The 57,671-nt window shown below is 64.5% G+C and carries 45 protein-coding genes (2 of these 45 only partly in view); 30 read left to right on the top strand and 15 right to left on the bottom strand.

Annotated features, from left to right (window positions below):
• From AC0L3K_RS20245 to AC0L3K_RS20190, 12 genes are all read left to right on the top strand, one after another.
• A protein-coding gene (locus AC0L3K_RS20245) for a PAS domain-containing protein (protein ID WP_354202198.1) crosses the window boundary here: on the top strand, positions 1-474 show its 3' portion. Its footprint begins 48 nt before the window's first position; the window shows 474 of its 522 coding nt (coding positions 49-522); its start codon lies off the left edge, out of view; its stop codon occupies positions 472-474.
• Positions 452-1,756 carry a methyl-accepting chemotaxis protein gene (locus AC0L3K_RS20240; RefSeq protein ID WP_219684792.1) on the top strand — a complete coding sequence of 435 codons (1,305 nt, stop codon included), beginning with the start codon at positions 452-454 and terminating at the stop codon, positions 1,754-1,756. The genes AC0L3K_RS20245 and AC0L3K_RS20240 overlap by 23 nt, the downstream gene beginning before the upstream one ends.
• 287 nt (positions 1,757-2,043) lie before the next feature.
• Positions 2,044-5,313, top strand: a complete 3,270-nt coding sequence (locus AC0L3K_RS20235; protein WP_007593652.1) for a transglutaminase family protein — start codon at positions 2,044-2,046, stop codon at positions 5,311-5,313.
• A gap of 27 nt (positions 5,314-5,340) precedes the next feature.
• Complete coding sequence (locus AC0L3K_RS20230; protein ID WP_473366755.1) at positions 5,341-7,866, top strand: circularly permuted type 2 ATP-grasp protein; 2,526 nt, start codon at positions 5,341-5,343, stop codon at positions 7,864-7,866.
• A complete protein-coding gene (locus AC0L3K_RS20225) occupies positions 7,863-8,741 on the top strand; it encodes a transglutaminase family protein (RefSeq protein WP_007593649.1) in 879 nt (292 codons plus the stop codon). The genes AC0L3K_RS20230 and AC0L3K_RS20225 overlap by 4 nt, the downstream gene beginning before the upstream one ends.
• Before the next feature lie 216 nt (positions 8,742-8,957).
• Positions 8,958-9,785, top strand: coding sequence for an HD domain-containing protein (locus tag AC0L3K_RS20220; RefSeq protein ID WP_007593648.1), 828 nt, complete (start codon positions 8,958-8,960; stop codon positions 9,783-9,785).
• Between the two features lie 123 nt (positions 9,786-9,908).
• Entirely contained in the window at positions 9,909-10,799 is an 891-nt protein-coding gene (locus tag AC0L3K_RS20215) for an alpha/beta fold hydrolase (protein WP_354127657.1), read from the top strand.
• A gap of 138 nt (positions 10,800-10,937) precedes the next feature.
• On the top strand, positions 10,938-11,564 hold the full coding sequence (gene folE, locus AC0L3K_RS20210; protein ID WP_007593645.1) for a GTP cyclohydrolase I FolE: 627 nt from the start codon (positions 10,938-10,940) through the stop codon (positions 11,562-11,564).
• A gap of 27 nt (positions 11,565-11,591) precedes the next feature.
• Positions 11,592-13,115 (top strand): FAD-dependent oxidoreductase, encoded by a 1,524-nt coding sequence (locus AC0L3K_RS20205; RefSeq protein WP_473366754.1) that lies wholly within the window; start codon positions 11,592-11,594, stop codon positions 13,113-13,115.
• Positions 13,116-13,242: 127 nt separating this feature from the next.
• Positions 13,243-13,818 (top strand): HdeD family acid-resistance protein, encoded by a 576-nt coding sequence (locus AC0L3K_RS20200; RefSeq protein ID WP_007593641.1) that lies wholly within the window; start codon positions 13,243-13,245, stop codon positions 13,816-13,818.
• Between the two features lie 112 nt (positions 13,819-13,930).
• Positions 13,931-15,139, top strand: a complete 1,209-nt coding sequence (locus tag AC0L3K_RS20195; protein ID WP_219684798.1) for an ABC transporter substrate-binding protein — start codon at positions 13,931-13,933, stop codon at positions 15,137-15,139.
• 187 nt (positions 15,140-15,326) lie between these two features.
• Positions 15,327-16,559, top strand: a complete 1,233-nt coding sequence (locus AC0L3K_RS20190) for an acyl-CoA dehydrogenase family protein (protein WP_007593638.1) — start codon at positions 15,327-15,329, stop codon at positions 16,557-16,559.
• A 123-nt stretch (positions 16,560-16,682) separates the two neighbouring features.
• On the opposite strand, the gene AC0L3K_RS20185 is transcribed toward AC0L3K_RS20190, so the two are convergent.
• Positions 16,683-18,125, bottom strand: a complete 1,443-nt coding sequence (locus tag AC0L3K_RS20185) for an MFS transporter (RefSeq protein WP_473366753.1) — start codon at positions 18,123-18,125, stop codon at positions 16,683-16,685.
• Between the two features lie 106 nt (positions 18,126-18,231).
• On the opposite strand from AC0L3K_RS20185, the gene AC0L3K_RS20180 reads away from it, so the two are divergent.
• Both AC0L3K_RS20180 and AC0L3K_RS20175 read left to right on the top strand, forming a co-directional pair.
• Complete coding sequence (locus AC0L3K_RS20180) at positions 18,232-19,164, top strand: LysR substrate-binding domain-containing protein (RefSeq protein WP_219684800.1); 933 nt, start codon at positions 18,232-18,234, stop codon at positions 19,162-19,164.
• 235 nt (positions 19,165-19,399) lie between these two features.
• The gene (locus tag AC0L3K_RS20175) at positions 19,400-19,891 is read left to right on the top strand and encodes a septal ring lytic transglycosylase RlpA family protein (protein WP_473366778.1); all 492 of its coding nucleotides are present in this window, start codon (positions 19,400-19,402) and stop codon (positions 19,889-19,891) included.
• A 370-nt stretch (positions 19,892-20,261) separates the two neighbouring features.
• Here the strand turns inward: AC0L3K_RS20175 and AC0L3K_RS20170 are convergent, their stop codons facing one another.
• A complete protein-coding gene (locus AC0L3K_RS20170) occupies positions 20,262-22,001 on the bottom strand; it encodes a methyl-accepting chemotaxis protein (protein ID WP_219684820.1) in 1,740 nt (579 codons plus the stop codon).
• Between the two features lie 220 nt (positions 22,002-22,221).
• Between AC0L3K_RS20170 and AC0L3K_RS20165 the strand changes: the two genes are divergently transcribed.
• The 4 genes from AC0L3K_RS20165 to AC0L3K_RS20150 all read left to right on the top strand — a co-directional run bounded on the left by AC0L3K_RS20165 (position 22,222) and on the right by AC0L3K_RS20150 (position 28,705).
• Positions 22,222-23,604 (top strand): ethanolamine ammonia-lyase subunit EutB, encoded by a 1,383-nt coding sequence (locus tag AC0L3K_RS20165; RefSeq protein WP_473366752.1) that lies wholly within the window; start codon positions 22,222-22,224, stop codon positions 23,602-23,604.
• A gap of 152 nt (positions 23,605-23,756) precedes the next feature.
• Positions 23,757-25,343 (top strand): B12-binding domain-containing radical SAM protein, encoded by a 1,587-nt coding sequence (locus AC0L3K_RS20160; RefSeq protein ID WP_007593631.1) that lies wholly within the window; start codon positions 23,757-23,759, stop codon positions 25,341-25,343.
• 6 nt (positions 25,344-25,349) lie between these two features.
• Positions 25,350-26,135 (top strand): ethanolamine ammonia-lyase subunit EutC, encoded by a 786-nt coding sequence (gene eutC, locus AC0L3K_RS20155; protein WP_473366751.1) that lies wholly within the window; start codon positions 25,350-25,352, stop codon positions 26,133-26,135.
• Positions 26,136-26,341: 206 nt separating this feature from the next.
• On the top strand, positions 26,342-28,705 hold the full coding sequence (locus AC0L3K_RS20150) for an efflux RND transporter permease subunit (protein ID WP_007593629.1): 2,364 nt from the start codon (positions 26,342-26,344) through the stop codon (positions 28,703-28,705).
• Positions 28,706-28,828: 123 nt separating this feature from the next.
• Here the strand turns inward: AC0L3K_RS20150 and AC0L3K_RS20145 are convergent, their stop codons facing one another.
• On the bottom strand, positions 28,829-29,326 hold the full coding sequence (locus AC0L3K_RS20145; RefSeq protein ID WP_473366750.1) for a hypothetical protein: 498 nt from the start codon (positions 29,324-29,326) through the stop codon (positions 28,829-28,831).
• A 462-nt stretch (positions 29,327-29,788) separates the two neighbouring features.
• Here AC0L3K_RS20145 and AC0L3K_RS20140 point away from each other — a divergent pair, with 462 nt between their 5' ends.
• The 6 genes from AC0L3K_RS20140 (at position 29,789) to AC0L3K_RS20115 (ending at position 35,973) form a co-directional block, all read left to right on the top strand.
• Positions 29,789-30,022, top strand: coding sequence for a hypothetical protein (locus tag AC0L3K_RS20140; RefSeq protein ID WP_007593627.1), 234 nt, complete (start codon positions 29,789-29,791; stop codon positions 30,020-30,022).
• A gap of 194 nt (positions 30,023-30,216) precedes the next feature.
• Positions 30,217-31,101: a squalene synthase HpnC gene (hpnC, locus tag AC0L3K_RS20135; RefSeq protein WP_473366749.1), complete on the top strand. Its 885-nt coding sequence runs from the start codon at positions 30,217-30,219 to the stop codon at positions 31,099-31,101.
• On the top strand, positions 31,091-31,930 hold the full coding sequence (gene hpnD, locus AC0L3K_RS20130) for a presqualene diphosphate synthase HpnD (protein ID WP_473366748.1): 840 nt from the start codon (positions 31,091-31,093) through the stop codon (positions 31,928-31,930). Before hpnC ends, hpnD begins: the two co-directional genes overlap by 11 nt.
• The gene (gene hpnE, locus AC0L3K_RS20125; RefSeq protein ID WP_007593622.1) at positions 31,930-33,183 is read left to right on the top strand and encodes a hydroxysqualene dehydroxylase HpnE; all 1,254 of its coding nucleotides are present in this window, start codon (positions 31,930-31,932) and stop codon (positions 33,181-33,183) included. The genes hpnD and hpnE overlap by 1 nt, the downstream gene beginning before the upstream one ends.
• A gap of 76 nt (positions 33,184-33,259) precedes the next feature.
• A complete protein-coding gene (gene shc, locus AC0L3K_RS20120) occupies positions 33,260-35,227 on the top strand; it encodes a squalene--hopene cyclase (RefSeq protein WP_473366747.1) in 1,968 nt (655 codons plus the stop codon).
• On the top strand, positions 35,224-35,973 hold the full coding sequence (locus tag AC0L3K_RS20115; protein ID WP_473366746.1) for a phosphorylase: 750 nt from the start codon (positions 35,224-35,226) through the stop codon (positions 35,971-35,973). Before shc ends, AC0L3K_RS20115 begins: the two co-directional genes overlap by 4 nt.
• Before the next feature lie 169 nt (positions 35,974-36,142).
• Here the strand turns inward: AC0L3K_RS20115 and hpnH are convergent, their stop codons facing one another.
• Together hpnH and ispH are read right to left on the bottom strand one after the other, a co-directional pair.
• The gene (gene hpnH / locus AC0L3K_RS20110; RefSeq protein ID WP_007593619.1) at positions 36,143-37,303 is read right to left on the bottom strand and encodes an adenosyl-hopene transferase HpnH; all 1,161 of its coding nucleotides are present in this window, start codon (positions 37,301-37,303) and stop codon (positions 36,143-36,145) included.
• A 35-nt stretch (positions 37,304-37,338) separates the two neighbouring features.
• A complete protein-coding gene (gene ispH / locus AC0L3K_RS20105) occupies positions 37,339-38,265 on the bottom strand; it encodes a 4-hydroxy-3-methylbut-2-enyl diphosphate reductase (RefSeq protein WP_473366745.1) in 927 nt (308 codons plus the stop codon).
• Between the two features lie 461 nt (positions 38,266-38,726).
• Between ispH and hpnN the strand changes: the two genes are divergently transcribed.
• Positions 38,727-41,315 (top strand): hopanoid transporter HpnN, encoded by a 2,589-nt coding sequence (hpnN, locus tag AC0L3K_RS20100; RefSeq protein WP_007593617.1) that lies wholly within the window; start codon positions 38,727-38,729, stop codon positions 41,313-41,315.
• On the opposite strand, the gene AC0L3K_RS20095 is transcribed toward hpnN, so the two are convergent.
• Positions 41,283-41,915 (bottom strand): DUF2147 domain-containing protein, encoded by a 633-nt coding sequence (locus tag AC0L3K_RS20095; RefSeq protein WP_007593616.1) that lies wholly within the window; start codon positions 41,913-41,915, stop codon positions 41,283-41,285. The genes hpnN and AC0L3K_RS20095 overlap by 33 nt on opposite strands.
• A gap of 141 nt (positions 41,916-42,056) precedes the next feature.
• Here AC0L3K_RS20095 and hpnO point away from each other — a divergent pair, with 141 nt between their 5' ends.
• The gene (hpnO, locus tag AC0L3K_RS20090) at positions 42,057-43,448 is read left to right on the top strand and encodes an aminobacteriohopanetriol synthase HpnO (protein ID WP_026233264.1); all 1,392 of its coding nucleotides are present in this window, start codon (positions 42,057-42,059) and stop codon (positions 43,446-43,448) included.
• Between the two features lie 73 nt (positions 43,449-43,521).
• Here hpnO and AC0L3K_RS20085 read toward each other — a convergent pair whose 3' ends face one another.
• The 6 genes from AC0L3K_RS20085 to AC0L3K_RS20060 form a co-directional block, all read right to left on the bottom strand.
• Positions 43,522-44,130, bottom strand: coding sequence for a hypothetical protein (locus AC0L3K_RS20085; RefSeq protein ID WP_051058409.1), 609 nt, complete (start codon positions 44,128-44,130; stop codon positions 43,522-43,524).
• A gap of 71 nt (positions 44,131-44,201) precedes the next feature.
• Entirely contained in the window at positions 44,202-44,969 is a 768-nt protein-coding gene (locus AC0L3K_RS20080; protein WP_007593614.1) for an anti-sigma factor family protein, read from the bottom strand.
• Positions 44,966-45,514: a sigma-70 family RNA polymerase sigma factor gene (locus tag AC0L3K_RS20075; protein WP_007608103.1), complete on the bottom strand. Its 549-nt coding sequence runs from the start codon at positions 45,512-45,514 to the stop codon at positions 44,966-44,968. The genes AC0L3K_RS20080 and AC0L3K_RS20075 overlap by 4 nt, the downstream gene beginning before the upstream one ends.
• Positions 45,515-45,671: 157 nt before the next feature.
• On the bottom strand, positions 45,672-45,995 hold the full coding sequence (locus AC0L3K_RS20070) for a cupredoxin domain-containing protein (RefSeq protein WP_354127647.1): 324 nt from the start codon (positions 45,993-45,995) through the stop codon (positions 45,672-45,674).
• A 23-nt stretch (positions 45,996-46,018) separates the two neighbouring features.
• Positions 46,019-46,963, bottom strand: a complete 945-nt coding sequence (locus tag AC0L3K_RS20065) for a metallophosphoesterase family protein (RefSeq protein WP_354169530.1) — start codon at positions 46,961-46,963, stop codon at positions 46,019-46,021.
• Between the two features lie 186 nt (positions 46,964-47,149).
• Positions 47,150-48,769, bottom strand: a complete 1,620-nt coding sequence (locus tag AC0L3K_RS20060; protein WP_473366744.1) for a GMC family oxidoreductase — start codon at positions 48,767-48,769, stop codon at positions 47,150-47,152.
• A 201-nt stretch (positions 48,770-48,970) separates the two neighbouring features.
• Between AC0L3K_RS20060 and AC0L3K_RS20055 the strand changes: the two genes are divergently transcribed.
• Both AC0L3K_RS20055 and AC0L3K_RS20050 read left to right on the top strand, forming a co-directional pair.
• Positions 48,971-50,140 carry a M20 aminoacylase family protein gene (locus AC0L3K_RS20055; RefSeq protein WP_007593609.1) on the top strand — a complete coding sequence of 390 codons (1,170 nt, stop codon included), beginning with the start codon at positions 48,971-48,973 and terminating at the stop codon, positions 50,138-50,140.
• Positions 50,141-50,367: 227 nt separating this feature from the next.
• The gene (locus tag AC0L3K_RS20050; RefSeq protein WP_007593608.1) at positions 50,368-51,540 is read left to right on the top strand and encodes a M20 aminoacylase family protein; all 1,173 of its coding nucleotides are present in this window, start codon (positions 50,368-50,370) and stop codon (positions 51,538-51,540) included.
• Between the two features lie 171 nt (positions 51,541-51,711).
• Here AC0L3K_RS20050 and AC0L3K_RS20045 read toward each other — a convergent pair whose 3' ends face one another.
• From AC0L3K_RS20045 to AC0L3K_RS20035, 3 genes are all read right to left on the bottom strand, one after another.
• Complete coding sequence (locus AC0L3K_RS20045; protein WP_007593607.1) at positions 51,712-53,340, bottom strand: inorganic phosphate transporter; 1,629 nt, start codon at positions 53,338-53,340, stop codon at positions 51,712-51,714.
• A gap of 98 nt (positions 53,341-53,438) precedes the next feature.
• Positions 53,439-54,881 (bottom strand): UdgX family uracil-DNA binding protein, encoded by a 1,443-nt coding sequence (locus AC0L3K_RS20040; protein WP_473366743.1) that lies wholly within the window; start codon positions 54,879-54,881, stop codon positions 53,439-53,441.
• On the bottom strand, positions 54,881-56,113 hold the full coding sequence (locus AC0L3K_RS20035; protein ID WP_219684817.1) for a putative DNA modification/repair radical SAM protein: 1,233 nt from the start codon (positions 56,111-56,113) through the stop codon (positions 54,881-54,883). The genes AC0L3K_RS20040 and AC0L3K_RS20035 overlap by 1 nt, the downstream gene beginning before the upstream one ends.
• 162 nt (positions 56,114-56,275) lie before the next feature.
• Between AC0L3K_RS20035 and AC0L3K_RS20030 the strand changes: the two genes are divergently transcribed.
• Positions 56,276-57,064, top strand: a complete 789-nt coding sequence (locus tag AC0L3K_RS20030; RefSeq protein WP_473366742.1) for an ImuA family protein — start codon at positions 56,276-56,278, stop codon at positions 57,062-57,064.
• Positions 56,961-57,671: the 5' portion of a Y-family DNA polymerase gene (locus AC0L3K_RS20025; RefSeq protein WP_219684893.1), read on the top strand. The gene runs 873 nt beyond the window's last position; 711 of the gene's 1,584 nt are visible here — the first part of the coding sequence; its start codon is at positions 56,961-56,963; the stop codon falls past the right edge of the window. Before AC0L3K_RS20030 ends, AC0L3K_RS20025 begins: the two co-directional genes overlap by 104 nt.

Below are 57,671 nucleotides of genomic sequence, written 5' to 3'. Positions count from 1 at the left end.
GAGGAGCTGATCGTGTCGAAGACCGACCTCAAGGGCCGCATCACCTACGCCAACGATGTCTTTATCCGTATGGCGCAGTACTCCTGGAAGGAGCTGATGGGCGCCCCCCACAGCCTGATCCGCCACCCCGAGATGCCACGCTCCGTCTTCAAGCTGCTGTGGGACACGCTCCAGTCCAGGCAGGAGATCTTCGCCTACGTCGTCAACCTCGCGAAGGACGGCAGCCATTACTGGGTGTTCGCCCACGTCACGCCGACATTCGACGAGCGTGGCAATATCGTCGGCTATCACTCCAACCGTCGCAGGCCCGATCCTGCGCAGATCGAGCGTATCAAGCCGATCTACAAGACGCTGTGCGCGGAAGAGGCGCGGCATGCCAATGCCAAGGACGGCATGCATGCGAGCTTCGAGGCGATGGTCGGGCTGCTCAAGCAACAGGGTGTCGGTTACGATGAATTTGTGCTCTCTCTCTAAAGCGCAGGGAGCGACCGCGCTCGCATCCGTTCTTGCCGTCGTCGCGTTCGTGCTCTCGCTCGCCGGTACGACCGGAGTTTCCGGCGCGGCGTTGCTTGGCGTTACGGTCGTGCTGCTCGTCTATGCCGTCTGGTGCCAGCACCGCACGGCGGTGGCCGTCGACGAGGTGGCAGACGTGTGCCGCAAGGCCGCAGGTGGCGACCTCGAGGCGCGCATCCTCAGCATCCGCCAGGCCGGACGGATCGGCGCCATTCAGAAGTCGGTCAACGACATGCTCGACATCACCGATGCCTATTTGCGGGAAGCTTCGGCGTCGATGGACTATGCAAGCCGCGGTAAATATTTCCGCAAGATCCTCGCGCGCGGATTACCCGGCTCGTTTCGCCGTTCAGCCACCGTCATCAATTCCGGCACCGACAGCCTCGGCCGTCGCGTGGTCGAGATCGCGGACCTCGCAAAGCAGTTCGGCACCCATCTCGATCAGGTCGCCGGCACTCTGATGGGCGCGGCAACCGATCTCGAATCCGACGCCGGCCAGATGGCGGCGGCGGCCGAGAAGACCAGCCGACAGACGTCCGGCGTGCTCAGTGCGTCCGACCAGGCCTCGCGCAACGTCGCCACCGTCGCCAGCGCCGCAGAGCAGCTCGCATCATCGATCGCCGAGATCAGCCGGCAGGTGGCCGGTTCGACCACGAGCACGGGGCGGGCGGTGAACGAAGCCAATCGTGCCGGCAGCGAGATTCGCATGCTTGCGGATGCAGCGATGCGGATTGGCGACGTGGTCAAGCTGATCAGCGAGATCGCCGAGCAGACCAATCTCTTGGCGCTCAACGCCACCATCGAGGCCGCGCGGGCAGGCGAGGCCGGCCGCGGCTTCGCCGTGGTCGCATCCGAGGTCAAGAGCCTCGCCAACCAGACCGCGAAGGCGACCGAGGAGATCAGCGCCAAGGTCGGCGAGATGCAGCAATCGACCACCAATTCGGTCGCCGCCGTCGAGGCGATCGCGCAGACCATCACCGAGATCAACGGCATCACCGCCTCGATCGCGACCTCGATCGAGCAGCAGGGTCTCGCCACCCGTGAGATCGCCCGCAACGTCCAGGAAGCCTCGGCCGGTACCTCGCAAATGTCCTCCAACGTCACCGGCATCAGCGAAGCCGCCGCCGACACGGGCCGTGTGGCGAGCCGCGTCAACAGCGCCTCCGAACGCGTCCATGGCGAGGTCGAGACGCTCCGGCGCGAGGTGACGCAATTCCTGCAACGGCTGACGTCAGCGGCGTAGGGCCTTCGATGCAGATACACTCTGCTAACCCTCTCCCCTTGTGGGAGAGGGTGGCTCGCCGCTCAGCAGCGAGACGGGCGAGGGGTCTCTCTCCGCGCGCACCTCTCACGCCGGAATTCGCGGAGACGTACCCCTCATCCGGCGCTTCGCGCCACCTTCTCCCACAAGGGGAGAAGGAAGAAAGCGACCGCCCGCACCTTGCGTAGGCACCCTTTGCCCGTTGTTAGTGCTTGATCGAGGTCACCAGCGGTGTTCTGCTCAAAAAAGCTGCTGGAGTACCGCACCCCGTGTCGATCTACGTCGCATTACACCACGTCACGCACTACAAATACGACCGCCCGATCGATCTCGGCCCGCAGACCATCCGTCTGCGGCCGGCGCCGCATACGCGCACGCCGATCCTGAGTTATTCGCTCAAGGTCACGCCGGCCAATCATTTCGTGAACTGGCAGCAGGATCCGCTGGGCAATTGGATCGCGCGTTATGTCTTCCCGGAGAAGACGACCGAGCTCAAGATCGAGGTCGATTTCACGGCGCAGATGACCACGGTCAATCCGTTCGACTTCTTCGTCGAGCCCTATGCCGACAGCTTTCCGTTCGAATATACGCAAGATCTCAAGACCGAACTCGCGCCTTATCTCGAGACCGTCAAGCCCGATCGGCTGTTCGCGAAATATCTCGACACGATCCCGCCCGAAGCCCCGAACACCGTCAACTTCCTGGTCGACCTGAACAGGGAGCTGCAGAAAAAGATCGGCTACGTCATCCGCATGGAGGCGGGCGTGCAGACGCCGGAGGAGACGCTCTCCTCCGCGGCCGGCTCATGCCGTGACTCCGCTTGGCTTCTGATCCAGACCTTCCGTCATCTCGGTCTCGCCGCCCGTTTCGTCTCCGGCTATCTGATCCAGGTCCGTCCCGACATCGATCCGATCGAGGGGCCGCCGGAGGTCGAGAACGATTTCACCGATCTCCACGCCTGGGCCGAGGTCTACCTGCCGGGCGCCGGCTGGATCGGCTTCGACGCGACCTCGGGCATGCTCGCGGGCGAGGGCCACATCCCGGTCGCGGCGACGCCGCACTACCGCTCGGCCGCGCCGATCTCCGGCGGGGCCGGCTTTGCCGAGGTCGAATTCGCCTTCGACATGAGCGTCAAGCGCATTCGCGAGGCGCCGCGCATCACAAAACCGTTCTCGGACGAATCCTGGATACGGCTCAACGATCTCGGCGAGCAGGTCGACGGCGATCTTGCGGCGCAGGACGTGCGTCTGACCATGGGCGGCGAGCCGACCTTCGTCTCCGTCGATGATCTCGAAGGCGCCGAGTGGAACACGGATGCCGTCGGTCCGACCAAGCGCGGGCTCGCCGACGATCTGATCCGCCGCCTGCGCGCGCGTTTCGGACCCGGGGGCCTGCTGCACTTCGGGCAGGGCAAATGGTATCCCGGCGAAAGCCTGCCGCGTTGGGCGTTCGGCCTGTACTGGCGCAAGGACGGCGTGCCGATCTGGAAGAATGCCGACCTCATTGCCAGCATTGAAAATCCGCGGCCGGCACAGGCCAAGGACGTCCAGGCGTTCGTGGAAGGCGCGGCGTTACGGCTTGGCCTCGATCCCGGTTACATCATGCCGGCCTATGAGGACACCGCGTACTGGCTGCAGAAGGAATCCGAGCTTCCCGTCAACGTCGATCCCTCCGATTCCAAATTGTCCGATCCGGAGGCCCGCGCGCGGATGGCGCGGGTGTTCGAGCAGGGGCTCAACAATCCTCGCGGCTTCGTGCTGCCGGTGCAGCGCTGGAACGCGGCACCACGCTGGCGCAGCGAGCGCTGGCAGCTCCGGCGCAGTCATCTGTTCCTGATGCCGGGCGATTCGCCGCTCGGCCTGCGCCTGCCGCTGGACTCGCTCGGCTATGTCCCGCCCGATCAATATCCCTACATCGTCGAGCGGGACCCGATGGAGGCCCGCGGCAAGCTGCCGGTGTTCAGCCTTCCGGCGCGTCCCGACTCGCCGGAGCGGCTTGAGCCGGAAGAGCTCAACACCTCCGTCCCGGTCCGCACCGCGATGTCGGTCGAGGTTCGCGATGGCGTGCTCTGTGCCTTCATGCCGCCGGTCGAGCAGATCGAGGATTATCTCGAGATGATCGCGGCGCTCGAAGCCACGGCCGAGGAGATGCAGCTCCAGGTCCACGTCGAGGGTTATCCGCCGCCATTCGATCCGCGCGTCGACGTCATCAAGGTGACGCCCGATCCCGGCGTGATCGAGGTCAACGTCCAGCCGGCAAAAAACTGGCGCGAGGCGGTCGACATCACCGCCGGGCTCTATGAAGATGCCGGCAAGACGCGCCTCGGCGCCAATCGCTTCCTGGTCGACGGCCGCCACACCGGCACCGGCGGCGGCAATCACGTCGTGGTCGGCGGCTCGAGCCCGCAGGACTCGCCGTTCCTGCGCCGGCCTGATCTGTTGAAGAGCCTGGTGCTGCACTGGCAGCGTCATCCGTCGCTGTCCTATTTCTTCTCCGGCCTGTTCATCGGCCCGACCAGCCAGGCACCGCGCATCGACGAAGCCCGCCACGACAGCATTTACGAGCTCGAGGTGGCGCTCACGCACGTGCCGCCGCCGGGCACTCAGGCGCCGCTGTGGCTGGTGGATCGCTTGTTCCGGCATCTCCTTGTCGACATCACCGGCAACACCCATCGCGCCGAGATCTGCATCGACAAGCTCTATTCACCGGACGGCACGACCGGCCGCCTCGGCCTGGTCGAATTCCGCGCGCTCGAAATGCCGCCGGATCCGCGCATGTCGCTGGCGCAGCAGCTGCTGATCCGCGCGCTGATCGCAAAATTCTGGCGCGAGCCGCAACAAGGCAAGTTCGTGCGCTGGGGCACCGCGCTGCACGACCGCTTCATGCTGCCGCACTTCATCTGGGAAGATTTCCTCGAAGTGCTGACCGAGTTGAAGCAGTCCGGCTATCCGTTCGAGCCCGAATGGTATCTGGCCCAGCTCGAATTCCGCTTCCCCGCCTTCGGCCGCATCCATCATGGCGGCGTGACGCTGGAGCTGCGGCAGGCGCTGGAGCCCTGGCACGTGCTCGGCGAGGAGGGCTCGGCCGGCGGCACCGTGCGCTATGTCGACTCATCGGTCGAGCGGCTTCAGGTCAAGGCGGAAGGCTTCGTCGAGGGCCGCCATATCGTCACCTGCAACGGCCGTCGCCTGCCGATGACCGCCACCGGCCGCTCCGGCGAAGCCGTGGCCGGAGTCCGCTTCAAGGCCTGGCAGCCGGCCTCAGGCCTGCACCCGACCATTCCCGTTCACGCGCCACTGACGTTCGACCTCATTGACACCTGGAACGGCCGCTCGCTCGGCGGCTGCGTCTATCACGTCGCCCATCCCGGCGGCCGCAGCTACGACACCAAGCCGGTCAACACCTACGAGGCCGAGGCGCGGCGGCTGGCGCGCTTCCAGGACCACGGCCATACGCCGGGCCCGATGCAGCCGCCGCCCGAGGAACGCACAAATGAGTTTCCGCTGACCCTCGACTTGCGGTCCCCGCTCCTGCAATGAGTATGATGCGGGGGCAGGGAGAGGCGCATGGCCGAGGGCGCAGCCGAAGAGGACGACAAGGCGGGTAAGGCGCAAGGTCAACGTGAAGGCCAGCGCCGTTTTGCGCAATGGGTCCGCGACTATAAGCGCCTGCCCGGCATCCCCGACGAGTTTCTCGGCCCGGACGGCAAGCCTCGCGCGGTGTGGAGCCGCTTCTTCGATGCCTTCGGCGCGCTCGCGCCCGACGAGGTCGAGCGGCGGTTTGGCATGGCCGACCGTCATCTCCGCGAGGCCGGCGTCACCTATCGCGCGCCCGGCGAGAGCGCCGACCGGCCCTGGTCGATCAGCCATCTGCCGCTGCTGATCGACGAGGCCGACTGGAAGCAGCTGTCCGACGGCATCACCCAGCGCGCCGAGTTGCTCGAGCTCGTGCTGCGCGACATCTATGGCGAGGGCCGCCTCGTCGCCGAAGGCGCGCTGCCGGCGGCCGCGATCGCCGGCAGCCCCGAATATCTCCGTCCGGTCTGCGGCGTGCCGCCGCCGGGCGGGCGCTATCTCTCGCTCTATGCCGCCGATGTCGGCCGCGGGCCCGACGGCCGCTGGTGGGTGCTCGGCGACCGCACGCAGGCACCTTCCGGCGCGGGCTATGCGCTGGAGAATCGCCTGGTGCTCTCGCGCGCCTTCTCGGATCTCTACAAGTCGATGAACGTGCCGCGCGTCGCGCCGTTCTTCGAGGCGTTTCGCGACAGTCTTCGGGCGCGCGCCGACCGCGACGAGCCGCGGATCGGCGTGCTGACGCCGGGGAGTTTCAGCGAGACCTATTTCGAGCACGCGACGCTGGCGCGCTATCTCGGCTTCCTGCTGGTCGAGGGCGACGATCTCGCCGTCAGCGACAACCATATCCACATCCGCACGGTTGCGGGCCTCAAGCGCCTCGACGTGCTGCTGCGCCGCGTCGATTCCAATTCGCTCGATCCGCTCGAACTCGATGCCTCCTCGCGGCTCGGCGTGCCCGGCCTGATCGACGTGCTGCGCAAGGACGGCGTCGTCGTCGCCAACATGCCGGGCTCGGGCGTCCTGGAGGCGCGCGCGATGCTCGGCTTCCTGCCGGCGCTCAGCCGCCGCCTGCTCGGTGAGGAGCTGAAGATGCCGCACATCGCGACCTGGTGGTGCGGCCAGCGCTCGGCGCGCGACGAGGTGTTGTCGCGGCTCGACCGGGTCGCGATCGAGGGGGCCTATCGCCGCGGCGTTCCCGGCTTCGACAGCAATGGCCCCGTGCTCGCGAGCGAGCTCGATGCGGCCGAACGCCAGCGCCTGATCGACGCAATCAGCGCGCGCGGCATGGACTATGTCGGCCAGGAGGTGGTGCGGCTCTCGACCATGCCGGTGTGGGAGCAGGGGCAGATCACGCCCCGTCCCTTTGTGCTGCGCGTGTTCGCAGCCGCGACGCCGGACGGCTGGGCCATCATGCCCGGCGGCTTCTGCCGGATCGCCGAGCAGCCGGATGCGCGCGCGGTGTCGATGGGCGACGGCGCGCGTTCCGCCGACGTCTGGGTGGTCTCGGACAAGCAGGTCTCGACCGCGACGCTGCTGCCTGCGGTCGACAAGGTGCGCATCCGCCGGATCGCCGGCGTGCTGCCGAGTCGCGCCGCCGACAATCTGTTCTGGCTCGGCCGCTATCTCGAACGCGCCGAGGCGACGCTGCGGCTGGTGCGGGCGCTGGGCTCGCCGAGCGGGCCCAACAAGGGCACCGCGGCGTCGCTGCAATCGGCCGAGCGTATCCAGCGCCTGCTGGTGACCTGGGGCGCGATCTCGCAGACCTCGCGCGCGGCGCCCGGCCGCATCGTCGCCGAGGCGCTGCAGAGCCCGGAGCGTTTCGGCTCGGCACTGTCGCTGGGCCGCGCGGCCCAGCGCACGGCGACCTCCTTGCGCGAGCGGCTGTCGCCCGATGCCTGGCAGGTCATCACCGAGATGACCGAGCGGTTAGCCTTCGAGGTCGAGGATGACGACAGCGTGCTGAGCGCGGCCGAGCTGACCCTGCAGGAGCTCGCGAGCTTTGCCGGCCTTGCGCATGAGAACATGAACCGCGCCGCCGGCTGGCGCTTCCTCGATATCGGCCGCCGCACCGAGCGCGCCATCAACACCACGCGTTTTGCCCGGCAGTTTGCCTATGACGAAGCCGGCGACGAGGATCTCGATATCCTGCTCACGCTGGTGGATTGCCAGATCACCTACCGCTCGCGCTATCTGCTGGCGCCGATCCTGGCGCCGGTGCGGGACCTCGCCGTGCTCGACAGCTACAATCCGCGTTCGGTGGCGTTCCAGGTGACGGCGCTGAACGAGCACATCGCCGCACTGCCGAGCCTGAAGGAGCATGGCCTGATCGAGAAGCCGCAGCGGCTTGCGGTCGCGATGCAGGCGATGCTCGCGACCGCGGAGGCCGAGAAGCTCGAGGTCAAGACGCTGTTCGCCCTGGAGCAGGATCTGCTCAGCCTCGCCGAGGCAGTCGGGCAGCACTATTTCCCGCACGGCCCCAATGCCAGCCGCCCGGAAAAACTGACGGGGCTGGCGTGATCTACGATATCCGCCACGTCACCACCTACGAATACGAGAGTCCGGTCAGCTTCGCCCGCTGCACGCTGCGGTTGGAGCCGGGGAGCGGCCATGGCCAGGAGCTGATCTCGCATAAGGTCGAGATTCGTCCGCGCCCCGCGGAGCGTAGCGTCCGGCGCGATTTCTTCGGCACCCTGACCGAGAGCGTCGTGATCGAGGCCGCGCATCGCACTTTGCGTATCGATTCCCGCTCTCGCGTGAAGGTGTCGCGCCAGCCGCCGGCGCGCGCCGCTGCCAGCCCGACCTGGGAGAACATTCGCGACATCGCCTTCGAGGCGACGAGCCTCGGGCCGTCATCGCCGGTCGGCTATGTCTTTGCGAGCCCGCTGGTCCCGGTGCTGGGACCGGTCAGCGCCTATGCGGCGGAAAGCTTCGCGCCCGGCGCAGCCATCCTCGCCGGGGCGGTCGATCTGATGCATCGCATCCGCACCGAATTTCGCTACGACCCCAAAGCGACGGTGATCTCGACGCCGCTTGACGAGGTCTTCGTCAAGCGCCATGGCGTCTGTCAGGATTTTGCCCATGTGATGATTGCGGGCTTGCGCGGGCTGGGCCTGCCCGCGGCCTATGTCAGCGGATATCTGCGCACCATTCCGCCGGCGGGCCAGCCGCGCCTGCAGGGCGCCGACGCTACCCATGCCTGGGTGTCGCTGTGGTGCGGGGAGGAGCTTGGCTGGGTCGATTTCGATCCGACCAACGATCTTATGGTTGCTGGCGATCATATCGTGCTCGCGGTCGGCCGCGACTTTTCCGACGTTTCGCCGGTCGACGGCATCATCGTCGGCTCGCCGAAGCAGAAGCTCGACGTCGCCGTCGACGTGCTTCTGGTGGAATGATTACGGGTCCTGCCGTGCCCGCGACGCCCAGCCCGGGTGTGTCGGGCCGGCACCGCAATCGCGATATCGCGGGGCACAACCGCAACATATTTCCGTATTTTCGTTCCCGGGTTTGGCCAGTCGGCCCAAGTTGGGCTAAGCTGGCCTTTGCGTCGAGGACATGAATGAGACGTCGGGAGTTGGCGTGGAACACCACCGACAAGCGGGGCTGCATCCATGATCACGTTACCGAAACTGGCGGCGGAGACCCTGGAGAAGTTGCTGGGATCGTTCATGCGTCGTCGGTACGACGAGTCCTACGCCAGAGTGCTGGAAGGCTCGACTCGGACGGCGATGGAATGCATCGGCAACAGCGACGCACTCTATCACAACATCGAGCACACGATGTTGGTGACGCTGGCCGCTCAGGCGATCCTGATGGGACGTAATCTCCACACGCATCTTGCGGCTGAGGACTACATCAACGTTCTGATCGCATGCCTTGCGCACGACATCGGCTATGTCCGCGGTCTGTTTCCGGAGGATGATGAAGACGGTTTCATCATCGATGATTCCGGCACCAAGGTGGCGCTGCCGCGTGGCGCTTCGGATGCCAGCCTGATGATGTATCACGTCGATCGCTCGAAGCTTTTTGTACGGCGGCGGCTGCCGCAAGTTCGGGGCGTGGACAGCGAGCGCGTCGCCCGCGCCATCGAGGGAACCCGCTTCCCGGCCCGCGAAGGGCAGGAATACGACGACGACGCCTCGATCCTGCGCGCTGCCGATTTCATCGGGCAACTCGGCGACCCCAACTATCTGCGCAAGGCCAACGCGCTCTATTACGAATTCGAAGAAGTCGGCATGAACCGCCAGCTCGGTTACGATTCGCCGGCCGATATCGTGAACCGCTATCCGCAGTTCTATTGGAATAGCGTCGCACCGCACATTCAGACCGAGATCGGCTACCTCAACAAGACCGAGATCGGTCGGCAGTGGATCGCCAACCTCTACAGCAACGTGTTCCGCGCCGAACGCGACATCACGTTGTCCGGGCCGCAGAAGTAGGGCGGACTCTCGTAGCCCGGATGGAGCGAAGCGCAATCCGGGAAACCTGTCGCTGCGGACGCACCGCCCCGCATTCCGCTTCGCTGCATGCGGGCTACGACATTGCAAATCGGTCAGTCGATCATGCAACAAAAAACAATCGCCACCGATATCCTCGACATTGCCTACCGTGAATACGGCGCGCCGGACGGCTGGCCCTGCATCATGGGTCACGGCTTTCCCTACGACGTGAACGCCTATGCCGAGACCGCGCCGATCATCGCGCAAGCGGGCGCGCGGGTGCTGGTGCCCTGGCTCCGCGGCTACGGGCCGACGCGATTCCGCTCCGCTGCGACGTTGCGCTCCGGCGAGCAGGCGGCGCTTGGCGCCGATCTGCTGGCCTTCATGGATGCGCTTGGAATCTCGCGCGCGGTGGTCGGCGGTTACGACTGGGGCGGGCGCGCGGCCTGCGTGGTCTCGGTGCTGCATCCGGAGCGCGTGATCGCGCTCGTCTCGGGCAATTCCTACAACATCCAGAACATCGCGCGTTCGATGGAGCCGGCTTCGCCACCGGAGGAGGCGGCGCTCTGGTATCAATATCTCTTCCACAATGAGCGCGGCCGCCGCGCGCTGGAGCGCAACCGGCGTGGTTTCGCGCGCCAGCTCTGGTCGATGTGGTCGCCGACATGGGCCTTCGACGATGCGACGTTCGAGACCAGCGCAATGTCGTTCGACAATCCTGATTTCGTCGATGTCGTGATCCACTCCTATCGACATCGTTACGCGCTGGTCGCGGGCGATCCCGCCTATGCCGCGATCGAGGCGAAGCTCGCCGCCCAGCCGCCGGTCCGGGTGCCGACCATCGCGATCGATGGCGACAGCGACGGCGTCAATTCCGGCACGGCGCACCATGCAGGCAAATTCGAGGGCTTTTTCGAGCGGCGCGTCTTTGCAGGGGCTGGCCACAATTTGCCGCAGGAGCGGCCGGCCGAATGGGCGCAGGCCGTGCTCGATGTGCGGAAAGCGGCCTCATAGAGCCGGGTTTCTCGTCCCCACTGTCTTGCCGCTCTCGCAGCTTCCGATTTTTCCTGATCCCGGGAACCTTTTCCAATCGCAGCCGTCCAAGCTGTGGGGTCGCCTTCTGTATGCGGTTCGTTGCAGGGGAGGTTTTCGATGAAGACGCAAACGCGCAGGCTGGAACGTGTCGCGGTCGCGCAGGCGCCGAGCGAGCGGCCTGAGAGGGCGGAGGTCGAGCAGGCGATCCGGACCATGATCCGCTGGGCCGGCGATGATCCCGCGCGCGACGGTCTGCGCGATACGCCGGGCCGGGTCGCCCGCGCCTTCGAGGAGTATTTCTCCGGCTATGCGCAGGATCCGACCGAAATCCTGCAAAAGACGTTTGAGGAGATCGAAGGCTATGACGAGATGATCGTTCTGCGCGGTGTTCGCTTCGAAAGCCATTGCGAGCACCACATGGCACCGATCGTCGGCCGCGCCTGGGTCGCTTATATCCCGCAAGGGCGCGTCGTCGGCATCTCCAAGCTCGCGCGTCTCGTCGACATCTACGCCAAGCGGCTTCAGATCCAGGAGAAGATGACCGCACAGATCGCCAACACCATCAACGATGTGCTGAGGCCCGAAGGCGTCGGGGTCATCATCAAGGCAACGCATCACTGCATGACCACGCGCGGCGCGCACAAGCCCGGGACCGATCTCGTCACCAGCCGCATGCTCGGCGTGTTCCGCGACAATGCGTTGACACGCCAGGAGCTGCTGGGGCTGGCCAATTCGGACGATTGATCCGCGGCGACCCAAGGAGGCAACGCCATGACTGAGGACAAGAAGCCAAGCGGGCCCGACCTGAGCAGGGGCGTGACGCTCGCCGCGTTCAAGGGCGGCAAATTGCTCGGCCATGTCGGCGAGGAAGACGTCCTGCTGGTGCAGGCCGGCAGCGAGATCTTTGCGATCGAGCCGGCCTGCAGCCACTATCACGGCCCGCTCGCCGAAGGACTGGTGGTTGGCGACACCATCCGCTGTCCCTGGCACCACGCCTGCTTCTCCTTGCGGTCAGGCGAGGCGACCCGTCCGCCGGCGCTGAATGCGCTGGCGGTGTGGGAGGTCTCGCGCGATCAGGACAAGATCATCGTTGAGCGCAAGCGCGAGATGCCGAAGCCTCCGGCGCCTCATCGGACAGCGCCAACGCCGGAAAAATTCGTTATCATCGGCGGCGGCGCGGCGGGTTTCGCGGCGGCGGAGACGCTCCGTCGCGAGGGCTTTGCCGGCGCCATCACCATGCTTAGCAATGACAGCGCGATGCCGGTGGACCGGCCCAATCTCTCCAAGGATTACCTCGCGGGCAACGCGCCGGAGGATTGGCTGCCGCTGCGGGGCGAGGACTACTATCGGGACGCCGGCATCGATCTCAGGCTCAACACGAATGTCGCCGCGATCGAGGCGAAGACGCGCAGCGTGACGCTGGGCAACGGCGACAGGCTGCCGTTCGATCGGCTGCTGCTCGCGACCGGCGCCGAGCCGGTCAGATTGCAGATTCCGGGTGCCGACCAGCCTCATGTCTACACGGTGCGCTCCGTCGCCGACAGCCGCGCCATCATCAAGGCGGCCGCCAGCGCCAAGCGCGCGCTGGTAATCGGCGCCAGCTTCATCGGCCTCGAAGTTGCGGCCTCCTTGCGGGCACGCAAGATCGAGGTGCACGTGGTCGCGCCGGACGAACGGCCGATGCAGAAGGTGCTCGGTCCCGAGATGGGCGACTTCGTGCGCGCGCTGCATGAGGAGAACGGCGTCATCTTCCATCTCAAGGAGACGGTGGAGAAGCTGGACGGCACGCGCGCCACGTTGAATAGCGGCGGCGTGATCGAGGCCGACCTGGTCGTGGTCGGCATCGGCGTCAAGCCGCGCCTCGCGCTCGCCGAGCAAGCGGGACTTGCGGCCGACCGGGGCGTCAGCGTCAGCGAATATCTGGAGACCAGCATAGCCGGTATCTTCGCGGCCGGCGACATCGCGCGCTGGCCCGATCCGCATTCGCGGCAAACCATCCGGGTCGAGCACTGGGTCGTGGCGGAGCGGCAGGGCCAGACCGTGGCACGCAACATGCTCGGCAAGCGCGAGCGCTTCGAAGCCGTGCCGTTCTTCTGGTCTCAGCACTATGACGTACCGATCAACTATGTCGGCCATGCCGAGAGCTTCGACGACATCGCGATCGACGGCAGCATTTCCGGCAAGGACTGCCTGCTGAAGTATCGCAAGGGCGGCCGCGTCCTCGCGGTTGCTTCAATTTATAGGGATCTCGACAATCTCAAGGCCGAGCTGGAGATGGAGCGAACACGCGGCTGAGGCGCGCATCCGGTCTTGATTTGCGTCAATGTTGCTGGCCGCGAGGGCTGCTGTGCTGGCTGTTGTCCCGGTGCGGCGCGCGCTATACTGGCCTGTGCTCGCGGGCTTCCATGCAGGAGTCACCGTCATGACAAGTGCCTCGGATACCTCCCATCCTTCCGGCCTGGGCTCCGGGATCTCGGCCCTGCATGCCAAATGGGGCTGGATCGTAGCCTTGGGAGTCGTCTACCTCGTCGCCGGCTTCGTCGCACTTGGCAGCGTGGTAATGGCGACGGTGGCGAGCGTCATCGTGGTTGGCGCCATGATGATCGTCGCGGGCGCGGCCGAAATCATCGGCGCGTTCCAGATGAAAAGCTGGGGCAAGTTTGTGATCTGGGCCTTGCTCGGCGTACTCTATGTTATCGCGGGCTTTCTCACCTTCGAGAACCCGCTGTTTGCTGCAGTGTTGCTGACTCTGTTCCTGGGCGCATCGCTGCTCGCCTCCGGCGCCGTCCGGCTCTTTCTCGCCTTCAGCATGAAGCGTGAAAGTCCATGGGTCTGGGTGGCGCTCTCGGGCGCCATCACGCTGCTGCTGGGGCTGTTGATCCTGGCACGTTGGCCGGTGAACAGCGTCTACATCCTCGGCCTGTTTCTCGGCATCGACCTGATCATGGCGGGCGCGGGGTGGGTGAGCCTGGGCTTCAGCCTGAAGCGGCGCCACTGATCAGCAACTCGACGCAAGACCCTCTCACGGAACTCCGCTGATCTGGCGTGCTGGCAAAAAGCAGCACGCCGCGCCTTCCGACCAGCGCGGCGATCATCACCGGGGAGAAACCATGAAAGCCGCTTTGGTCCTGGCTGCAGCCTTGGCTGCCTGCTTGTCCACGCCTGTCTCCGCGCAGAAATCTTACGGTCCCGGCATCAGCGACACCGAGATCAAGATCGGCAACACCATGCCCTATAGCGGCCCCGCATCGCCGCTCGGCATCACCGGCAGGGTGATCTCGGCCTATTTCGACGAGGTCAACGAGAAGGGCGGGATCAACGGCCGCAAGCTCAATCTCCTGTCGCTCGACGACGCCTTCTCGCCGCCGAAGACCATGGAAGCGGCGCGGCGGCTGGTCGAAGGCGACGGCGTCGCCTTCATCTTCGCGACCATGGGCACCGCGCCGAGCTCGGCGATCGCGAAATATCTCAACAGCAACAAGGTGCCGCAGCTGTTTCTGATCAGCTCGGCCTCGAAGTGGAACGACCCCGCCAACATGCCCTGGTCGATGGCGCTGCCATGGGCACCGAACTACACCAGCGAGGCCGCCATCGACGTCGCCTATGCCCGTGCCAAGAACCCGAACGCGCGCTTCGCGGTGCTCTATCAGAATGACGATGCCGGCAAGGAATATCTGCGCGGCGTCAAGGAAGCGCTTGGTGCCGACGCCGACAAGGCGATCGCGATGGCGTCGAGCTTCGAGGTCGCCGACCCCACCGTCGATTCCCAGGTGCTGACGCTCGCCAACACCAAGGCCGACGTGTTCATGATCTATTCGGTGACGCCGCGTGCCTGCGCCCAGGCGATCCGGAAAGCGCATGAGGTCGGCTGGCAGGCGACGCGCTTCCTCGCCTCGGGCTGCGCCAACAAGGCCACCGTGATGGTTCCGGCCGGCCTCGATGCCGGCAAGGGCGTGCTCTCGCTCGGCTCGCTCAAGCCGTTCGTCGAGGTGCCGAAGGACGATCCGGCGATGACGGCCTATATCGACTTCATGAAGAAGCGCCTGCCCAATGCCGACGTCAACAACGTCGCGGGTCTCTACGGCTACACCGTTGCCGAGGCATTGGTGGTCTTGCTGAAGCAGTGCAAGGACAATCTGACGCGCGAGAACATCATGGCGCAGGCGGCCAATTTGAAGAACGTGCCGCTGTCGCTGCTGATGCCCGGCATCACGCTCAACACCACGCCGCAGGATTTCCGCCCGATCAAGGACGGCTATATGCTCCAGTTCAACGGCAATGACTGGATCGTCGCGAGCGAGCTATTGCGCGGCACGTGAGGGGACTGCGCGAGGTCGACGAACGGGTTGAGGGAGCTCTCTCCGCGAGTTCGGAATCGTAGGGTGGGCAAAGGCGCACTTGCGCCGTGCCCACCACCTATCAATGCTTCGAGAGAAGCGGTGGGCACGCTTCGCTTTGCCCACCCTACGATACTGGCGCGAAGCTCGGCGAACGGGAGGATCAAGAATGGATTTTCAACACTCCGCCCGCTCGATGGAATTGCAAGAGCGCGTCCGCCGGTTCATGCGGACGCATGTCGAGCCGGTCGAGGAGCTCTATTACGAGCAGGTGAAGCCGGAAGCGACACGCTACAAGACGCCGCAGGTCCTTCAGGACCTGAAGCGGCTGGCGCGCGAGCAGGGGCTCTGGAACCTGTTCCTCTCCGGCGAGCACGGCCAAGACCTTAACAACACTGGCTTGACCAATCTCGAATATGCGCCCGTGAAGGAGATCATGGGCCGCATCCTTTGGGCGCCCGAGGTCTTCAATTGCTCGGCGCCCGATGTCGGCAACATGGAGGTGCTGGCCAATTACGGCACGCCGGCACAGCAGGAGCGCTGGCTGAAGCCGCTTTTGGAGGGGCGCATCCGCTCCGGCTTCTCGATGACGGAGCCGCAGGTCGCCTCCAGCGATGCCACCAACATCCAGTGCGAGATCAGGCGCGACGGCGGCGACTACGTCATCAACGGCCGCAAATGGTTCACCTCCGGCGCGATGAACGAGGATTGCGAGATCCTGATCGTGATGGGCAAGACCGCGCCTGACGATCCCGACCGCCACCGTCAGCAATCCATGATCCTGGTGCCGAAAGCGACGCCCGGCGTGCGCATCGTGCGCGACATGCTGACCTACGGCTATGACGACGCGCCGGTCGGCCATCCCGAGATCGTCTACGAGAACGTTCGCGTGCCCGCAGAGAACATCCTGCTCGGCGAGGGCCGCGGCTTCGAGATCGCGCAAGGCCGGCTCGGCCCCGGCCGTATCCATCATTGTATGCGGCTGATCGGCTGCGCCCAGCGTGCGCTCGAATTGATGTGCCAGCGCGCGGTCTCCCGCACGGCGTTCGGCAAGCCGCTCGCAGAGCAGGGCTCGGTGCGCGAGGACATCGCACATTCATTCTGCGAGATCGCGCAGGCGCGGCTCTTGACGCTGCAAGCCGCCGACAGGATGGACCGCGAGGGCAACAAGATGGCGCGCGACCTGATTGCGGCCGCCAAGATCGTGGTGCCCAGCATGGCCGCCCGCGTTATCGACCGCGCCATCCAGATCCACGGCGCCGCCGGCGTCTCGCAGGACACGTTCCTCGCCCGCGCCTATGTCTACGCCCGCTTCATCCGCATCGGCGACGGGCCGGATCAGGTGCATCTGGCTGCGGTGGGGAAGGAGCTGATCAAGCGGGGCGGGGTGATGGAGGGGTAGGTGGTTGCTCTTAGCAAGGGCGTGCAGTCATAGACGGCGGATGCCCGCTCATGGGGGTGAAGCAGATTGCGGCAACGCCGACACTTTGATTTTTGCTCCTGAACTGCCGTCGATCACCCGCCGCTATGCAGCCGGTTTCTCATCCATAAGCCAATAGACGATGGCTGTCAGAGCAAGGGTCGATGCGCCTGCAACGATAAACGGGGCGAGATAGTCGCCATTCGAACTGAACTGCAGGGCCGCGCCCAAAAGTGCGATCCCGAAGCTGAAACCGATTTGGCGCATCGTGACGCAAATGGCAGATGCGGTCGCCGCACGATCGCTTGGAACCGCCGACACGGCGGCGGCAGTGATCTGCGCGTTGATCACGGCACAGCCTGACCCGCTGACGAGCAACGCAATGACTGTCACTACCAGCGTGTCCGGCCCCACGTTTCCGCCGGAGATTGCACCAAGGGCCAGGTCAGCCACCCCGATAAGCGCGAGACCACCACAGAAGAACGAGCGTGATGGGATGCGGGTCGTCAAAACCGCTCCATAGTGCGGCAACACCATCATCGGCAATGTGAGCGCGACCAGGAGCCAGCCCGCCTCAAACGGACTGAGACCCAACGGACCGCGCGCCAATTGCGGCACGTAGACGAGAAGCGACCAGAAGCCGGTCGATCCCGCCATCGGGACGAGGCACATCGCGACGAACTGCCGAGATCCGAACAGCTTGAGATCGAACGCCGGGTTGGGATGTCGGCGTTCCACCCAAACGAAAAGGAGGAGCGCAATCCCCGAAGCGGCGAGTCCCATCAGGAACGTCGCCGAGGCGACGCCACCAAGCGCGGCTGCTTCCAGCAACATAAACGCCAGCGCCGCCGAAATTGTCGCAAGAAGGCCAGCACCGAGCCAATCCACCTTGGCGCTCGAACGCTGCTGGTCGAGCTCATTGCCAATTCTGTACAGCACCAGGAAGACCAAAACGGCGCAAAGCGGCAAGTTGATCCAGAAAATCCAGCGCCACCCGATCGTATCAGCCAGGAGCGATCCGAGCGGCGGGCCAGCGACCATCGAGGCACCGACGATCGTGCCCCAAAGTCCAAACGCCCGCGCGCGCCGGGGCCCCTCGTAGGCACCAGCAAGGAGGGCAGACGAGGTGCTGGTGATGCAGGCACCGGCGATACCTTGCAACGTGCGGAATGTCAGCAAAACGTCGAGCGTGTTGGCGCACGCACACAGCAGAGAGGCCAGGCCAAACAGCCCTGCACCCCAAGTGAACATTTGAACGCGTCCGTATCTGTCAGCAAGGCTACCTGCAATCGGCAAACAGAAGATCAAAGCAAGGCTGTAGACGTCGATGACCCAGGCCGCTCGTGCGGAGGCGGCACCAAGGTCGTGGCCAATGTCGGGTAAGGCAGCGGCTAGAGCCGTCAGGTCGACTTGAAACAGAGCGCCGCTCAAGCACGCTGCAAGCAGCGTCGCCGTTTCCAGGGACATGCGATTGCCGCGATGGCCGTCATCGGCAAGCCAACTGGCGCTCGGCATTTCATCATCGTTGTGCTGAGGTTTGTCGAGCATGGCTGTTTCGGCCTCCATGGAGCATGGATGGCCGGGCAACGGGCTTTGGTCGAATGATGGTTCCTCAAAACCTCATGAATCTGTATCATGGCGTGAGGAGATCGAGATGCCACGCCGCTTGCCACCCTTCGCGCCCCTTGTCGCGTTCGACGCGGTCACCCGCCATGGCTCGTTCACGCGCGCCGCGGCGGAGTTGGGCGTCACGCAGAGTGCGGTCAGCCATCAGATCCGAAAACTGGAGGACCATTTCGGGGTTGCATTGTTGCAGCGGCAGAATCCAGGGGTCGGGATAACACCTGCCGGCGCGCAGCTTAGGCAAGAGCTTGCCGCAGCACTCGACGCGCTTGGTGCGCTAGATGCTCAGGTGCGGCGGCGCTCGAACCGAACGACGTTGCGCGTGGGCGCCGGCTCGGCGTTGGCAACCTGGTGGCTCGTCCGCCGCCTACCAGACTTTACGGCGCGATATCCGTCGATCAACGTTGATCTCAAACCACTGGAGACGGGTGACAGTTCAAAGCGGCCGCTCGACGTGCGAATTGTCTGGAACGCCGGCGAAGACGCACGGCGGACGTCTACTCAATTGCCGCTGTTTTGGGAGCGGATTTTTCCCGTCTGTGCGCCGCACCTGTTGCCCCGGCGGCGTCCCTTGACGGACCCCGACGGCTTACTGGCCCTGCCGCTCATCCACAAAGGCGACAACGCGACCGGCGACTGGGGTTGGCCCTCCTGGTTTAGACGCCTGGGATTGCCGAAATCGGGCGCTGCCGCTGGCAGCCTGACGCTGGACGACATGGGAATGTGCATGTCGGCTGCGGCCGAAGGAGCCGGGGTGACACTTGGGCGCTCACTTCTTGTGGCAGATGCGGTTTCGTCTGGACGCCTCGTGTCCGCACTCGCCGATTACCCCGCAGTCGAGTGCACGAAAATTCAGGTTGCCCAGTGGCCAGCCGATTTGATCGGCGATCGCAGCGTCGAGTTATTCGTGAATTGGCTCGCCGAGCAGGCCGAGACGACCGTGAGGAATATTTCGGCTGCATAGTCCTTTGCCGGCCCTCTGCCGATTTGTTAGGGGCCGGCACTGTCAGTTCGCAGCTATTCGTCGGGGCTCTCGTCGTCATGCTGTTGACGCAATGTCTGTCTTAGACGGCGACAACTAAAACGCCGTGCTGGAACCGTTGGGGTTCCTACAAACGGTTCCGGAGCCAGGGGTTGGCTCGACCCGCAAAACGATTTGCGGCATCGGAACCGAACAATCGAAAATCACAGGAGATATAATGGTGTTTCGATCGAGCGCCGCAATTTGCGGCGCCGTGGTTGCGCTTGCCGTTTCCGTTTCTATTGCGCGATGTGAAGCTGGTGGGGTTCACTCAAGCGCCGCCGACAATGCCGCTTCCGGGGAAGCGATCGTTGGCGCGGCATCCATGTACAATCCGTTCAAGCCCGGCAAAGAGGAGGGCGGCCCGAAGACGGCTTCCGGCGAGCGCTATGATCCCTGGGTCTGGTCGGCCGCCATCAAGACGAGCTTGCGTAAGAAATTCGGAGGGGTCCAATTTGGCGCGAAGCCGAAATATGCCCTCGTCGAGGCCGTCGGCAAGAAGGTCATCGTCAGGATAAATGACGTGGGACCGCTAAGGCCGGGCCGCATCATCGACTTCAATGAGCGGACGATGCGCCATTTCGATCCGAGCCTGGAGCGCGGGGTCATTCCTGACGTAAAAGTCCGGCCGCTTGCCGGCGGCGATTGGACACCCGGACCGGTTGGCTGAACCGTCGCATCAGAACGTCGAGCAACACGCCCGTCCAGAACAGTCGAGCGCCTCGATGGCTTCATCGCGTTTGTCTCGATCGGCGGGAAGCGTGCCTGACGCGTGGAGACACGACGCTTCGTTGGCGGGAAAATTCGCGCGTACATTCCCTCGGCAGGACGACCAAGGTCTCGGGCGGCGCGCCTTCGCCATGATGACATCATGCCGGTGTTTTGCCCGACGAGTCAAATGTCATTTCGTAAAATACGAATATATTTGGACTAGAGCCAAGCCATTGATATCGCTGTCCCCGGCTACTGTGCATGGGGTTGTTTTCGCGTTTTTTGCTGGAGAGACCCCACCGCCGACTCTGCTGGCGATGGACGTGCTGCTAGCCCGCCTTGGCGACGCGGCCGTCCGCTGCGCCCGAGCGCAGGTTCTGGAAGAACTTCTCCACCTCGCGCGACAGCGTCTCCGCCGTCTCGGTCACGCTGCTCGCAGCCGTCAGCACCGAGGAGGCCGCAGTGTCGGTCTCGCCGATGGCGTCGCGGAGCGAGCTGATGTTGGCGACGAGGGTCTCGTTGCCTTGGGCCGCCGATTGCGCGTTGGACGAGATCTCGCGCGTGGCGGCGTCCTGCTGGCCGATGGCGCCGGCGATCGCCGAGGTGACGTCGTTGATCTCGCGCACTGCGCCGCCGATCTCGCGGACGGCGTCGACCGCGTTGCGGGTGGAGGACTGGATCATCGAGACGTTTTCGCTGATGTCGGCCGTCGCCTTCGCGGTCTGCCCCGCGAGCGCCTTGACTTCATGCGCGACGACGGCAAAGCCGCGGCCGGCATCGCCCGCGCGCGCGGCCTCGATGGTGGCATTGAGCGCGAGCAGATTGGTCTGCTCGGCGATCGCCTGGATCAGGCTGAGCACGCCGTCGATGCGTTGCGTGGCGGCCGCCAGGCTCTCGATCTCGGCGATCGATTTCTCGGTGCGCTGGCCGGTCTGCTCGACCGCGCCGGCGGATTGCCGCACCTGCCGGCCGATCTCCACCACCGATGCAGACAGCTCCTCGGCCGCGCCTGCCACCGCCGTGACGTTGTGCGAAGCCTGTTCGGTGGCGTTCGCCGCCGTGCCGGCGCGGCTGCTCGCGTCCGCGGTGACGCGGGTGATGGTCTGCGCCGTCTCGCGCATGACCGAGGCGTTGTCGCTGAGGCCGCGCATGATCGCGCCGATCGCCTCGCGAAACGCGTCGACGGATTGTTCGATGTGGCGGGCGCGCTCCTCGCGCGCGGCGGAGTCCTGCGAGACCTGCGAGGCGAGATTGCGGTTGCGCTCCATCGCGTCCTGGAAGATCTGGATCGCGCGTGCCAGTGCGCCGATCTCGTCGGCCCGGTCAGAGTGGGGCACCACGACGTTCTCGGCGCCGTCAGCGACCTGCTTGATGGTCGCGGTGATGGCGGAGAGGGGGCGTGCGATCGAACGGGCGATGATGACGATGCCGATCACGACGAGGGCGAGCGCCACGCCGGCGAGGCAAGTCAGGACCAAGGACAGGGTGCGATTGGTCTCGGTCTCGTGCGCGATTTGCCTTGCACGCTCGGCATAGACCTTGGACAGCGCCTCGAGATCCTTGTTCAGCGCCGAGCGCACGGCGCGGTTGGCGTCGTTGTCGCCCCATTCACGGCCCGCGGCCGCATTGATCTCGACGCCGCGGCGCACCAGCTCCTTGCGAAACTCGACGAACTGCTCGATGCGCTTCTTGAACGTGGCGAACTGCTCGGCATCGTCAGCCTTGACGATGGTCTCCCAGCGCTTCACGACGTCAAGGATCTGGGCGTTGAACTTGAGCAGGCCCTCGCCGTACTTCTTCACCACGGCCGGTTCAGTCGACATGTAGACGCCGCGCGATTCCATCACGACCGCATAGACCAGCGAGTTGACCCGCTCGACGTTCAGCGCGGCGGCGTTCGCGGTCTCGATCGCGGTGGTCAGCTCGGCGCCGCGGCGGCTGTTGTAGTCGGACAGCATCGCGATCGCCGCCGTGAGAAGCGCGAACAGCGCGAAGATGGCGTAGAGCTTGTTGGCAAGCGTGAAGCGGCCGGCGAGGCCGGTGGCATTCCCAGGTCGGTCAGTTGTCATGGTTTTCAGGGGCCCGAATGGCCGGGAGCGGCCGGAGAGCGCGGTCGTGCAAGTTATTGCAAAACTATGCAGAATGAAGATGGACGCAGCGTTAACGCCGGGTTTGGCGCCCTTCGCCCTCGGTCGAAGGAAAGGTAGATATTTCAGCGTCTTGATCTGAAGGTATAGTCTTGGGATCGTGCTGGACTCGGTCACTGGCCGACGAACCCCGGAGAGACCCTTGGTCTACCGCCACACCATCGACGCCACGACCTACACATTCCCGGATTTGCGCGACCTGCTCGCCAAGGCGACGCCGCCGCGCTCCGGCGACCGCCTGGCCGGGATCGCCGCCGCCAGTGCCGAACAGATGATCGCGGCGCGGATGGCGCTGGCCGACGTCCCGCTCGGGCAGTTCTTGCAGGAAACCGTCATCCCCTATGAGACTGACGAGGTCACCCGCCTCGTCATTGACAGCCACGACGCCAAGGCCTTCGCGCTGGTGGCTTCTCTGACGGTCGGCGCCTTTCGCGACTGGCTGCTGTCGGATGCCGCGACGCCCGAAATCTTGCGCAAGCTGGCCGGCGGCATCACCCCGGAGATGGCCGCCGCGGTCTCGAAGCTGATGCGCAACCAGGATCTGATCCTGGCGGCGCGGAAATGCGAGATCACCACCGCTTTCCGCAACACCATCGGCCTGAAGGGCCGGATGAGCACCCGGCTGCAGCCCAACCATCCCTTCGACGACGCCAGGGGCATCACCGCCTCCATCCTCGATGGCATCCTGCTCGGCGCCGGCGATGCCTGCATCGGCATCAACCCGGCGAGCGACGACCCGGCCGTGATCGGCCAATTGCTGCGGCTGCTCGACGAGGTCATCGCGCGGCTGAAGATTCCGACACAGGGCTGCGTGCTGACCCATGTCACCACGACGCTGTCGCTGATCGGGCAGGGGGCGCCGGTCGACCTCGTGTTCCAGTCGGTCGCCGGCACTGAGGCTGCCAACCGCAGTTTTGGTATCGACCTCGCGCTTCTCAAGGAGGCGCAAGAGGCCGGGTTGTCGCAGAGGCGCGGTACGGTTGGGCAGAACGTGATGTATTTCGAGACCGGGCAGGGCTCGGCGCTGTCGGCCAACGCCCATCACGGCGTCGACCAGCAGACCTGCGAGGCGCGCGCCTATGCGGTCGCCCGCGCCTTTGCGCCCCTCCTGGTCAACAGCGTGGTCGGCTTCATCGGCCCGGAATATCTCTACGACGGCAAGGAAATCATCCGGGCCGGGCTGGAGGATCACTTTTGCGGCAAGCTGCTCGGCCTGCCGCTTGGGATCGACATCTGCTACACCAACCACGCCGAGGCGGACCAGGACGACATGGACAATCTGCTGACGCTGCTCGCGGCCGCCGGCGTCACCTTCATCATGGGTGTCCCCGGCGCCGATGACGTGATGCTGAACTACCAGTCCACGTCTTTTCACGACGCGCTCTATGTCCGCGACGTCTTCGGACTGCGCCGCGCGCCGGAATTCGACGATTGGCTGGTGCGGTCCGGCATTGCGGGCGCCGATTTCCGTCTTGCCGGCGATGCAGGCCTGCTGCCCGATTTTGCCTCCCGGCTGATCGCGTGACGCGGCGGAAGCACCCGGCGGCCCGAGGAAACCATTGGTGCCCTAAGGAATTATGCTCATGCCACAATATTGAGAAATTCCGGCGGCAGCATTACGCTATGTGGCTGTCTGGCAATTTCCGCAGCTAAGTCGAGCGTGGCGGGGGAGCTTTGATGCGAGCTGAAAGTAACGGGACGTCCCGGCGGATTCTCTGCGTGTTTCCGCGATACACATCGTCGTTCGGGACGTTCGAGCATTCCTACCCCCTGACCGATGGCGTCCGCGCCTTCATGCCGCCGCAGGGACTTTTGCTGCTCGCCGCCTATCTGCCCAGGGAATGGCAGGTCAAATTCGTCGACGAGAACCTGCGCCGTACGACGAAGGAGGAGTTCGAATGGGCGGAGGCGGTCTTCGTCAGCGGCATGCACATCCAGCGCCAGCAGATGAACGACATCTGCCGCCGCGCCCATGAGTTCGACCTGCCGGTCGCGCTTGGCGGTCCCTCCGTCAGCGCCTGCCCGGATTACTATCCGTCGTTCGACTATCTCCATGTCGGTGAGCTCGGCGACGCCACCAATCAGCTGCTCGAAATACTGTCGCGCGACATCTCGCGTCCCGAGACCCAGGTGGTTCTGACCACCAAAGACCGCGTGCCGATGACGGAGTTTCCGATCCCGGCCTACGAGCTCGCCGACGTGAAGAAATACTTCCTCGGCAGCATCCAGTATTCCAGCGGCTGTCCGTATCAGTGCGAGTTCTGCGACATCCCAGGGCTGTACGGCCGCAATCCGCGCATCAAATCGCCGGAGCAGATCATCGCCGAACTCGACCGCCTGCGCGAATGCGGCATGACCGACACGGTCTATTTCGTCGACGACAATTTCATCGGCAACCGCAAGGCGGCGCTGGACCTCTTGCCGCATCTGATCGAATGGCAGAAGAGGACCGGCTATATGGTGCGGCTCGCCTGCGAGGCGACGCTCAACATCGCCAAGCGGCCGGAAATCCTCGAGAAGATGCGCGAGGCCTATTTCGTCACCATCTTCTGCGGCATCGAGACGCCCGATCCCGATGCGCTGAAGGCGATGCACAAGGACCACAACATGATGGTCCCGATCCTCGAGGGCGTGCAAACCATCAACTCCTACGGCATGGAGGTCGTGTCCGGCATCATCATGGGGCTCGACACCGACAAGCCTAACACTTCGGAGGCGCTGCTCGCCTTCGTCGAGGACTCCCGGATTCCGCTGCTCACGATCAACCTGCTTCAGGCGCTGCCGAAGACGCCGCTATGGGACCGTCTGGAGCGCGAGGGACGCCTGGTCGAGGACGACGGCCGCGATTCCAATGTCAACTTCCTGTTGCCCTACGACGACGTCGTCGCATCCTGGAAACACGCCATGGCCGTCGCCTACGAGCCCGAGAAGGTCTACGCGCGCTTCCAGTATCAATGCGACCACGTTTACGTGCATCGCCTGAAGATGCCGACGCCGGACGAGATGAAGACCTGGCCCAACATCAGGCGCGGCCTCGTCATGCTGCGAAACATCTTCTGGAAGGTCGGCGTGCTCGGCGACTACAAGCGCGTGTTCTGGAAGTTCGCGCTGGGCCGCATCAAGCGCGGCGATCTCGAAGGCCTGATCGGCTGCACTCTGATCGCGCACCATCTCATTACCTTTGCGCGGGCGGCCTCGACCGGCCAGCAGAACGCCTCGAACTATTCGATCCGGCTACGCGAGGCCTCCGTCCCCGCCGAATGACACAACATGTCTGATCCGGCCATCCCGCGTCGTCCGACCCTCGATCTGCGGTCGCTCACGCCTGCGCGCGTCGCGCTCGGGCGCAGCGGCGCGAGCCTGCCGACGCGGGCACTGCTCGATTTCACGCTGGACCATGCCCGCGCCCGCGATGCCGTGCATGCCGTGTTCGATGCGCCGCGGCTGGTCGCGGATCTCCGCGCGCTCGGCCTCGTCGTCACCGAGGCGAACAGCCGGGCGGTCGACCGCAGGGACTATTTGCGGCGGCCCGATCTGGGCAGACGGCTGGATGCCGGATCAGTCGAGGCTCTGGCGCGGAGCGCCTCGGAGCCGTGCCAACTCGCGGTCGTGATTGGCGATGGGCTGTCGGCTGCGGCGGTCCACGCCCATGCGGCCGCGCTGGTGATTCGCCTGCTGCCGTTGCTCGCAGCCGGCGATGGTGTCGCGATCGGCCATGTCGTGGTCGCCTCAGGCGCGCGTGTCGCGCTCGGCGACGAGATCGGCGCCATTCTCGGCGCGCGCATGGTCGCGACGCTGATCGGCGAGCGGCCGGGCCTGTCGGCGCCCGACAGTCTCGGCGCCTATCTGACTTTCGCCCCGAAGCCGGGCCGCACCGATGCCGAGCGCAATTGCGTGTCGAACATCCACAAGGCCGGGTTGAGCTATGACGAGGCTGCTTTCAAGATCGCCTGGCTGGTCCGCGAGGGGCTCGCGCGGGAAGTGACCGGTGTGGCGCTGAAGGACGACAGCGCAGACCGCGCGCCGCGTCGAATTGGCACGGCTTTGCCCGGATGAAGGGCATTAAGGCAAAATCGCCACATCTTGATCGATTCGGCCACACTCCGCCTGCTTGCGAGAAGGGCGATTGACCTGCTAAACCCCTCGCGGCGATTTTCTGCGCATTTTCAAAGGGCAAGCCTCCCATTGGTATGGCATTTTCAAGCCGTTCGCGGGGCGCGACAAGCTCACAGACCCGAGCCGATTTAGGAACTGGACAAGGCATGCTCGAAAAGCACAGCGAGAGTGAGGTTCATGTCGACAAGGTCGAGCAGGGACCTGCGTCCTCGATCGCCTTCGGGCTGGAGCGCATCGGGCTGTTCGCCGTCCGGGCGCCCATCGTCTCCTGCATCGTCCTGCTCGTCCTGATCGTCGGCGCCGTGTTCGGCATCCACCGGATCAAGATCGACGATTCGCTGTCGCAGCTGTTCCGGTCCAACACGCCGGAATTCCGCCAGTACGAAGCGGTGACCAAGAAGTTCCCGGCCGAAGAATTCGACGTCCTCGTCGTAGTCGAGGGCAAGACCCTGCTGGCGCGGAACAACCTCGAGAAGCTGCGCGACTTCGTCACCGACATGCAGCTGGTGGAGGGTACGCGCGGACTGGTCTCGCTGTTCTCCGCGCGTCAGGCGCCGGCGCCGGGCAAGCTTCCCGCCGCGCTGTTCCCGCCCGAGCTGCCCGAGGGCGCGGCCTATGACAAGTTCATCGAGGGCGTCAAAGCCAACGAGATCATCCGCGGCAAGCTGTTGTCCGAGGACGGCACGCTGGCGCTGATCGTGCTTTCGCTCGATCCGGAGGTGGTCGCCTCCAACAAGCTGACCAAGACCGTCGCCGACATCCGCGCGCTGATGAAGGAAGACCTCGGCGACACCGGCCTCAACGTGCAGCTTTCCGGCGTGCCGGTGATGCAGCTCGAGATCCGCAACGCGGTCGAGCGCGACGGGCTCACCTACAACATCCTCGGCATTCTCGCCGGCTGTGTCATCGCCATCATCTTCTTCCGCAAGATCTCGTTCATGGTGGCGGCGGCGTTCCCGCCGATGATTGCGATCCTGCTGGCGCTCGGCGCGCTCGGCTGGGCCAATTTCAACCTCAACATGTTCCTGAACGTGATGACGCCGCTCATCATGGTCATCAGCTTCTCGGACTCGATGCAGCTCACCTTCGCCGCGCGCGACCGGCTGATCGCGGGCCAGGACAAGTTCACCGCGTTCAAGAACGCGGTGCTGGTGGTGGGACCGGCCTGCGTGCTGACGCACGGCACCGCCGGCATTTCCTTCATCGCGCTCCAGTTCTCCGACTCCGATCTGATCCGCAAGTTTGGCGAGGCGGGTCTCGCCGCCACCATCATCGCGCTGGTCGCGGTGTTGTCGCTGGTGCCGGTGTTCGGCGTGCTGCTGGTGCGCAACGAGAAGGTCTTTGCGACCAAGTTCCAGAGCGCGGATGCCGGCGTGCAGGCGCTGCGTAATTTCTGCTACTGGATCGCGGTGCGCATGGTGGGCCGTCCTGGCCTGTTCAGCCTGATCGCGGTGGTGTTCGTGGCGGGCCTCGGCGTCATCTACGCAAATCTGGAGCCGCGCTACCGGCTCGCCGACCAGGTGCCGGACAAGCGCCAGGCGGTCGCCGCCAGCGACCGGCTCGACGCCAAGCTCACCGGCGCCAACCCGGTCAACGTTCTGATCCAGTTCCCCAAGGGTGAATCGCTCTATTCGCCGGAGACGCTGCAGACCATCGCGGATGTGCACGCGACGGTGGAGAAGGCAGCCGGTGTCGGCAATGTCTGGTCGGTCGAGACCCTGCGCCGCTGGCTCGCGGACAAGGCCGGCAGCGCCGACGTCGCGACCCTGAAGGAATATGTCAGCGTCATTCCGGAGCATCTGGTACGCCGGTTCATCGATGCCGAGCAGGACGCCGTCGTGGTCGCAGGTCGCGTGCCGGACAAGGATTCCAGCCAGCTCCTTCCGATCGTCGACAAGCTCGATACCGAGCTCGACGCCGTTCGCAAGAAGCATCCCGGCTATGAAGTGGCGGTCACGGGTCTTGCCGCGATTGCCGCGCGCAACTCGGCCGGCATGATCGAGAAGCTCAACCGCGGGCTGACCGTCGAATTCGCGCTGGTCGCGATCTTCATCGGCCTGGCCTTCCGCTCCTGGGTGGTGATGTTCGCCTGCATCCTGCCGGGCATCTTCCCCGTTGTGATGTCGGGAACGGTGCTGTGGGCGATGGGTGAGGGACTGCAATTCGCCAGCGTCGTGGCTCTGACCGTTTCGTTCGGCCTCGGCTTAAGCGCCACCATCCATTTCCTCAACCGCCTCAGGCTCGAGAGCAAGCCGGGCGTCGGCTCGGCGCTCGCGGTGGAGCGCGCCACCGTGCTGGTCGGCCCGGCCTTGATCCTGACCACGCTGGTGCTGGCCTGCGGTCTCGTCGTCACGGTGTTCTCCGACCTGCCGTCGCTACGGCTGTTCGGCTGGCTCAGCGCCTTCTCGATGGTGATGGCGCTCGTCGCCGACCTCTTCATCCTGCGGCCGACGGCGATGTGGTTGATCAATCTGCACGCCAAGCTTCAGGGCGACAAGCCGGCGATCTGAACGGCTTCGTTCATCAGACACTCGAATCGGCGCGGTCCGGGCGATTGCGCCGCGTCTCCCGAAAACAACAAAGCCCCGGTTCGCGAGAACCGGGGCTTGTTGCTTTCGAAGCGGTAAGAGCCGTCAGCCCTTCGTCATCGTGATGTTGACGCCGCGAATCTCGCCCTTGGATGAGATCTGCACCGTTTGCTTGGTGCCGTTGGTGCGCAGCGACAAATTGGCGGCAAAGCCGTTGGCCTCGACGAACACCTCGATCTGGCCGCCACCGGCGGTGCCTTGCAGATTGCCGAAGATGTTGCGGTTGGTCTCGCTCCAATTGCCGGAGATCCGCTCGCCCTGGCTGGTCACGTCGCTGGTGAGGTCGAACTTGTAGCTGTCGGACGCGCAGTGCAACGCCTGCTTGAGGCTGAGACCGGTGCCGGCAACTTTGTAATCGGCCTTGCAACGGATGCGCTCGGTGGAGCCGTCGGACAGCGACACCGTACCCGTGCCGGTCCATGCGCCCTCGAAACCTGCAAACGGTCCGGACGACTGAGCCTGACTTGTCGAAACCGAGAAGAGCAGCACAGCGCCGATGCCGGCCGCCTTGATTGCCAGTTCAGATCGCCCAAAAAAAATCATCTTCAAAATATCCCGTTTTGGAACGACGTCCGCTTGTCACCAAGGACGTCTCGCCACATCGAAGGTTTAGTGTTCCGAGCCTGTGTCAGGTTCAATGGCCGGCCGCCCACATGTCGGCATCGCGAAGCGCACTTGCCATGATCGGCCTCCGGATTCTCTGCGTTTCGGCATGTTTCTGGGGCCCATGGCGGGATGTAGAGATGCAGCTCTGCAACAGGTGCGCAGCAAAACGCGACGCACCTGAATTATGACATAGTATCAGTCTCTTACATTTGTCACAGAAGGCGCAGGGAAGACCTCATTTGGTGGACGTGGCGCCAATTTGGCCGCATTTGCCAGTGCTTGTGCCTTCTCCGAGGCCGCTACTCCCGCGGCGACTTGCCCATCAGAACAATCCGCTCCGGTCGTCGCCCTGTGCTGTCCGGGATTGGTGCGATTCTGCCGTCAGAATGAAGGAATACAATGCGTAAGCTTCTCGTCGCTCTCACCTTGCTGTCGGCCTCCCTCTCGACCGCAGCGTTCGCCCAGCAAGGGCGCGGCACGGACGCCGAGCAGAAGGCCTGCTCGCGCGATGTGCAGAAGCTCTGCCGTCCGGTCATCGACCAGGGCGATTTCACCATCCTGGCCTGCCTCAAGGAGAACCGGGCCAAGATTTCGCAGGCCTGTGACCAGGTCCTGAAGAACCACAACCAGTAAGCTCGGCCACTGGCCCACAAAAGGCGGCCTCCGGGGCCGCCTTTTCGGGCCTGATCCGCAAGGGGCAGCCATCGAGAGACAGGATTGGTTTTGCGGCCGTATTCCCCTATATGGGGGCCGCGGCGGCATCGCCCGCACGGGCTAGCGCGAGCGAAAAAGCCCTTCCTGTCCAAACGATTGTAGACCAGCCCTCGATGACCTCTGCGAGCGAATTGCGATCCGGCAAGGGTGAGCGCGACGAGAATTTTCCCGTCGCGTCCTGGATCATTCATCCGCGTCATCGCGCGCTGATCCTGGCGTATTACAATTTCGTCCGCACCGCCGACGACATCGCCGACCACGCCACGCTGCCGCCGGACGAGAAGCTCGCTTATCTCGACCTGCTCGAGGCGGAATTGCTCGGCAGGGGCGACACCCAGGCCGAGGCCGTCAGCTTGCGGCACGCACTGGCCGAACGCGGCATGGCGCCGCGCCACGCGCTCGACGTGCTCATCGCGTTCCGCATGGACGTGACCAAGTTGCGCTACGAGAATTGGGACGAGGTCATCCATTATTGCCGCTACTCGGCGATGCCGGTCGGCCGCTTCATGCTCGACGTCCATGGTGAGAGCACCTCGACCTGGGCCGCGTCGGATGCGCTCTGCGCAGCGCTGCAGATCAACAACCATCTTCAGGATTGCGGCAAGGATTTCCGCGAGCTCAACCGCGTCTATCTGCCGCGCGATGCGCTGGCTGCGAGTGGCGCCTCGGTCGAGCAGCTCGGAGAGGCGCAATCGCCACCGGCGATGCTGGCCTGCCTTCAGGCTCTCGCCGTGCGCAACGAAGCGCTGCTCGACGAGGGCAGGTCGCTAGCTGCGGAGATCAGGGATTTCCGCCTCGGCATCGAGGTCTCGGTGATCCAGGCTTATGCCGACCGCATTGTGCGCCTGTTGAAGGTGCGCGATCCTCTGCGCGAGCGCGTGCACCTGAACAAGCTCGAGCTCCTCACCTTCAGCCTCGCCGGCATGATCGGCGAAGTCGGCCGCCGCGCGGTCGGACGCAAGGCCATTTCCAGACCGGGGACTGCACATGACGCTTGAGGCGACCTCGCCCGGCGCCAATTATGGCTCGACCGCATCCGGCAGTTCGTTCTACGCCGCGATGCGCATCCTGCCGCACGACCAGCGCGAAGCGATGTTCCAGATCTACAGCTTCTGCCGCCAGGTCGACGACATCGCCGATTCCGACGGACCGCGCGACGAGCGGCTCGCCGCCCTTCAGGCGTGGCGCAACGACATCGATGCGCTCTACCAGGGCAATCCGCCGCCACGGCTGAAGGACTACGTCGCCTCGGTGAAGACCTTCGGCCTCAAGCGCGAGGATTTCCTCGCGATCGTCGACGGCATGGAGATGGACGTGCCGCAGGACATCCGCGCGCCCGACATGGCGACGCTGGATCTCTACTGCGATCGCGTCGCGAGTGCCGTGGGGCGGCTGTCGGTCCGCGTCTTCGGCCTGCCGGAAGAAGACGGCATCGAGCTCGCCCATCATCTCGGCCGCGCGCTCCAGCTCACCAACATCCTGCGCGACATCGACGAGGACGCGGGCCTCGGCCGGCTCTATCTGCCGCGCGAAGCGCTGCTGCATGCCGGCATCACTTCCAGCGATCCGGACCGCGTGATCGTCGAGCGCGCGCTGCCGAAGGTCTGCCTGCCGCTGGCGCAGCGCGCAAAGGTGTATTTCGAGAAGTCGGACGAGATCATGAACCGCAATCGGCGCCGCGCGGTGCGCGCGCCCCGGATGATGTCGAAATACTATCATGCCATTCTGGATCTTCTGATCGCGCGCGGGTTCAACGCGCCGCGTGAGCCGGTGCGTGTGTCGAAGATCACACGCATCGCCATCCTGCTCCGATACGCTCTCATCTGATGCAAAAAACAGCTCACATCATTGGCGCTGGAATTTCCGGCCTCTCCGCCGCCGTGCGGCTTGCCAATGCCGGCTTCAAGGTCGCCGTGCACGAGGCGACCCAGCAGGCCGGCGGCCGCTGCCGTTCTTATTTCGACGGCGCCACCAATCTCACTATCGACAACGGCAACCATCTGCTGCTGTCCGGCAACAGCCATGCGCGCGCCTACGCGCGCTCGATCGGCACTGAAGCGGGCCTCGTCGGTCCGGAGCGCGCGCAGTTTCCCTTTGTCGACCTCACGACCGGGCAGCGCTGGCAGATTGACCTCGGCGACGGCCGGCTCCCGACCTGGGTGCTCGACGAGAGCCGCCGCGTCCCCGACACCGGGTTGACCGATTACCTGAAGCTGGCGCCGCTGATCTGGGCATCGGAAGAGACGCTGGTCGGCAAGTCCATTCCCTGCGAGGGCGTGCTCTATCAGCGCCTGGTGCAGCCGCTGCTGCTGGCGGCGCTCAACGTCGATCCACCCGAAGGCTCAGCTGGGCTTGCCGGCGCGATCGTGCGCGAGACGCTGCTCGCCGGCGGGCAGGCCTGCCGTCCCCTGATCGCGCGCGACGGGCTCAGCGCGGTGCTGATCGAGCCTGCCGTGACGTTCCTGCAGGAGCGCGGGCACAGCGTTCAGCTCGGCCATGAGCTGCGCTCGTTTGCGACCCATGACGGCAAGGTCGGCGCGCTGAATTTCGGCGGCGAGGATGTGATCCAGATCGGCGAGGGCGACGTCGTCGTGATGGCGGTACCGCCGCGCGCTGCCTCCAACCTGCTGCCGGGCCTGAAGACGCCGACCGAATTCCGCGCCATCGTGAATGCGCATTTCCGCGTTGAGCCGCCAGCGGGATCGGCTCCGATCCTCGGCGTGATCGGCGGCGTCGTGGAATGGCTGTTTGCGTTCCCGAACCGGCTGTCCGTCACCATCAGCAACGGCGACCGTCTGGTCGAGATGCCGCGCGAGGAACTCGCGCAGGCGATCTGGAACGACGTGTGCAAGGCGGGCGGTGTGTCCGGCGAGCTGCCCCCTTGGCAGATCGTGCGCGAGCGCCGTGCCACATTCGCGGCGACGCCGGCGCAGAATGCCCTGCGTCCAGGGCCGGTCACTGCGCTGAAAAACCTGTTTCTTGCAGGCGATTGGACTGCTACGGGATTGCCTGCAACCATCGAGGGATCGGTCCGATCCGGTGATCGCGCCGCCGATCTGGTTCTGGCCGCCAAGGGATAGTGACAGGCGGCCCTGACGGGTATTTGTCCCGGTCAATTTCGGCCAATTCAATCGACTATCGGAGCAATCGAGCGAGATGGATTCCGTGAACGCGACCAGCCGCGAAGCCCAAGAATTCGGGAACTTGGAATCGAGCATTGCGTCGGCCACCGAAGGCGTCCTCGGCTTCCAGCAATCCGACGGGCATTGGGTGTTCGAGCTCGAGGCCGATTGCACGATTCCGGCCGAATACGTGCTGCTGCGCCATTATCTCGCCGAGCCGGTCGATGCCGTGCTCGAAGCCAAGATCGCCAATTATCTTCGCCGCGTTCAGGGCGTCCATGGCGGCTGGCCGCTGGTGCATGATGGCGAGTTCGACATGAGCGCCAGCGTGAAGGCGTATTTCGCGTTGAAGATGATCGGGGATTCCATCGACGCGCCGCACATGGTGCGTGCGCGCGAGGCGATCCATTCCCGCGGCGGCGCCATTCACAGCAACGTCTTCACGCGCTTCATGCTTGCGATGTTTGGCGTCGTGACCTGGCGCGCGGTACCGGTGCTGCCGATCGAGATCGTGCTGCTGCCGTTCTGGTCGCCGTTCCACATCAACAAGATCTCCTACTGGGCACGCACCACCATGGTGCCGCTGATGGTCATCGCCGCGCTGAAGCCACGGGCGAAGAATCCCAAGGGTGTCGGCATCGACGAGCTGTTCCTGCAGGATCCGCGCTCGATTGGCATGACGGCCAAGGCGCCGCACCAGAGCATGGCCTGGTTCGTGCTGTTCCGCGCGCTCGACGGCATTTTGCGCGTGGTCGAGCCGATGTTTCCCAAGAGCCTGCGCAAGCGCGCGATCGATGCCGCGCTCGCCTTCACCGAGGAGCGGTTGAACGGCGAGGACGGCATGGGCGCGATCTATCCGCCGATGGCCAACATCGTCATGATGTACGACGCGCTCGGCAAGGATGAGACCTATCCGCCGCGCGCGATCACGCGCCGTGGTATCGACAAGCTGCTCGTGATCAAGGACGACGAGGCCTATTGCCAGCCCTGCGTCTCGCCGGTGTGGGACACGACGCTGACCGCCCACGCGCTGCTCGAAGCCGGCGGTGACAGAGCGGTGCCCGCGGCCAAGCAGGGTCTCGACTGGCTGATCCCGAAGCAGGAGCTCGAGGTGAAGGGCGACTGGGCGGTGAAGCGGCCCGACGTGCGCCCGGGCGGCTGGGCCTTCCAGTACAACAACGCCCATTATCCCGATCTCGACGACACCGCGGTGGTGGTGATGTCGATGGACCGGATGCGCCGGGAGCACGGTGCGACCGGCTATGACGCCGCGATTGAGCGTGCCCGGGAGTGGATCGAGGGCATGCAGAGCGACGACGGCGGCTGGGCCGCCTTCGACGTCAACAACCTCGAATATTATCTGAACAACATCCCGTTCTCCGACCATGGCGCGCTGCTCGACCCGCCGACCGAGGACGTCACCGCGCGCTGCATCTCGATGCTGGCCCAGCTCGGCGAGACCGCGAAGACCAGCAAGCATGTCGCCGAGGGCGTCGCCTACCTCCGCAAGACCCAGCACCCGGAAGGGTCCTGGTACGGCCGCTGGGGCATGAATTTCATCTATGGAACCTGGTCGGTGCTGTGCGCCCTCAACATGGCCGGCGTCCGCCATGACGACCCCATGATCCGGAAAGCCGCCGGCTGGCTGGCCTCGATCCAGAATCAGGACGGCGGCTGGGGCGAGGATGCCGTCAGCTACCGGCTGGACTACCGAGGCTGGGAAGCCGCCCCCTCGACCGCATCGCAAACGGCATGGGCCTTGCTTGCCTTGATGGCTGCTGGCGAGGTTGATCACCCGGCCGTCGCCCGCGGGGTGGAGTACCTGATTGCAACACAGAACGAAAAAGGACTGTGGGACGAACAGCGGTACACCGCCACAGGCTTTCCCCGTGTATTCTATCTACGGTACCATGGTTACCCGAAGTTCTTCCCGCTGTGGGCGTTGGCGCGGTATCGGAACTTGCGGAACACCAACAGCAGGGTGGTAGGGGTCGGAATGTGACTTTGGGGACGGGGGACTATCTTACCGCGGGTCAAACCGTTGATCCGAGGCTGATATTGATCGTGACTGGATTGGTTCAGGAGGCCCGCATCGCGGCCGGGCCCGGAATGGCGGTGATCTGTTCGTCGAGCAGCCCGACCCAGTTGCGGGCGCTGTTGACGGTGCTGGATCCCGAGACGATTCGCGGTGTGATCTCGTTCGGCGTGGCCGGCGGGCTCGACCCGACGCTGCGCTCCGGCGACGTCGTGCTGGCGACCGAGGTGCTCGCGGGCGACACCCGCTGGGCCGCCGGCCTGTCGCTCGGGGACGACCTGATCGACCGCCTGACGTCGGGGCGTCGCCGCGTCGTGCGCGGCAGCCTCGCCGGTGCCGAGGAAGTGGTCACGGGGCGCTCCTGCAAGGCGGCGCTGCATTCGGAGACCGGAGCTGCCGCCGTCGACATGGAAAGCCACATCGCGGCCGCCTACGCCGCCGAAGCCGGCTTGCCGTTCGCCGCGGTCCGCGTCATCAGCGATCCCGCCCATCGCGCGCTGCCGGCGCTCGCCCGCGCCGCCATCAAGCCGAACGGCCAGATCGACGTGCTGGCCGTGCTGCGCGGCATCGTGCGCAATCCGACCGCGCTGCATGGACTGGTCTCGACCGGCCTCGACTTCAACCGCGCGCTGCGCAGCTTGCGCGGTTGCCGCGACTATTTGATTGGTACCGAGCTCGTGGAGAGCGAGGCGCTGGTCTCTGAGGCAGCCTGAGCGGTTTCTGCGATCACTAAAAACAAAAGGCCCGGTCGCCATTGGCGATCGGGCCTTTTCTATTTCGGTGTGCGTAGCTCGGATGGAGCGGAGCGCAATCCGACGTCTTCAAAGCGAGGGGCCGTCCCGGATTTCGCTTGCGCTCCATCCGGGCTACAGGGCGTCGCGCTTACGCGGCGGTGGAAGCCTTCCGCGCCGCCTTCTCCTGCGCGGCGGCGGCCTCGTCCTTGCGGATCTCCGACAGGCGCTTCTGCACTTCCGCCGAGAAGATGTACTGCGCCGGGCGCTGCTTGCTCATGTCGATCTCCGGGGCCATCGGACCCGTGGTCCTGATCCCGCGCAGCGACACCCACATCGCCTTCAGCGGGTTGTTGATGGCTGCGGTCGCCGCCGTCGGCTCGTAGCCGCAATGGGCCATACAGTCGGCGCACTTCTCGTACTTGCCGGTGCCGTAGGTCTCCCAGTCGGTGGTGTCCATCAGCTCCTTGAAGGTTTTTGCGTAGCCTTCACCGAGCAAATAGCAGGGCTTCTGCCAGCCGAAGATGTTGCGCGCCGGCATGCCCCAGGGCGTGCACTCGTATTCCTGGTTGCCGGCGAGGAAGTCCAGGAACAGGCCGGAATGCATGAAATTCCACTTCTTGCCCTTGCCCATCGCAAAGACGTCGCGGAACAGCTTCTTGGTCTTGGTGCGGTTGAGGAAGTGCTCCTGGTCGGGCGCCCGCTCATAGGCGTAGCCCGGAGACATCGAGACGCCGACGCCGAGCTCGACGGTGAGATCCAAGAACTTGGCGATCTCCTCGGCCGGATGGCCGTCGAAGATGGTGGCGTTGACGTTGACGGTGAAGCCGCGGGCCTTGGCCGCCTTGATCGCGGAGACGGCGCGGTCGAACACGCCCTTCTGCGACACCGCCTTGTCGTGGTGCTCCTTCAGACCGTCGAGATGCACGGAGAAGAACAGGTAGGGCGAGGGCTCGAACAGATCGAGCTTCTTCTCGAGCAACAACGCGTTGGTGCAGAGCGAGACGAACTTCTTGCGCGCCACGAGGCCGCGCACGATCTCACCGATCTCCTTGTGGATCAGCGGCTCGCCGCCGGGAATGGCGACCATCGGCGCGCCGCACTCGTCGGCCGCGTCCCAGCACTCCTGTGCGGTCATGCGGCGGTTGAGGATCGCGTCCGGATAGTCGATCTTGCCGCAGCCGACGCAGGCGAGGTTGCAGCGGAACAGCGGCTCCAGCATCAGCACGAGCGGATAGCGCTTGCGGCCAAGCAGCTTCTGCTTGATCAAATAGCCGCCGATACGCATTTCCTTGAAGAAGGGGATAGCCATTACAAGTTTCTTTCTGGGCTTGAAATTCGGGTGGGTCAGCTCGCAGCCAGTTGGGCCGGAAGCCGGAATTCGATGTTTTCCTCGCGGCCCGGAAGCACCGAGACCTTGACCGGTCCGATCCGCCGCATCGCTTCGATCACGTCATCCACGAGTACCTCGGGCGCCGAAGCGCCGGCCGTGACACCGACGGTTCTGGCATCTTTCAACCACTCCGGATTGAGCGCGCTGCCGTCGGCAATCAGATAACTCGCGACACCGGCCTCAGTGCCGATTTCGCGGAGCCGGTTCGAATTCGAGCTATTGGCAGCGCCCATCACCAAGATCACGTCGACCAGCTTGCTCAAGTCCCTTACCGCAGATTGGCGGTTCTGTGTCGCATAGCAGATATCCCGGATATCCGGGCCTTGAATATCTGTAAAGCGGGCCTGCAGGGCTGAAATGATGTCCTTTGTGTCATCCACAGACAGGGTGGTCTGGGTGATGTAGGCCACTGGCGTATCCGCCGGCAGCTCAAGGGCCTTAACCTCTTCAACGCTTTGGACCAACAGTACGGGGGCGGGAACCTGGCCCATCGTACCTTCGACCTCGGGGTGGCCGGCATGGCCGATCAGGATCAGGGTGCGGCCCCTGGCGATGTAGCGCTTCCCCTGATTGTGAACTTTCGTGACCAGGGGGCAGGTGGCATTGAGCACCGGAAGGTCGCGCGCGGCCGCTTCTTCCTCCACGCTGCGGGCGACGCCATGAGCGCTGAAGACCGTCACAGCCTTCGGCGGCACCTCCGACAGTTCCTCGACGAAGATCGCGCCCTTGTTCTTCAGGCTCTCGACGACGTACTTGTTGTGCACGATCTCATGGCGCACGTAGACGGGCGGGCCGTACTTCTCCAGCGCCCGTTCCACGATCTCGATCGCACGTACCACCCCCGCGCAAAAGCCGCGCGGTTGCGCCAGATAAACTTCCATTGGACGCCCATCACGCAAGTTGCACCAATCCGCTCTCAAGTTCAGGGGACACCCCGATACGAACCAATGAGTTGCAATATCCGCACCACCGGTTTCGCTCACGCGGTAGCCGCCCACCCCTGTCGGGGCCCCGTGCATGGAGGCGCAATACTTTGTGTCAAAAAATCGGCAGCAAGGAAAGGTGGAATGAACTTTGGTTCCTCTGGGATCACTTTTACGGTATTATAGTAGAGGGATGTTTGGTCAGAAAAGCGGTGATATCGGTGTTTGCGCCTTCGTCACTTTCCCGCCTCAACTCCCCGGCTATACCGACCGCCCCGCATGATTTCGCCATGGTCTTCCGCCGTTTACCTCGAACCTTCTGACGGCGATAACCACTCAAAACAGCAATAGGTTTCGGCCGGGAACTCCGTTAAACAGCGGGCGTTTCCGGCAAGCTGTTAACCGCAGAAAGAAAAGTAGTGCTGCAAAGCGTCGTCGTTGCCATCGTCAGGGCCTGCACCCGGTTTGCCTCCCTCGTCGTCATTCTCGGGCTCCTGCTGGCGGTGGGGGCGGGCTATTACACGTCCCGGCATTTCGCCATCAACACCGATATCAATTCGCTGATTGCCCAAAATCTGGACTGGCGCCAACGCGACCAGCAGTTCGATCGCGCCTTCGACCGCGATGCGACGATTACGGCGGTGGTCGAAGCCAAAACGCCGGAGATGGCGACCGCGGCCTCGGACGCGCTCTATGCCAAGCTGAAGGACAACAAGACAGACTTCCAGTCGGTGCAGCAGCTCGGCACCGGCGAGTTCTTCGAGAAGAATGGCCTGTTATTCCTGCCGACAGAGGAAGTCGCAAAGGTCACCAGCCAGTTCGAATCCGCCGCGCCTCTGATCGAGATCATGGCAGGCGATCCCTCGATCCGCGGCCTGACCGGGGCGCTGGAAACGGGACTTGCCGGCGTCAAGCGCGGGCAGGTCAAGCTCGACAACACCGAGCGGCCCTTCAACCAGATCGCGCAAACGGTCGAGACCGTGCTCAACAAGGGCAATGCGACCTTCTCCTGGCGTGAGCTCGTCAGTGACGAGCCGCTGACGGATTCGGACAAGCGCGCCTTCATCGAGTTCAAACCGATCCTCGACTACAACGCGCTGGAGCCCGGTAAGGGCGCAACCGACGCGATCCGCAAGGCCGCAGCCGATCTGGACTTTGCCACCAAATACCAGGCGCGGGTCCGGCTGACCGGGCCGGTCCCGATCGCCAACGAGGAATACGCAACCGTCCAGGAAGGCGCCGTCGTCAACGGCATCGGCACGGTTCTCGTCGTGCTGCTCATCCTCTGGCTGGCGCTGCATTCGGCGAAGATCATCTTCGCCGTGTTCGTCAATCTCTTCGTCGGTCTTGCGCTGACAACCGCCGCCGGCCTGATGATGGTGGGTTCGCTCAATTTGCTGTCGATCGCGTTCGCCGTGCTGTTCGTCGGTCTCGGCGTCGATTTCGGCATTCAGTACAGCGTCCGCTATCGCTCCGAGCGCTACAAGCACAACGACCTTTCGGGCGCGCTGATCCTGGCTGCCAAGCGCTCGGCAATTCCGTTGTCGCTGGCGGCAATGGCGACCGCGGCCGGCTTTCTCTGCTTCATCCCCACCGACTACAAGGGTATTGCCGAACTCGGGCAGATCGCCGGCGTCGGCATGCTGGTCGCGTTCGTCACCAGCATCACCGTGCTGCCGGCGATGCTGAAGCTGTTGAACCCGCCCGGCGAGAAGGAGCCGGTCGGCTACGCCTTCCTGGCGCCGCTCGATCACTTCCTGGAGAAGCACCGGGTGCTGGTCGTCGGCGGTACGATGTTTCTGGCGGTCGCCGGCCTGCCGCTGCTCTATTACATGAAGTTCGACTTCAACCCGATGAACCTGCGCAACCCGAAGGCAGAGTCGATCGCGACCTTCCTCGATTTGCGCAAGGATCCCAACACTGGCGCCAATGCCATCAACGTGATGACCACGTCGGAAGAGCAGGCGAGGCAGGTGGAGGCGAAGCTGGAGAAGGTGCCGGAGGTGTTGCGCGTGATGTCGCTCAACAGCTTCGTTCCCGAAGACCAGGCGCCGAAGCTGAAGCTGATCGCGCAGGGCGCCAAGGTGCTGAACCCCGCGCTCAATCCCGACCAGATCGACGCCGCGCCCACGGACAAGGAAAACGTCGATGCGCTGAAATCCTCGGTCGACAATCTGCGCCGGACCGCAGGCGATGCGAAGGGCCCGGGTGCGGTCGCCTCGCGTCGGCTCGCTGACGCGCTGGAAAAGCTCGCCAATGGCGATGAAGCCACGCGGAACAAGGCGCAGGACGTGTTCGTCGCGCCGATGAAGATCGTGTTCGACCAGCTCCGGAACGCGATGCAAGCCGAGCCGGTTACCCTGAAGTCATTGCCGGCAGATCTCGTCAGCGCCTGGAAGAGCAAGGACGGCATCATCCGGGTCGAGGCGCTGCCGAAGGGCGATCCCAACGACAACGACACGCTGCGCAAATTTGCGGCGGCGGTGCTCGTTGCCGAGCCGACCGCGATCGGCGGTCCGGTCTCGATCCTGAAATCCGGCGACACCGTGGTGAAGGCGTTCATCCATGCGGGAATCTACGCGCTGCTGGTGATCGGCCTGCTGCTGTGGATCACGCTGCGCCGGTTCGTCGACGTGTTGATGACGCTGGTGCCGCTGCTGGTGGCCGGCGCGGTGACGCTCGAGATCTGCGTGCTGATCGGCTTGCCGCTCAACTTCGCCAATATCGTCGCGTTTCCGCTGCTGCTCGGCGTCGGCGTGGCCTTCAAGATCTACTATGTCGTGGCCTGGCGCTCGGGCAGGACAAACCTGCTCCAGACCAGCCTGACGCGCGCGATATTTTTCAGCGCGCTGACAACGGCGACCGCGTTCGGCAGCCTTTGGCTGTCGAGCCATCCCGGCACGTCCAGCATGGGCAAGCTGCTCGCGCTGTCGCTGGTGACGACGCTCGCCGCCGTGCTGCTGTTTCAGCCCGCCCTAATGGGCAAACCCCGCAATCTCAGGGAGTAGGCAGATGTCGCCGACCTGGTCGGCGGCGCCCTTCTGACCGGGTTTGGCACTGCCGGCGGCCTTCGGGGCTGCGGGCGCAGGCTGCGCCGCTGTAGTACCTGTCGTTCCCGGGGCTTTCGGTGCCGCGCCGGCGGGCTTCGGCGCGCCCTTGGCCATGGCGTTGGCGGAGCTCAAGGGAATCGGGGGGCTGACCCGGGTCCAGGTCTCGCCACCGCACAGGAACCCCATCACGCAGCCCTTGATCTCGAGCTGGTCGGTGCCAACCGGCGTGATGGTCGCGCTGTAGAGCTGGCCGTCCTTGGCGTTGTAGACCTGACCTTCCCACTGCTCGGCGCCGGGCTTTTTCTTCATGTCGATCAGGGTCGCCATGCCTAGCGTGGGCCGGGTCTTTTTCGACGCGTCCGGATTGTTCTCGTCGCGGCCGCCGGGCTGTTTTTCCCAGGAAACCGCGCCCCACATGCTGCCATTGCATTGGGCGACACGAATGTTGGCAACGCCGTCGGCAACCCGCCAGTCGCCGGTCGGATCGGCGGCGAGCGCCGGGGCCAGGCAGGTGTAACCGCCAGCCAGTATTAGTCCGGTGTAAAGGGCTAAACGCATGATAGTTCCTTGGCAGTGCAACATGGTCTAAAGCTCTGCTTGCGAAGATGGTCCGAAAAAGGGCAAAAGGCCGCACAGACCGTTTTCAGCGACGTTCCGTTTTCAGTTGACGAGACGGCCCTCAACCGAAGTATGTAGCGGATGCACAGCCCAAATCCAGACATGTCTCAGCTGTTCGCGGACCGCCAGGCCCAGCGCAGCGCCCTGCATAATCGGCATCTGAACGAGCAGTTCGTTCGGGTTCTGAAGACCATCGGCTACGATGTCGGCTTCCAGAAGGGGCAGGGGCAGTACCTCTACGACCGCGACGGGGCGCGCTATCTCGACCTCTTGTCCGGTTTTGGCGTGTTTGCGATCGGGCGCAATCATCCTGTCATGCGTGAGGCGCTCAAGAGCGTGCTCGATGCCGACCTGCCGAACCTCGTCCAATTCGACGTCTCGGTGCTTGCCGGCGTGCTCGCTGAGCGGCTTTTGAAGTACGTCCCCTATCTCGACAAGGCCTTCTTCGCCAATTCCGGCGCCGAATGCGTCGAAGCCGCGATCAAGTTCGCCCGCGGCGCCACCGGCCGTCCGGGGATCGTCTATTGTGCCCACGGCTATCACGGCCTGACCTATGGCGCGCTGTCGCTGACCGGTGATTCGAACTTCCGCACCGGCTTCGAGCCGTTGCTGCCGGGCTGCACCTCGATCCCGTTCAACGATCTCGCCGCGCTCGAAAAGGCGCTGGCCTCGCGCGAGGTGGCGGCCTTCGTCGTCGAGCCAATCCAGGGCAAGGGCGTCAACATGCCCACCGACGAGTTCCTGCCGGGTGCGGCTGCGCTCTGCAAGAAATACGGCACGCTGTTCGTCGCCGACGAGATCCAGACCGGCATGGGCCGCACCGGCCGCTTCCTCGCGGTCGAGCACTGGAACGTCGAGCCCGACATGGTGCTGCTCTCGAAGTCGCTGTCCGGCGGCCACGTGCCGGTCGGCGCGGTGCTGACGCGCAAGAGCATCTTCGACAAGATCTTCAACCAGATGGACCGTGCAGTCGTGCACGGCTCAACTTTCTCCAAGAACGACCTGGCGATGGCTGCGGGCATCGCCACGCTTGACATCATGGAGTCCGAGAAGCTGATCGAGTCCGCCGCCAAGCGCGGTGCCGAGCTGCGCCTCGCGCTCACGCGCATGGTGCCCGGCTACGAGCTGTTGAAGGAAGTCCGCGGCAAGGGCCTGATGATCGGCGTCGAGTTCGGCCCGCCCAAATCGCTGCGGCTGCGGGCGTCCTGGAACGTGCTGGAGGCGGCCAATAAGGGCCTGTTCTGCCAGCTCATCACCGTGCCGCTGTTCAAGGACCACAAGATCCTCACGCAGGTCGCCGGCCATGGCAGCCACACCATCAAGCTTCTGCCGCCGCTCACCATCACCGAGGAAGATTGCGGCTGGATCGAGCGCGCTTTCGACGACGTCATCGCCGGCAGCCACAAGGTCCCCGGCGCGATCTGGTCGCTCGGCAAGACGCTGGTCGACAACGCGGTGCGGCGGTCGGCGTAAGGCCGAGGCGCTCAGGCGGCTTCAATCTTGTTCGCCACTTCGATGTGATCGAGGGCCGCGGGAGGTGCCCGCCTCAATGGGCAAACACCGTATTGAAGAGCGCCAGGACGTTGCCGTCCTTCTCGACCGCAAGAATGGCGCGGCGTTGCGTCGCGTAGACGATCGGGATGTCCATCCAGGCTCTACTTCGGATCAGAAGCGAATTGTTTGCCGCGTCCTGCGGCACAGCGGACAGGCCGATCAGGAAATGCGTGTCGTCGACCTTCACCGACAGCGCGGCAATGGGCGCTCCCTTGGCCTGCTCGTTGGCCTTCATCAGAAGGCCCATGACCTGTTTGATCCTGCCGGCGGCGAAGTCCGGGGCGAAATCGATCTGCACCGTGTGGGTGGCTGGTAGTGCGGGGTCGAAATTGCGCCGGATGGAGAGCGTCATCTGCAGGTTCCGCGAAGGCACCTCGACATTCCCGCGTATCGTAACATCGCCTGATGGTGCGGAGGCATCGGTCGTCGGTTCTATCCGCCAAGTGATCTTTCCTTCTGCGCGATCACCCTTCGGGTTGCTCACGTCTTCCTCGTAGAGGACGGCCCGCATCGTGGTGGCGAGTCCGTCGCGGGCTGCTGCCGGCCCGGAAGCGGCGATCGTCCAGGCAAGCGCTGCGGCAAGAAGGAGAGGGCGCATCATGGCGCTTGAATTAGCAGCGCTCTCCCGAGCTCGCAATCAAAAGTTGTGAGTCTGACTTGCGGGATGCGCCGCTATCCCTCCACATTGGCCTTCATCGCCGCCTCGAACTTCTCGACGAACTCGGCGAGCTCGTCGGCGCCGAGATCGCTGATGGCCCAGAAGTTCAGGCCGCGATTGCCCCAGCGCCGGCAGTTGAAGCCCTGCATGGTTTCGGTCTTGGGCGCGCGGTATTCCGCGTTCGATGTCTGCGACACGAACAGATTGACCACGTGCTGCCGGCGCTTGTAGACGACCGCGCCGATGGCACGGGCGTCGATATAGTCGAGCCTGCCGCCGACCAGCGTAAAACCTTGCGCGGTGAGGTCGATTACGGGCGGGGCGACGTCGAGCTTGCCGTTGAACCACGGCTTGACCGTGTGCTGGTCGGTGGAGACCACGTCGATGAGGTGGCCGGCCTGGAGCGAGCGCAGATGCGCGGAGACGACCTCCGACAGGATGCGCTGCTGGTCGTCCTGGCGCAGCACCAATGCGACGACGCCGGAGGCGGCGAGCGCGGAGACTGCCGAGCCCATCGCAAAGCCGCGCAGCACGGAGCGGCGGCTCGGCTGTTGACGCTGCGGCTGCGGCAGCGAAGCCTCGATACGCGCACGCAGGCTCGCCGGTGCGGTGTAGCGCAAATCGGCATCCGCAAGCACGCGCTGCATGTCGCGTTGGGCCGAAAACTCCGCAGCGCAGGCCGGGCAGCTGGCGATATGGGCTTCGACCTCGCGCGCGTGGCCGGCATCGAGCTCATTGTCGAGCAGCGCGTGAAGCAGGATTCTTGCTTCGTCGCAGGTCATCTTGCTTGCTCCTCATCCGCCGTCCAGGCCGCGCGCAGCATGGCGCGGGCGCGGGCTAGGCGGGACATCACGGTGCCGACGGGTGCACCGACGGCCTCTGCGATTTCACGATAAGACAGGTTGTTGATCTCCCGCAGCACGAATGTTTCCTTGAACGGTTCGGCGAGCGCGTCGATCAGCTTGCGGATCGCGCCCGCATCGCGGCTGCGCAGCACTTCGGTTTCCGGGCTTGCCTCGGTCTCTTGCCAGATCGGCGTCTGCTCGGCAGCGCCGGGGGTATCCTCGATCGCGCTGTGCCTGTGTGCGCGGCGTGCATATTCGGCATTGCAGACGTTACGCAGGATCGCGAACAGCCAGGGCTTCATCGCCGGCCCGCGATAGCTATCGAAATGCTTCAGAGCGCGCAGATAGCACTCCTGCACCGCGTCCTCGGCATCGGAGGCGTCACGCAAGAGATAGCGCGCGAGCGTGTAGACGTCGTCGAGATAGGGCAGCGCCGCCTCGCGGAAGCGTTGCGCCTTCTGCAAATCGTCGTTAGCGGGCATCGCTCCTCGCTTTGCCTCTTGTTCTGCGCGTTGAGTCGTGTCGTCGCTGTTCGTCTCGTCCCTGTTCGTTTTGTCTCTGTGTGTGACCGAAGGCACACGAGCCCGGCCGGCGTGGGACCACCGGCCGGGCAAGACGTTGATGCCTTGGTTCGAGATGTTACTCAACCTTGATCATCCCCGTCATGTGCGGGTGCAGAGAACAAAAATATTTGTAGTCGCCCGCATTGGTGAAGGTGAACGAGAACTTGTCGTCAGTGTCCAGGGTCTTGGACCTGAATTTGCCGGCCGACACCACGGTGTGCGGGATGTCGTCCCGGTTGGTCCAGGTCACGGTGGTGCCGACCTTGATCTTGAGCTCGGCCGGCTGGAAGACGAAATTGTCGATATGCACCTCCATGTCGTCGGCACGGGCGGTTGTGGCGGGTAACAGCATGGCCGCGGCCAAAGCGACACCGAAGTCGCGGCGATTGAGTGTCTTCATTGTCAGCTTCCGTTAGCCCTGCATCAACCCTGGAGCGGCGTGTCGATGATCGCGAGCCGCTGCTCGTTCTGCTTGAAGTTGATGCTGGCAACGCCGAGCATCGCGCGGAGCTTTGTGTCCTCGACCTTCATCGGTCCGGGCGAGGGGGCAGCCCCGGGTGCCGGCTGCGGGAAGGCGGTGGAGCGGGCGGTGTGGAAGGTGACGTTGCCCTCCACCTTCTGCATCACCTGGTGAATATGCCCGTTCAGCACGGTGACCGAACCGAAGCCTTTCACGTGTTCCAGCGCGCGGGCGCCGTCCTCGGTGCCCCAGCCCCATTCGGGGTAGACCGTCCAGAGCGGGATGTGGGCGAACAGCACGATCGGCGTCGATTTCGACTTGCCGCGCAGATCGTCCTCGAGCCAGGCGAGCTGCTCGGCGCCGAGATTGCCGAGGCCTCCGGCCTTGAGGTCGACGACATTGACGAGGCCGATGAAGTGCACGCCGCCAGCGTCGAACGAATACCAGCCTGCGCCCTTTGTGCCGCGGCCGTAGCGCTCGCGATAGAATTTCACCTCCTCGTCGAGGAAGTCATGCTCGCCGGGCACGTAATGCACGTCGAGCTTGCTCTGCGAGATGATGCGATCGGCATTGTCGAATTCGGCGGCCTTCGACAGATGCGTGATGTCGCCAGTGTGGATCATGAACGACGGCTTGACCGGCATCGCGTTGATCTTGTTGATGGCTTCCTCGAGCGTGCCGAGCGCGTTGGGATTGGCCGGCTTGTCGAAGCCGACATGGCTGTCGCTGATCTGGAGGAAGGTCATTCCGGGCGCGGCCGCGGTCGCAGCTTGCGCGGAATCGATGATGCCGAGCGAGCGCGGCACGCCACCGGTGATGGTCCAAAGCACCCCGGTGCCGGCCCAGGTCATGCATTCAAGCACCTTGCGGCGGCTTAAGCCGTCCTCGCCGTGATCGTGTCCGCTCATCGCGCAGCTCCACTTCGCCCGGAATTGGGCTTCGGGGAGGTGATTGAGGGAGCGGGGGTCTTATTCCCGGACGCGATGACGTTTTCGTGAGGTGGTTGGACGCGTAGCCCGTATGGAGCGCAGCGGAATACGGGACCAATCGAGCGTCCTCTCCCGGATTTCACTACGCCCCGTCGGGCTACGCATTCACTTCGCATCCTCCAGGATCATCGTCGCGCCTTTTTCGGCGATCATCGCGGTCGGCGTGTTGGTGTTGCCCGACGTGATGGTCGGCATGATCGAGGCATCGACAATGCGAAGGCCGCCGAGACCGTAGAAGCGCAGGCGTTCGTCGACCACCGCCATCGGATCGCTCACCGCGCCCATCTTCGCGGTGCCGACGGGATGGAAGATGGTGGTGCCGATGTCGCCGGCGGCCTTGGCGAGCGAGGCATCGTCGTCGCCGACGGCGGGGCCGGGCAGATATTCGCTCGGGCGATATTTTGCCAGCGCCTTCTGCTGCATCAGGCGGCGGGTGGTGCGGATGGCATCGGCGCCGACCTGGCGGTCGTCATCCGTTGAAAGATAATTCGGCGCGATGATGGGCTTCTCGTCCGGCGCCGCCGAACGCAGACGTACGGTGCCGCGCGATGTCGGCTGGAGATTGCAGGCGCTCACCGTGATCGCGGGGAAGCGGTGCAGAGGATCGCCGAACTTGTCGAGCGACAGCGGCTGGACGTGGAACTGGATGTTGGCGCGTGCGCGCGTCGCATCGGAGCGGGTGAAGATGCCGAGCTGCGACGGCGCCATGGTCAACGGCCCGCGGCGACGGAACGCGTAATCGAGCCCCATCAGGCCGCGGCGGAGCAGATTGTAATAAGTCTCGTTCAGTGTGCGCACGCCCTCGACCTTGTAGATCGCGCGCTGCTGGAGATGATCCTGTAAATTACGGCCGACGCCGGGCTTGTCCATCACGATATCGATGCCGAGCGGCGACAGCCAGTCGGCCGGCCCGAGGCCGGAGCGATGCAGCACCTGCACTGAGCCGATCGCGCCTGCCGAGAGGATCACCTCGTGCCTCGCACGCGCCTCGACGATGTCGCCATTCTGGATGAAGCGCACGCCGACGGCGCGGCCCTGTTCGACGATCAGCCGATCAACCAGCACATGCTTTTCGAGCCGCAGATTGGGGCGGTTCAGTGCCGGCTTGAGGAAGCCGCGCGCCGACGACCAGCGCCGGCCACGCTTCTGATTGACGTGGAAATAGCTGGTGCCTTCGTTGTCGCCGGTATTGAAATCCGGGATGCGCTTGATGCCCATCTCCTCGGCCGCATCGCCCACGGCATCGAGGACGTCCCAGGACAGCCGGGGCGCCTCGATGCGCCAGCCGCCGCCGGCGCCGTGGTGCTCGCTCGCGCCGAGGAAGTGATCCTCGAGCCGTTTGAACAGCGGCAGCACGTCGTCATAACCCCAGCCGGTCATGCCGAGCTGGCGCCAGTGATCGTAATCAGCGGCCTGCCCGCGCATCGAGATCATGGCGTTGATCGCCGAAGAGCCGCCGATCACCTTGCCACGGGGATAGGCGAGCGAGCGGCCGTTCAGGCCGGGCTCGGCCTCGGTCCTGAACATCCAGTCCGAGCGCGGATTGCCGATGGCGAAGAGATAGCCGACGGGAATGTGGAACCAGATCCAGTTGTCGTCGCCGCCGGCTTCGAGGACGAGGACGCGATTGCTGGAAACGGCCGACAGCCGGTTGGCGACGATGCAGCCCGCCGTGCCGGCCCCAACGACAATGTAGTCAAACTCACCTTCGAGCCGCCTTGGCATTCTTCTTCCACCCAACAGGAATCGTGCCCTGGCTTGTCCCAGGCATCCACGAGCTTTCCGTTCTAATAGTCAGACGTGGATGGCCGGGACAAGTCCGGCCATGCCTGTGAGTCAGGGCTACACCCCGATCCGCGCCAGTTGGGTGGACTGGTGCTTGCATGATAGACAGGCCTGCATTTTCAACAAAGCTTGAGACCCTCCATGCCCATCGTGAACCGCGTCGCCGACCTTCAACCCGATATTCAGGCCTGGCGCCGGGACATCCACCAGCATCCGGAGCTGCTCTATGACGTCCACCGCACTGCAGCATTCGTCGCGGACCGCCTGCGCGAGTTCGGCTGCGATGAGGTCGTGACGGGCATCGGCCAGACCGGCGTGGTCGGCGTGATCAAGGGCAGCAAGCCGGCCGGCGAGGGCCTCAAGGCCATCGGCCTACGCGCCGATATGGATGCGCTCCCGGTCGAGGAGCAGACCAACCTGCCTTATGCTTCGAAGACTCCCGGCAAGATGCACGCCTGCGGCCATGACGGCCACACCGCGATGCTGCTCGGTGCTGCGCGTTATCTCGCCGAGACCCGCAACTTCGCCGGCGATGCGGTGGTGATCTTCCAGCCGGCCGAGGAGGGCGGCGCGGGTGGAGCGGCCATGGTCAAGGACGGCCTGATGGAGCGCTTCGGCATCGAGCAAGTCTATGGCATGCACAACGGTCCGGGCATTCCGGTGGGCTCGTTCGCGATCCGGCCGGGTCCGATCATGGCGGCGACCGACGAGGTCGATATCATGATCGAGGGTCTCGGCGGCCACGCCGCGCGGCCGCACAAATGTGTCGATTCCGTTCTGGTCGGCGCGCAAGTCATCACGGCGCTGCAGTCGATCGTCGCGCGCAGCGTCGATCCGCTGGAATCGGCCGTGATCTCGATCTGCGAGTTCCACGCGGGCAATGCCCGCAACGTGATTCCACAAACCGCGACACTGAGGGGCACCATCCGCACGCTGTCGCCGGAGGTGCGCAAGCTGGTCGAGAAGCGCGTACGCGAGGTCGTCGCGGGCGTGGCGCAGATCACCGGCGCCAAGATCGACCTGCGCTACCAGCGCAATTATCCGGTAGTGGTCAATCACGCCGCGGAGACCGAGGTGGCGAAGCGCATTGCCAAGCAAGTTGCGGGCGAAGCCAATGTGCTCGAGATGCCGCCGCTGATGGGCGGCGAGGATTTCGCCTATATGCTGGAAGCGCGCCCCGGCGCCTTCATCTTCTGCGGCAACGGCGACAGCGCCGGCCTGCATCACCCAGCCTACAATTTCGACGACGAGGCGATCGTCTTCGGCACGTCGTACTGGGTCAAGCTGGTGGAGGGCCAACTCGCGGCGTGAGGTCATTCCCGTCCATCCCTTCGTTGCCCGGGCTTGCCCCGGGCATTTTTCTTGATCCGTCACATCCATTTCAATTTTGACACTGTCAAGATTTGGCTTGACGATGCCCCTGTCCGACCCTTAGATATCTTTACGTTGTAAAGATCTCCTTCTGGTGGGCCTGTCGAAATTGCCAGCGCTCTTGCCTGCTCCACCGAGGGAGGTGTCAGTCAGGATCCAGGAAAGCCATGCCCGTCGTGAACCGCGTCGTCGACTTTCGACCCGACATCCAGACCTGGCGGCGGGACATTCACCAGCATCCGGAGCTGCTGTACGACGTTCACCGGACCGCAGCCTTCGTGGCAGACTGCCTGCGCGACTTCCGCTGCGACGAGGTCGTGACCGGCATCGGCCAGACCGGCGTCGTCGGCGTGATCAAGGGCAAGCGGCCGGCGAGCGCTGATATCAGGGTGATCGGTCTGCGCGCCGACATGGACGCGCTGCCGATCGAGGAGCAGACCAGCCTGCCTTACGCCTCGAAGATTCCGGGCAAGATGCACGCCTGCGGCCACGACGGCCACACCGCGATGCTGCTGGGTGCAGCCCGTTACCTGGCCGAGACCCGCAACTTCGCCGGCGATGCGATCGTGATCTTTCAGCCCGCCGAGGAGGGCGGTGCCGGCGGCGCGGCCATGGTCAAGGATGGACTCATGGAGCGTTTCGCCATCGATCAGGTCTACGGCATGCACAACGCCCCCGGCATTCCGATCGGGGCGTTCGCGATCCGGCAGGGCCCGATCATGGCGGCGACCGATGCGGTCGACATTAGGATCGAGGGCCTCGGCGGCCACGCGGCGCGTCCGCACAAATGCGTCGATCCCGTTCTGGTCGGCGCGCAGGTGATCACGGCCCTGCAGTCGATCGTCGCGCGCAGCGTCGATCCGTTGGACGCGGCCGTCATCTCGATCTGCGAATTTCACGCCGGCAACACCCGCAACGTCATTCCGCAAACGGCGGAGTTGAAAGGCACGATCCGCGTGCTGACCGCGGAGGCGCGCAAGCTCGTGGAGAAGCGCGTGCGCGAAATCGTGGCCGGCGTGGCCCAGATCAGTGGCGCCAAGATCGACCTGCGCTACAACAACAGTTATCCCGTGACCAACAACCACGCGGCACCGACCGAGGTGGCGCGTCGGATCGCCAAACAGGTCGTCGGAGACGCCAAAGTGTACGAGATGCCGCCGCAAATGGCCGGCGAGGACTTCGCCTACATGCTGGAAGCGCGGCCCGGCGCCCTTATCTTCTGCGGCAATGGCGACAGCGCCGGCCTGCATCACCCCGCCTATGATTTCAACGACGAGGCGATCGTTTACGGTACGTCGTACTGGGTCAAGCTGGTCGAGGAAGCGCTCGCGGCATCGTAAGACTCTTACTTCACCTCGCCCGGCTTGCTGGGAGAGGTCGGAATTCAAGCGCAGCTTGAATTCCGGGTGAGGGGACTCTCCGCGAGTCCGTCTCTCACCGTGATCGCGGAAGCGGCCCCTCACCCGAACCCTCTCCCCCGTAAGAACGGGGAGAGGGAGTGGAGAGATCTTTCAGAAGATCCGCGAGAAGATCACGTACAGTGTGCCCGACAGCAGGATGGCGACCGGCAGGGTCAGCACCCAGGCCATCACCATGTTCCTGATGGTGGCGACCTGGAGACCCGAACCGTTCGCGGCCATGGTGCCGGCGACGCCGGACGACAGCACGTGGGTGGTCGAGACCGGCAGGCCGAATACGTCGGCGGCGCCGATCGTGGCGGCGGCGACGAGCTCGGCGGAGGCACCCTGCGCGTAGGTCAGATGGGTCTTGCCGATCTTCTCACCGACGGTCACGACGATGCGCTTCCAGCCGATCATGGTGCCGAGGCCGAGCGCGATTGCGACCGCAACCTTCACCCAGGTCGGGATGAACTTGGTCGCGCTGTCGAGCCCGCCCTTGTAGGCGTTCAAGGTCGCGACCTCTTCCTTGCTAAGGTCGTTTTCCTTGTCCTTCATCAGGAAGCGGATCGCTTCCGAGGTCAGGTACATGTCGTTGCGGGTGTTGCCGACGACTTCCGCTGGCACCTTGTTCAGCGAACCGTATTTCGCGACCTGCTCGCCGACATCCTTCACCAGCACTGCCAGCGAAGGATAGGTGCCTTCGCTGATGTGATGGGAGGTGACGTACTGCGTCACCGCAGGACGGGGATCGCCGATGATCGCATGGCCGGCGCCCTTGGCCGCAATCACCTTGGAGGCGGCTTCCGAAATCTTCGCGAACTGGGCGACCTGCGACTCCGGCAATGCGCGATTGAGCGCATAGGCCGTGGGCACAGTGCCGATCAGGATCAGCATGATCAGGCCCATGCCTTTCTGGCCGTCGTTCGAACCATGGGCGAAGCTGACGCCGGTGCAGGTCAGGATCAGCAGGCCGCGAATCCAGATCGGCGGGGCTTTGTTACCCTCAGGAGCGGCATAGAGCGCCGGGTTCTTGATCATCAGCTTGAGCAGCAGCAGCAGGCCGGCGGCGCAGACGAAGCCGACCAGCGGGGACAGCAGGAGCGCATAGCCGATCTCCGTGGCCTTGCCCCAGTCCACGCCCGAGGTGCCGTCGCGGCCGCGCATCAGCGCGTTCGCAACGCCGACGCCGATGATCGAGCCGATCAGCGTGTGCGAGGAGGAGGCCGGCAGGCCGAAATACCAGGTGCCGAGGTTCCAAAGGATCGCGGCGATCAGCAGCGCGAACACCATCGCGAAACCGGCGCTGGAGCCGACCTGCAGGATCAGCTCGACCGGCAGCAGCGAAACGATGCCGAAGGCGACGGCGCCGGACGAGAGCAGCACGCCGAGGAAGTTGAAGAAGCCCGACCACATCACCGCGACTTCGGCCGGCAGCGAGTGGGTGTAGATGACGGTCGCTACCGCGTTGGCGGTGTCGTGGAAACCGTTGACGAATTCGAAGCCGAGCGCGATCAGGAGCGCAACGATAAGGAGGATATAAGGCAGGTAGCTCGTGACCCTGGTGCCGGTCGCATCGACATCGGAATAGATGCTGTAGGCCACGTAGAGCAGGCCCGCGGCGAGGATGCCGAAGAACAGGATCAGTGTCAGCGGATTGAAGCCCTTGTCGAGATTTGGCCGCGAGGCCGGCTGGATCGGCGCGGGATCGGCTACCGCGCGGTCGAATGCAACATCGGTCATGTCTGGACGCCCCTTAACTTTCTGTAAGGGCTATTGTCCCCGATGGATTTGAAGGCTGGATGACAGGCGGCGCCTGAAAGCCGTTTTCCCGCCAGTATTCAGGCGGCGCGCGCGGCTTTCTTCTGTAAGCCGGCGGCGATCTTCAAATCTTCGACAAAGCGGTGATATTCCAGCAGTTTGGCCTCCGGATCGGGCAACCGCAGCAAATAGGACGGGTGCACCGTCACCAGCGCCTTGCGGCCGTCGGGCAGGTCTATGAGCCGGCCGCGGTTCTTTCCGATCGGGGTGATTTTGCCGAACACGCTCTGCGCGGCGGTCGCGCCCATCGCGACGATGAGATCGGGCTGGATAACGGAGACCTCCCGCTCATACCACTGTCGGCAGGCCTTTATCTCCGGCGTATTCGGCTTTTGATGCAGACGGATCTTGCCGCGCGGCACGAATTTGAAGTGCTTCACCGCGTTGGTGACATAGACCTTCTTGCGGTCGACGCCGGCCTCCTGCAGCGCCCGGTCGAGCATCTGGCCGGCCGGACCGACAAAGGGATGGCCGGCGAGGTCTTCCTTGTCGCCGGGCTGTTCGCCGACCAGCATGATATTGGCGGACTTCGGGCCTTCGCCGAACACGGTCTGGGTCGCGTCCTTGTAGAGATGGCAGGCGCGGCAATGGGCGGCCTCCTCGCGGAGCGCTTCGAGATCGTCGGTGGCGGTCTTGCGTTTCATCGGAGCCTCCGGCCGCTTTTGAGGCTTGTGCGGATCGGTTGCGGCATTGGCGATCATGGCGCCGGTCATGCGTTCGGCGTCCTCAATCAGGGGCTTAATGATCGAAGCCTCGGGCAGGTTCCTCCAATATTTCTTCGGCATCTCCGTTTGCATCGCCTTCACCTTCAGGCGGGCCGGATTGAAGATGCTGGCGTAGTAGCGCCGCCAGGTTTCCTCCAGCCGGTCTTCGCTCGGCGCCTCGCTCTTGCTGACGCCTGATGTGAAGGAGAGAGCGTGGCCATCCCAATGCGCGCACAAATCCGGCGTCAGGATCGACCAGGGCATGTCGGCAAAGCGCTTGGCGAAGAACGGCGCGGCGAGCTCGACGATGTGATGCTCCGGCTCGAACCACGCAACGTAGTGCGCTTCGCGTTCCCTGCCGATCTCGCGGAAGCGCACGAAGGCATGCATCTTGTGCTCGTCGCGGTAGACCGCCTTTGCCATGGCCGTGACTTGCGCGACATCGGGATCGGTCGCGACCTCGATGAGGTCGTGATTGTCCTTCAGCCGAAACAGCAGGCGATAGAGGATCGCGAAACGCTCGGGATCGCGATGCAGGATCGCGGCCTTGGCGAGCTCGACGAATCTTGCAGGCACGTTGAAGGTGCCATCGGCACCGGCCGGCTGCGGAGACGGCGAGGGCGGCGCGAACAGCTCCGCTTCGCCGCCCCGCACGGCCCAGGTGATGTCGCCCGGCTTCATTTGATGAAGCACGAGGCTACGCGCGGCTTTGCGCCAGCCATCGAAATCGGTTTCGTTGTCGAGGATGATGTACTGCATCAGAAGCCAAATCCCAGTTGTGTTGCCGGCTTGAACCGTTCGATCAGCCGTGCCTCGTCGAGGCGGTGCGGCGCGGGCCGGTGATCGCTGAGGACGATGAACGGCAGCGCCTTGTTGCGGGGCACGTGCAGCCGCGCGAGGTCGGCGACGCGGATCGTGGTCGTGCGGCGCGCCGCGATGATGCGCTCGACCGCCTTGGTGCCGAAGCCCGGCACGCGCAACAATTCCTCGCGGCTGGCGCGGTTGACATCGAGCGGGAAGCGGTCGCGGTGACGCAGCGCCCAGGCGAGCTTTGGATCGATGTCGAGCGGCAGCATCGCGCTGTCGTCGACGATCTCGCCGACGTCGAAGCCGTAGAACCGCATCAGCCAATCGGCCTGGTAGAGACGGTGCTCGCGCAGCAAGGGTGGCGCGCGCAGAGGCAGCGCGCGGCTGGCATCGGGGATGGGGCTGAACGCGGAATAATAGACGCGCCTCAGCCTGTATGAACCGTAGAGATTGGCACTGGTGTGGAGGATGGTGTGGTCGGAAGCCGCGTCGGCGCCGACGATCATCTGCGTGCTTTGGCCGGCCGGCGCGAAGCGTTGCGGCTTGGCTTTCGTCTTCGCGCTGCGGCTTTCCTCGGCCTCGTCCAGCTTCAGCCGCAGCCGGCCCATGGTACGGCGGATCGCGCGCACGTCCTTCTCGGGCGCGAATTGCTGTAGGCTCGTCTCCTGCGGCATCTCGATGTTGATGGAGAGACGGTCGGCATATTTGCCGGCCTCGGAGATCAATGCATCGTCGGCCTCGGGAATAGTCTTGAGATGGATGTAGCCACGGAAGTGATGCTCCTCGCGCAGTTTTCGCGCGACGCTCACCACCTGCTCCATGGTGTAGTCGGGGTTGCGGATGATCCCGGAGGAGAGAAACAGTCCTTCGATGTAATTGCGCCGGTAGAAGTCGAGCGTCAGCTTGATCACTTCGTCGATGGTGAAGCGGGCACGTGGCACGTTGGAGGAGGCGCGGTTGACGCAATAGAGGCAGTCGTAATTGCAGGCGTTGGTCAGCAGCACCTTGAGCAGCGAGATACAGCGGCCGTCCGGCGCGTAGGAATGGCAGATACCCATGCCGGGCGCGGTCGAGCCCATGCCCTTGCCGTCGCTGGAATCCCGCCTCTCGGTGCCGCTGGAGGCGCACGACGCGTCGTATTTGGCGGCATCCGCCAGAATCTCCAGCTTGCGTTGTACGTCCATGGTGGGATCCCCTTGATTCAGCTGACGAATCCGGATGAGCACCAATTCGATTGACTCCTCCGACCTCGTTAGCTTTATATTAGAACATATCATGAACAAATGAGCCAGCCGGTGGTTCTTATTTTTGAGAACCTCGGCAATCACTCTGAAGGAGCGGCGGGCATGAGCGGCGCACGCATCAGCGCGCTTGCGACCTTGCGCAGCCAGATCGAGCGCATCGAGACCGCGGAGGTCGTGCATCAGCACGACCGCGTCGCGCTCGGCCATAGCGAGGTGGACAGCGCGCTGCAGGGCGGGCTCGCGCGCGCGGCGATCCACGAGGTGTTTTGCGAGGGCCGTCAGGGCGCGGCCGCGACGGGGTTTGTCACTGGACTTGCGGGGCGCGTGAGTGCGCGCAAACCGCTGCTGTGGGTGCGACAGGATTTTTCGGAAATTGAAACAGGCGCGCTGTCGATGAGCGGGTTCGCCGAGCTCGGCCTCGATCCGCGCTGCGTGGTGATGGTGCGCGCGGCAGAAGTGGAGAGCGCGTTGCGCACCTCGGCCGATGCGCTCGCCTGCGATGCGCTCGGTGCGGTCGTGCTCGAACTCTGGGGCGAGACGCGGCAGTTCGATCTGGTGGCGAGCCGCAAGCTGACGTTGGCCGCGCAAGGCTCCGGCGTCACCGGCCTCTTGCTGCGGATGGCCGCGCAGCCGCTGCCCTCGACCGCGGAGACACGATGGATGCTGCGCGCGGCGCATTCGCCGCCGGGCTCGATGTGGAGCGCCTGGGGCGCGCCGCGCTTCGATGCCGAGCTGTTGCGCAATCGTCATGGCCCGTGTGGCCGGTGGATCATGGAATGGAAATGTGATGAGTGCCAGTTCAGTGAACCGTCGGCGTATCCTCAGCCTGTGGCTGCCGCGCCTGCCGATCGACCGGATTCAACGGTTCCTTGGCAGCGCCGCGCAGGATGAGCCGAGCATCGTCGTCATCAAGGACGCCAATGCGCTGGTGATCCATGCGCTTGACGATGCGGCGTCGCGGCTCGGTTTGCATATTGGCCAACCCCTGGCCAATGCGCGGGCGATGTGCCCGGACTTGCGGGTGTTCGACGCCGATGTCGTGGCTGATGCGAAGACACTCGGCGACATCGCCGACTGGTGCGACCGCTTCACGCCGCTGGTGGCGCTCGATCCGCCGCATGGGCTGTTCCTCGATATCACCGGCTGCGCGCATCTGTTCGGCGGCGAGGCCGCACTGTTGCAGATGCTGGTCCGTGCGCTCGACCGACAGGGCTTTGTCGTCAGTGCGGCGATCGCGGGCACCTCGGTCTGCGCACGGACCCTGACGCGGCAGACGACAGGCGCCATCGTCGCCGATGGGGGCGAGGCGGAGGCGATCAGCCGGCTGCCGGTGTCCGCGCTGGGTGCGGGCGAGGCCATCACCGCCGGCCTGCGCCGTGCCGGTCTGAAAAGCATCGGCGATGTCGCCTCGCGTGCACCGGGCGAGATCACGGCGCGGTTCGGCGCGCGGTTCTCCACGCTGCTCGCGCATGCGCTGGGGCAGGGCGATGCGCCGATC

It is taken from the genome of Bradyrhizobium sp. MI1.10, from assembly GCF_055811035.1.
The sequence above is the reverse complement of the archived record's forward strand: the minus strand, read 5'-3'. Positions and strand labels throughout refer to the sequence as shown.

Bases quoted from the DNA above. Each gene is read 5' to 3' on its own strand.
- AC0L3K_RS20240 (WP_219684792.1), top strand. From the start codon at position 452: ATGAATTTGTGCTCTCTCTCTAAAGCGCAGGGAGCGACCGCGCTCGCA.
- AC0L3K_RS20230 (WP_473366755.1), top strand. From the start codon at position 5,341: ATGGCCGAGGGCGCAGCCGAAGAGGACGACAAGGCGGGTAAGGCGCAA.
- AC0L3K_RS20220 (WP_007593648.1), top strand. From the start codon at position 8,958: ATGATCACGTTACCGAAACTGGCGGCGGAGACCCTGGAGAAGTTGCTG.
- AC0L3K_RS20215 (WP_354127657.1), top strand. From the start codon at position 9,909: ATGCAACAAAAAACAATCGCCACCGATATCCTCGACATTGCCTACCGT.
- folE (WP_007593645.1), top strand. From the start codon at position 10,938: ATGAAGACGCAAACGCGCAGGCTGGAACGTGTCGCGGTCGCGCAGGCG.
- AC0L3K_RS20205 (WP_473366754.1), top strand. From the start codon at position 11,592: ATGACTGAGGACAAGAAGCCAAGCGGGCCCGACCTGAGCAGGGGCGTG.
- AC0L3K_RS20200 (WP_007593641.1), top strand. From the start codon at position 13,243: ATGACAAGTGCCTCGGATACCTCCCATCCTTCCGGCCTGGGCTCCGGG.
- AC0L3K_RS20195 (WP_219684798.1), top strand. From the start codon at position 13,931: ATGAAAGCCGCTTTGGTCCTGGCTGCAGCCTTGGCTGCCTGCTTGTCC.
- AC0L3K_RS20190 (WP_007593638.1), top strand. From the start codon at position 15,327: ATGGATTTTCAACACTCCGCCCGCTCGATGGAATTGCAAGAGCGCGTC.
- AC0L3K_RS20185 (WP_473366753.1), bottom strand. From the start codon at position 18,125: ATGCTCGACAAACCTCAGCACAACGATGATGAAATGCCGAGCGCCAGT.
- AC0L3K_RS20180 (WP_219684800.1), top strand. From the start codon at position 18,232: ATGCCACGCCGCTTGCCACCCTTCGCGCCCCTTGTCGCGTTCGACGCG.
- AC0L3K_RS20175 (WP_473366778.1), top strand. From the start codon at position 19,400: ATGGTGTTTCGATCGAGCGCCGCAATTTGCGGCGCCGTGGTTGCGCTT.
- AC0L3K_RS20170 (WP_219684820.1), bottom strand. From the start codon at position 22,001: ATGACAACTGACCGACCTGGGAATGCCACCGGCCTCGCCGGCCGCTTC.
- AC0L3K_RS20160 (WP_007593631.1), top strand. From the start codon at position 23,757: ATGCGAGCTGAAAGTAACGGGACGTCCCGGCGGATTCTCTGCGTGTTT.
- eutC (WP_473366751.1), top strand. From the start codon at position 25,350: ATGTCTGATCCGGCCATCCCGCGTCGTCCGACCCTCGATCTGCGGTCG.
- AC0L3K_RS20150 (WP_007593629.1), top strand. From the start codon at position 26,342: ATGCTCGAAAAGCACAGCGAGAGTGAGGTTCATGTCGACAAGGTCGAG.
- AC0L3K_RS20145 (WP_473366750.1), bottom strand. From the start codon at position 29,326: ATGATTTTTTTTGGGCGATCTGAACTGGCAATCAAGGCGGCCGGCATC.
- AC0L3K_RS20140 (WP_007593627.1), top strand. From the start codon at position 29,789: ATGCGTAAGCTTCTCGTCGCTCTCACCTTGCTGTCGGCCTCCCTCTCG.
- hpnC (WP_473366749.1), top strand. From the start codon at position 30,217: ATGACCTCTGCGAGCGAATTGCGATCCGGCAAGGGTGAGCGCGACGAG.
- hpnD (WP_473366748.1), top strand. From the start codon at position 31,091: ATGACGCTTGAGGCGACCTCGCCCGGCGCCAATTATGGCTCGACCGCA.
- hpnE (WP_007593622.1), top strand. From the start codon at position 31,930: ATGCAAAAAACAGCTCACATCATTGGCGCTGGAATTTCCGGCCTCTCC.
- shc (WP_473366747.1), top strand. From the start codon at position 33,260: ATGGATTCCGTGAACGCGACCAGCCGCGAAGCCCAAGAATTCGGGAAC.
- hpnH (WP_007593619.1), bottom strand. From the start codon at position 37,303: ATGGCTATCCCCTTCTTCAAGGAAATGCGTATCGGCGGCTATTTGATC.
- ispH (WP_473366745.1), bottom strand. From the start codon at position 38,265: ATGGAAGTTTATCTGGCGCAACCGCGCGGCTTTTGCGCGGGGGTGGTA.
- AC0L3K_RS20095 (WP_007593616.1), bottom strand. From the start codon at position 41,915: ATGCGTTTAGCCCTTTACACCGGACTAATACTGGCTGGCGGTTACACC.
- hpnO (WP_026233264.1), top strand. From the start codon at position 42,057: ATGCACAGCCCAAATCCAGACATGTCTCAGCTGTTCGCGGACCGCCAG.
- AC0L3K_RS20085 (WP_051058409.1), bottom strand. From the start codon at position 44,130: ATGATGCGCCCTCTCCTTCTTGCCGCAGCGCTTGCCTGGACGATCGCC.
- AC0L3K_RS20080 (WP_007593614.1), bottom strand. From the start codon at position 44,969: ATGACCTGCGACGAAGCAAGAATCCTGCTTCACGCGCTGCTCGACAAT.
- AC0L3K_RS20075 (WP_007608103.1), bottom strand. From the start codon at position 45,514: ATGCCCGCTAACGACGATTTGCAGAAGGCGCAACGCTTCCGCGAGGCG.
- AC0L3K_RS20070 (WP_354127647.1), bottom strand. From the start codon at position 45,995: ATGAAGACACTCAATCGCCGCGACTTCGGTGTCGCTTTGGCCGCGGCC.
- AC0L3K_RS20065 (WP_354169530.1), bottom strand. From the start codon at position 46,963: ATGAGCGGACACGATCACGGCGAGGACGGCTTAAGCCGCCGCAAGGTG.
- AC0L3K_RS20060 (WP_473366744.1), bottom strand. From the start codon at position 48,769: ATGCCAAGGCGGCTCGAAGGTGAGTTTGACTACATTGTCGTTGGGGCC.
- AC0L3K_RS20055 (WP_007593609.1), top strand. From the start codon at position 48,971: ATGCCCATCGTGAACCGCGTCGCCGACCTTCAACCCGATATTCAGGCC.
- AC0L3K_RS20050 (WP_007593608.1), top strand. From the start codon at position 50,368: ATGCCCGTCGTGAACCGCGTCGTCGACTTTCGACCCGACATCCAGACC.
- AC0L3K_RS20045 (WP_007593607.1), bottom strand. From the start codon at position 53,340: ATGACCGATGTTGCATTCGACCGCGCGGTAGCCGATCCCGCGCCGATC.
- AC0L3K_RS20040 (WP_473366743.1), bottom strand. From the start codon at position 54,881: ATGCAGTACATCATCCTCGACAACGAAACCGATTTCGATGGCTGGCGC.
- AC0L3K_RS20035 (WP_219684817.1), bottom strand. From the start codon at position 56,113: ATGGACGTACAACGCAAGCTGGAGATTCTGGCGGATGCCGCCAAATAC.
- AC0L3K_RS20030 (WP_473366742.1), top strand. From the start codon at position 56,276: ATGAGCGGCGCACGCATCAGCGCGCTTGCGACCTTGCGCAGCCAGATC.